At 69.1% G+C, this 57671-nt stretch carries 53 protein-coding genes (2 of these 53 only partly in view); 33 read left to right on the top strand and 20 right to left on the bottom strand.

What is annotated here, in order from left to right:
• Window positions 1-625: the 3' portion of a CbiX/SirB N-terminal domain-containing protein gene (locus AB0F17_RS20140; protein ID WP_358024926.1), read on the top strand. 125 nt of this gene lie to the left of the window's left edge; 625 of the gene's 750 nt are visible here — the last part of the coding sequence; the start codon falls outside the window, past its left edge; it ends in the stop codon at window positions 623-625.
• A 79-nt stretch (window positions 626-704) separates the two neighbouring features.
• Here AB0F17_RS20140 and AB0F17_RS20135 read toward each other — a convergent pair whose 3' ends face one another.
• From AB0F17_RS20135 to AB0F17_RS20120, 4 genes are read right to left on the bottom strand one after another with little or no spacing between them, the layout of a single operon-like run.
• Window positions 705-2054: a sugar ABC transporter substrate-binding protein gene (locus AB0F17_RS20135; protein WP_358024924.1), complete on the bottom strand. Its 1350-nt coding sequence runs from the start codon at window positions 2052-2054 to the stop codon at window positions 705-707.
• Between the two features lie 32 nt (window positions 2055-2086).
• Window positions 2087-2965 (bottom strand): carbohydrate ABC transporter permease, encoded by an 879-nt coding sequence (locus AB0F17_RS20130; protein ID WP_358024922.1) that lies wholly within the window; start codon window positions 2963-2965, stop codon window positions 2087-2089.
• Complete coding sequence (locus AB0F17_RS20125; RefSeq protein WP_358024920.1) at window positions 2965-3912, bottom strand: sugar ABC transporter permease; 948 nt, start codon at window positions 3910-3912, stop codon at window positions 2965-2967. The genes AB0F17_RS20130 and AB0F17_RS20125 overlap by 1 nt, the downstream gene beginning before the upstream one ends.
• Before the next feature lie 30 nt (window positions 3913-3942).
• Window positions 3943-5094, bottom strand: a complete 1152-nt coding sequence (locus tag AB0F17_RS20120) for an ROK family transcriptional regulator (protein WP_358024918.1) — start codon at window positions 5092-5094, stop codon at window positions 3943-3945.
• 156 nt (window positions 5095-5250) lie between these two features.
• Here AB0F17_RS20120 and AB0F17_RS20115 point away from each other — a divergent pair, with 156 nt between their 5' ends.
• Window positions 5251-7383, top strand: coding sequence for an alpha-galactosidase (locus AB0F17_RS20115; RefSeq protein ID WP_358024916.1), 2133 nt, complete (start codon window positions 5251-5253; stop codon window positions 7381-7383).
• Window positions 7384-7410: 27 nt separating this feature from the next.
• Here the strand turns inward: AB0F17_RS20115 and AB0F17_RS20110 are convergent, their stop codons facing one another.
• Together AB0F17_RS20110 and AB0F17_RS20105 are read right to left on the bottom strand one after the other, a co-directional pair.
• Complete coding sequence (locus AB0F17_RS20110) at window positions 7411-7902, bottom strand: hypothetical protein (protein ID WP_358024914.1); 492 nt, start codon at window positions 7900-7902, stop codon at window positions 7411-7413.
• 222 nt (window positions 7903-8124) lie between these two features.
• Window positions 8125-8979, bottom strand: coding sequence for a PAC2 family protein (locus tag AB0F17_RS20105; protein ID WP_358024912.1), 855 nt, complete (start codon window positions 8977-8979; stop codon window positions 8125-8127).
• Window positions 8980-9366: 387 nt separating this feature from the next.
• Between AB0F17_RS20105 and metH the strand changes: the two genes are divergently transcribed.
• From metH to AB0F17_RS20065, 8 genes are all read left to right on the top strand, one after another.
• Window positions 9367-12831 (top strand): methionine synthase, encoded by a 3465-nt coding sequence (metH, locus tag AB0F17_RS20100; protein WP_358024910.1) that lies wholly within the window; start codon window positions 9367-9369, stop codon window positions 12829-12831.
• Window positions 12832-13153: 322 nt separating this feature from the next.
• Window positions 13154-13795, top strand: a complete 642-nt coding sequence (locus AB0F17_RS20095; protein ID WP_358024908.1) for an HAD family phosphatase — start codon at window positions 13154-13156, stop codon at window positions 13793-13795.
• A gap of 487 nt (window positions 13796-14282) precedes the next feature.
• Complete coding sequence (locus AB0F17_RS20090; RefSeq protein WP_358024906.1) at window positions 14283-14786, top strand: cellulose synthase; 504 nt, start codon at window positions 14283-14285, stop codon at window positions 14784-14786.
• 251 nt (window positions 14787-15037) lie between these two features.
• On the top strand, window positions 15038-16036 hold the full coding sequence (locus AB0F17_RS20085; protein ID WP_358024904.1) for an ABC transporter permease: 999 nt from the start codon (window positions 15038-15040) through the stop codon (window positions 16034-16036).
• Window positions 16037-16092: 56 nt separating this feature from the next.
• On the top strand, window positions 16093-17859 hold the full coding sequence (locus AB0F17_RS20080) for an ABC transporter substrate-binding protein (RefSeq protein WP_358024902.1): 1767 nt from the start codon (window positions 16093-16095) through the stop codon (window positions 17857-17859).
• Window positions 17860-17952: 93 nt separating this feature from the next.
• A complete protein-coding gene (locus AB0F17_RS20075) occupies window positions 17953-18966 on the top strand; it encodes an ABC transporter permease (RefSeq protein WP_358024900.1) in 1014 nt (337 codons plus the stop codon).
• Window positions 18963-19997 carry an ABC transporter ATP-binding protein gene (locus AB0F17_RS20070; protein WP_358024898.1) on the top strand — a complete coding sequence of 345 codons (1035 nt, stop codon included), beginning with the start codon at window positions 18963-18965 and terminating at the stop codon, window positions 19995-19997. Before AB0F17_RS20075 ends, AB0F17_RS20070 begins: the two co-directional genes overlap by 4 nt.
• Window positions 19994-21019: a dipeptide ABC transporter ATP-binding protein gene (locus tag AB0F17_RS20065; protein ID WP_358024896.1), complete on the top strand. Its 1026-nt coding sequence runs from the start codon at window positions 19994-19996 to the stop codon at window positions 21017-21019. Before AB0F17_RS20070 ends, AB0F17_RS20065 begins: the two co-directional genes overlap by 4 nt.
• Before the next feature lie 48 nt (window positions 21020-21067).
• Here the strand turns inward: AB0F17_RS20065 and AB0F17_RS20060 are convergent, their stop codons facing one another.
• The 3 genes from AB0F17_RS20060 to AB0F17_RS20050 all read right to left on the bottom strand — a co-directional run bounded on the left by AB0F17_RS20060 (window position 21068) and on the right by AB0F17_RS20050 (window position 23848).
• Window positions 21068-21751 (bottom strand): response regulator transcription factor, encoded by a 684-nt coding sequence (locus tag AB0F17_RS20060; protein ID WP_358024894.1) that lies wholly within the window; start codon window positions 21749-21751, stop codon window positions 21068-21070.
• Window positions 21748-22923, bottom strand: a complete 1176-nt coding sequence (locus AB0F17_RS20055) for a sensor histidine kinase (protein WP_358024892.1) — start codon at window positions 22921-22923, stop codon at window positions 21748-21750. The genes AB0F17_RS20060 and AB0F17_RS20055 overlap by 4 nt, the downstream gene beginning before the upstream one ends.
• Window positions 22924-22984: 61 nt before the next feature.
• Entirely contained in the window at window positions 22985-23848 is an 864-nt protein-coding gene (locus tag AB0F17_RS20050; RefSeq protein WP_358024890.1) for a RecB family exonuclease, read from the bottom strand.
• Between the two features lie 156 nt (window positions 23849-24004).
• On the opposite strand from AB0F17_RS20050, the gene AB0F17_RS20045 reads away from it, so the two are divergent.
• Both AB0F17_RS20045 and AB0F17_RS20040 read left to right on the top strand, forming a co-directional pair.
• Complete coding sequence (locus tag AB0F17_RS20045) at window positions 24005-25099, top strand: site-2 protease family protein (RefSeq protein WP_358024887.1); 1095 nt, start codon at window positions 24005-24007, stop codon at window positions 25097-25099.
• Window positions 25100-25437: 338 nt separating this feature from the next.
• A complete protein-coding gene (locus tag AB0F17_RS20040; protein ID WP_358024884.1) occupies window positions 25438-26925 on the top strand; it encodes an FHA domain-containing protein in 1488 nt (495 codons plus the stop codon).
• 563 nt (window positions 26926-27488) lie between these two features.
• Here the strand turns inward: AB0F17_RS20040 and AB0F17_RS20035 are convergent.
• Window positions 27489-27998, bottom strand: coding sequence for a gluconokinase (locus tag AB0F17_RS20035; RefSeq protein WP_358024881.1), 510 nt, complete (start codon window positions 27996-27998; stop codon window positions 27489-27491).
• Window positions 27999-28115: 117 nt separating this feature from the next.
• Between AB0F17_RS20035 and AB0F17_RS20030 the strand changes: the two genes are divergently transcribed.
• On the top strand, window positions 28116-28817 hold the full coding sequence (locus AB0F17_RS20030) for an FCD domain-containing protein (protein WP_358024878.1): 702 nt from the start codon (window positions 28116-28118) through the stop codon (window positions 28815-28817).
• A gap of 428 nt (window positions 28818-29245) precedes the next feature.
• On the opposite strand, the gene AB0F17_RS20025 is transcribed toward AB0F17_RS20030, so the two are convergent.
• Window positions 29246-29743 (bottom strand): hypothetical protein, encoded by a 498-nt coding sequence (locus tag AB0F17_RS20025; protein ID WP_358024875.1) that lies wholly within the window; start codon window positions 29741-29743, stop codon window positions 29246-29248.
• Window positions 29744-29874: 131 nt separating this feature from the next.
• On the bottom strand, window positions 29875-30966 hold the full coding sequence (locus tag AB0F17_RS20020) for a GNAT family N-acetyltransferase (RefSeq protein WP_358024872.1): 1092 nt from the start codon (window positions 30964-30966) through the stop codon (window positions 29875-29877).
• A 55-nt stretch (window positions 30967-31021) separates the two neighbouring features.
• Here AB0F17_RS20020 and AB0F17_RS20015 point away from each other — a divergent pair, with 55 nt between their 5' ends.
• From AB0F17_RS20015 to dop, 5 genes are all read left to right on the top strand, one after another.
• Window positions 31022-31873: a tRNA (adenine-N1)-methyltransferase gene (locus AB0F17_RS20015; RefSeq protein ID WP_358024869.1), complete on the top strand. Its 852-nt coding sequence runs from the start codon at window positions 31022-31024 to the stop codon at window positions 31871-31873.
• A gap of 204 nt (window positions 31874-32077) precedes the next feature.
• Complete coding sequence (gene arc / locus AB0F17_RS20010; RefSeq protein ID WP_358024866.1) at window positions 32078-33841, top strand: proteasome ATPase; 1764 nt, start codon at window positions 32078-32080, stop codon at window positions 33839-33841.
• A 95-nt stretch (window positions 33842-33936) separates the two neighbouring features.
• Window positions 33937-34968 carry a pyridoxal-phosphate dependent enzyme gene (locus AB0F17_RS20005; protein WP_358024863.1) on the top strand — a complete coding sequence of 344 codons (1032 nt, stop codon included), beginning with the start codon at window positions 33937-33939 and terminating at the stop codon, window positions 34966-34968.
• 49 nt (window positions 34969-35017) lie between these two features.
• Entirely contained in the window at window positions 35018-36142 is a 1125-nt protein-coding gene (locus AB0F17_RS20000) for an acyltransferase (protein ID WP_358024860.1), read from the top strand.
• Window positions 36143-36228: 86 nt separating this feature from the next.
• Window positions 36229-37743 (top strand): depupylase/deamidase Dop, encoded by a 1515-nt coding sequence (dop, locus tag AB0F17_RS19995; protein ID WP_358024857.1) that lies wholly within the window; start codon window positions 36229-36231, stop codon window positions 37741-37743.
• Window positions 37744-37947: 204 nt separating this feature from the next.
• On the opposite strand, the gene AB0F17_RS19990 is transcribed toward dop, so the two are convergent.
• Complete coding sequence (locus AB0F17_RS19990; RefSeq protein ID WP_358024854.1) at window positions 37948-38352, bottom strand: hypothetical protein; 405 nt, start codon at window positions 38350-38352, stop codon at window positions 37948-37950.
• A gap of 150 nt (window positions 38353-38502) precedes the next feature.
• Between AB0F17_RS19990 and AB0F17_RS19985 the strand changes: the two genes are divergently transcribed.
• Together AB0F17_RS19985 and AB0F17_RS19980 are read left to right on the top strand one after the other, a co-directional pair.
• Window positions 38503-38712 carry a ubiquitin-like protein Pup gene (locus AB0F17_RS19985; RefSeq protein ID WP_358024851.1) on the top strand — a complete coding sequence of 70 codons (210 nt, stop codon included), beginning with the start codon at window positions 38503-38505 and terminating at the stop codon, window positions 38710-38712.
• A gap of 32 nt (window positions 38713-38744) precedes the next feature.
• Complete coding sequence (locus AB0F17_RS19980) at window positions 38745-39743, top strand: endonuclease domain-containing protein (RefSeq protein ID WP_358024848.1); 999 nt, start codon at window positions 38745-38747, stop codon at window positions 39741-39743.
• On the opposite strand, the gene AB0F17_RS19975 is transcribed toward AB0F17_RS19980, so the two are convergent.
• The 5 genes from AB0F17_RS19975 to AB0F17_RS19955 are packed head-to-tail and all read right to left on the bottom strand — an operon-like array spanning window position 39719 to window position 45002.
• Window positions 39719-40813, bottom strand: coding sequence for a DNA polymerase IV (locus tag AB0F17_RS19975; protein WP_358024846.1), 1095 nt, complete (start codon window positions 40811-40813; stop codon window positions 39719-39721). The genes AB0F17_RS19980 and AB0F17_RS19975 overlap by 25 nt on opposite strands.
• A 16-nt stretch (window positions 40814-40829) precedes the next feature.
• Window positions 40830-41873: an ABC transporter ATP-binding protein gene (locus tag AB0F17_RS19970; protein WP_358024843.1), complete on the bottom strand. Its 1044-nt coding sequence runs from the start codon at window positions 41871-41873 to the stop codon at window positions 40830-40832.
• On the bottom strand, window positions 41870-42688 hold the full coding sequence (locus tag AB0F17_RS19965) for a carbohydrate ABC transporter permease (protein ID WP_358024840.1): 819 nt from the start codon (window positions 42686-42688) through the stop codon (window positions 41870-41872). The genes AB0F17_RS19970 and AB0F17_RS19965 overlap by 4 nt, the downstream gene beginning before the upstream one ends.
• Window positions 42685-43629: a sugar ABC transporter permease gene (locus AB0F17_RS19960; RefSeq protein WP_358024838.1), complete on the bottom strand. Its 945-nt coding sequence runs from the start codon at window positions 43627-43629 to the stop codon at window positions 42685-42687. The genes AB0F17_RS19965 and AB0F17_RS19960 overlap by 4 nt, the downstream gene beginning before the upstream one ends.
• 8 nt (window positions 43630-43637) lie before the next feature.
• The gene (locus AB0F17_RS19955) at window positions 43638-45002 is read right to left on the bottom strand and encodes an extracellular solute-binding protein (protein WP_358024835.1); all 1365 of its coding nucleotides are present in this window, start codon (window positions 45000-45002) and stop codon (window positions 43638-43640) included.
• A 171-nt stretch (window positions 45003-45173) separates the two neighbouring features.
• Here AB0F17_RS19955 and prcB point away from each other — a divergent pair, with 171 nt between their 5' ends.
• The 6 genes from prcB (at window position 45174) to AB0F17_RS19925 (ending at window position 51445) form a co-directional block, all read left to right on the top strand.
• On the top strand, window positions 45174-46022 hold the full coding sequence (prcB, locus tag AB0F17_RS19950) for a proteasome subunit beta (protein WP_358024832.1): 849 nt from the start codon (window positions 45174-45176) through the stop codon (window positions 46020-46022).
• A gap of 20 nt (window positions 46023-46042) precedes the next feature.
• Window positions 46043-46834 carry a proteasome subunit alpha gene (gene prcA / locus AB0F17_RS19945; protein ID WP_358024968.1) on the top strand — a complete coding sequence of 264 codons (792 nt, stop codon included), beginning with the start codon at window positions 46043-46045 and terminating at the stop codon, window positions 46832-46834.
• A gap of 362 nt (window positions 46835-47196) precedes the next feature.
• Window positions 47197-47724, top strand: coding sequence for a hypothetical protein (locus AB0F17_RS19940; RefSeq protein WP_358024829.1), 528 nt, complete (start codon window positions 47197-47199; stop codon window positions 47722-47724).
• 372 nt (window positions 47725-48096) lie between these two features.
• The gene (pafA, locus tag AB0F17_RS19935; protein ID WP_358024826.1) at window positions 48097-49455 is read left to right on the top strand and encodes a Pup--protein ligase; all 1359 of its coding nucleotides are present in this window, start codon (window positions 48097-48099) and stop codon (window positions 49453-49455) included.
• A gap of 74 nt (window positions 49456-49529) precedes the next feature.
• Complete coding sequence (locus tag AB0F17_RS19930; RefSeq protein WP_358024823.1) at window positions 49530-50468, top strand: FKBP-type peptidyl-prolyl cis-trans isomerase; 939 nt, start codon at window positions 49530-49532, stop codon at window positions 50466-50468.
• Between the two features lie 80 nt (window positions 50469-50548).
• A complete protein-coding gene (locus tag AB0F17_RS19925) occupies window positions 50549-51445 on the top strand; it encodes an FKBP-type peptidyl-prolyl cis-trans isomerase (RefSeq protein ID WP_358024820.1) in 897 nt (298 codons plus the stop codon).
• Between the two features lie 6 nt (window positions 51446-51451).
• Here the strand turns inward: AB0F17_RS19925 and AB0F17_RS19920 are convergent, their stop codons facing one another.
• Window positions 51452-52234, bottom strand: a complete 783-nt coding sequence (locus AB0F17_RS19920; protein WP_358024817.1) for a GNAT family N-acetyltransferase — start codon at window positions 52232-52234, stop codon at window positions 51452-51454.
• A 56-nt stretch (window positions 52235-52290) separates the two neighbouring features.
• Between AB0F17_RS19920 and AB0F17_RS19915 the strand changes: the two genes are divergently transcribed.
• Window positions 52291-52932 carry a helix-turn-helix domain-containing protein gene (locus tag AB0F17_RS19915; protein WP_358024814.1) on the top strand — a complete coding sequence of 214 codons (642 nt, stop codon included), beginning with the start codon at window positions 52291-52293 and terminating at the stop codon, window positions 52930-52932.
• 24 nt (window positions 52933-52956) lie between these two features.
• On the top strand, window positions 52957-53445 hold the full coding sequence (locus AB0F17_RS19910) for a DUF3291 domain-containing protein (RefSeq protein ID WP_358024966.1): 489 nt from the start codon (window positions 52957-52959) through the stop codon (window positions 53443-53445).
• Here AB0F17_RS19910 and AB0F17_RS19905 read toward each other — a convergent pair.
• Window positions 53391-54488: a DUF3866 family protein gene (locus tag AB0F17_RS19905; RefSeq protein ID WP_358024811.1), complete on the bottom strand. Its 1098-nt coding sequence runs from the start codon at window positions 54486-54488 to the stop codon at window positions 53391-53393. The genes AB0F17_RS19910 and AB0F17_RS19905 overlap by 55 nt on opposite strands.
• A gap of 38 nt (window positions 54489-54526) precedes the next feature.
• Here AB0F17_RS19905 and AB0F17_RS19900 point away from each other — a divergent pair, with 38 nt between their 5' ends.
• The 5 genes in view from AB0F17_RS19900 to tatC are tightly spaced (at most 33 nt apart) and all read left to right on the top strand, a layout consistent with a single transcriptional unit that may run on beyond the window.
• Window positions 54527-55477 carry a WYL domain-containing protein gene (locus AB0F17_RS19900; RefSeq protein WP_358024808.1) on the top strand — a complete coding sequence of 317 codons (951 nt, stop codon included), beginning with the start codon at window positions 54527-54529 and terminating at the stop codon, window positions 55475-55477.
• Window positions 55474-56439, top strand: a complete 966-nt coding sequence (locus AB0F17_RS19895; RefSeq protein ID WP_358024805.1) for a WYL domain-containing protein — start codon at window positions 55474-55476, stop codon at window positions 56437-56439. Before AB0F17_RS19900 ends, AB0F17_RS19895 begins: the two co-directional genes overlap by 4 nt.
• Window positions 56436-56636 (top strand): hypothetical protein, encoded by a 201-nt coding sequence (locus AB0F17_RS19890; protein ID WP_358024802.1) that lies wholly within the window; start codon window positions 56436-56438, stop codon window positions 56634-56636. Before AB0F17_RS19895 ends, AB0F17_RS19890 begins: the two co-directional genes overlap by 4 nt.
• Before the next feature lie 28 nt (window positions 56637-56664).
• Entirely contained in the window at window positions 56665-56991 is a 327-nt protein-coding gene (tatA, locus tag AB0F17_RS19885) for a Sec-independent protein translocase subunit TatA (protein WP_358024800.1), read from the top strand.
• A gap of 33 nt (window positions 56992-57024) precedes the next feature.
• Window positions 57025-57671, top strand: partial view of a twin-arginine translocase subunit TatC gene (gene tatC / locus AB0F17_RS19880; protein ID WP_358024798.1) — the 5' portion only. The gene runs 226 nt beyond the window's last position; only the first 647 of its 873 coding nucleotides appear in the window; the start codon lies at window positions 57025-57027; the stop codon falls past the right edge of the window.

The following is a 57671-nucleotide window of genomic DNA, read 5'->3' as shown; positions in this document are numbered from 1 at the left end:
GCGGCCCCGGCATCGCGTCGAGCTGAGCTACCTGGAGATCAGCTCACCCTTGCTGGCCGACGTGCTGTCCGCGGTCCCCGGACCTGTGGTCGTGGTGCCGCTGCTCCTCGCCGGCGGCTACCACGTGCACATCGACCTGCCGAACGTCGTCGCCGAGCACCGCCCCGACGCCCTCGTCGCGCCGCCGCTCGGACCGCACCGGCTGCTCACCACCGCGCTCGCCCGCAAGCTGGCCCGCGCGGGACTCCGCCCCGCCGACACGGTCATCCTGGGCGCGGCGGGCTCCTCGGACCCCGCCGGCCTCGCCGACGTCCGCGCCGCCGCCCACCTTCTGTCGGTACGGCTGGGCCGCCCGGTCACGGCCGCGTTCACCTCGGCGGGCAGCCCGTCGCTCGGTGAGGCCGTGGAACGCGTCAGATCGAGCCCGGCGCCACGCCTGGCGGTCGCCTCTTACCTGCTCGCGCCCGGTTTCTTCCACGGCCGTCTGACGGGGGCGGGCGCGGACCTGGTCAGCGAACCCTTGGGAGCCGATCCCGCCGTGGTGGAGCTGATCTGGCACCGCTTCGACCAGGCGAGCACCCGCACCGCCGTACCGAACACCCGGACCGCCGTACGGACCGCCTAGAGAGTGCTTTTCGCACCTCTTCCTGATCGCGTCCGCGGCCGGGGTCAGGAAGAGGATCCGTGATCCATGCGTCCCAGAGTCAGCCGAACAGGCCGTTGATGGTGGCGTTGGCCTGGTCGAGCGCGTTGACGTCGCTCTTGAACGCGAAGATCGACTCCATGGTCTCGGTCATGGTGGCCTTGATCTCGGCCCAGTGCTCGGCGATGGGCGCCAGGTGGGTCGTGCCGTTCTCCACGTGCGTGGTGAACGGCTTGACGTCGATGCCGGCGTCGGAGAAGGCCTGCTCCGCCTTGACCGTCGCCGTCTTGATGGCCGGGAACACGATGGCCTGCTTGGCCACGATCTCCTCCTGGCAGGCCGGCGAGCCGAGGAACTTGACCCACGCCCACGCCGCGTCGGGGTTGTCGGTGTTCGCCGAGATGTTGTCGGCCAGGCCGTTGAACAGGCTCGCCCGCTTACCCGTCGGCCCGATCGGGGTCGGGGCCAGGGCCGACTTCACGTCCTTGAGCGCCCAGTAGGTCTTGGTGTTCCAGCTTCCCTCGGTGACCATCGCGTACTTGCCCGCCCCGTACGCGTCGATCTGGCCGACCCCCGAGGAGACGATGTCCAGGTTCGGCATGTAGCCCTTGTCGATGAGCGAGGTGACCCACTTGATGGTCTCCTTGAACTTCGGGTCCGCGTAGTTGAACCGGGTGGGCCACGGGTTCTTGTCGGCGTAGTTCCAGCCGTTGCTCATCGCGTACATGCTCCACTCGGTCTGCCCGAAGGCGTCGCCGGTGCCGTTCAGGCCGAGGCCGTAGGTGGCCACGTGCTTCTTGTCGAAGCCGGGCTCGTCGCCGCGCTTGCCGTTCTTGTCCACGGTGAGGTGGGCGATGGCCTTCTCGTACGTGCCGCCGTCCTGAGGGTTCCAGCTCAGCTCGGCCATCTCCGCCGGCTTGAGGCCGGCTTCCTTGACCTTCTTGGTGTTGTAGATCACCGCCACGGTGTCGAAGTCCTTGGGCAGCCCGTAGCGCTGCCCGTCCTTGGTCACCCACAGGTCGGCCAGGCCGTCCTGGTAGATCGACAGGTCCACCTTGTCCCGCTTGACCTGGTCGGTGATCGGCAGGAGCTGGCCCTGGGAGGCGAACTGCGGGTACTGCGACAGGTGGCTGACGAAGACGTCCGGGGCGGTGCCGGAGACGAACCCGGTCGTCAGCGTGTTCCAGTAGTCGTCCCAGCCGTACTGGGTGATCTTGACGGTGTACTGGGGGTTCGCCTTGTGGAAGGCGTCCGCGCAGGCCTGGTATTGGGGCTGCTGGGCGGTGTCCCAGAGCCAGTAGTCGATCGTGGCGGGACCGGCGGCGGCGGCGGGGGTGTCGCCGCCCTTGTCGGCACCGCATCCGGTCAGCAGCAGCGCCGCCGCGCAGGCGGCAGCAAGACAATGCTTCACAACATCAACCTTCTGTGATGGGGGGACGGCGTTCACTTGACGCCGGTGTATCCGATGGAGTCGATGACGCGGCGGCCGAGCACGGCGAACAGCACCATGATCGGGAGCGCGGCGAAGAGGGTGGCGGCCATGAGCCCGGCCCAGTCGGGGCTGCCCTGCGGGGTCTGGGAGCGGAAGATGCCGAGCGCGACCGTGAGCACCCGGACGTTCTCCGCCTTGCCCACCAGCAGCGGCCAGAAGTAGTCGTTCCAGCTGGTGATGTAGGTGAGGATGGCCAGCGTGGCGATGGGCCCCCGGCTCATGGGCAGGATGATGCGGAAGAACGTCCGTACGTGCCCGGCCCCGTCGAGGCGCGCGGCCTCCTCCACGCTGGCGTTGATCCCGAGGAAGAACTGCCGCAGGAAGAACACCGCGAACGGGGTCATGAGCAACTGCGGCAGAACGATGCCGAGATAGGTGTTGAGCAGCCCCAGCTCCTTGACCAGCACGAAGTTGGGCAGCGTGGTGAAGATCGGCGGCACCATGAGGGCGGTGACGAAGAGGGTGAAGACGGCGTTCCTGCCCGGCCAGCGCAGCCGCGCGAAGGCGTAGGCGGCCATCGAGCCGAAGAAGACCTGCCCGACCGTGATCGTGGTCGAGACGACGATCGAGTTGCGCAGGTAGAGCCAGAAGCTGACCGTGCCGCTCGACCCGCCCTCGGCCACCGCCTCCGCGGTGCTCGACAGGCCCAGCACCCGGCGGTAGGCGCCCAGCGTGAAGTCGACGGGCAGCAGGTCCGCGGCGCCTCCGGCCAGCGCGCGGGTGCTGGAGAAGGACGTACGCAGCATCCAGTAGAACGGGAACAGCGTCACCGCCATGACCACGACGAGCACGGCCCAGCCCGCCACCCGGCCCCAGCGGATCGAGGCCATCAGGCCCCCCTCAGATCGGACTCGCCCGCCCGCGAGAGGCGCAACTGCAGATACGCGATCCCGGCGAGCAGCACGAACAACACGGACGACAGCGCGGCGGCGTAGCCGAAGTTGAACCGGTTGAACGCCTGGTCGTAGATGTAGAAGTAGATGACCCTGGTGGCGTTGATCGGTCCGCCCCCGGTGGTGACGGCGACGGTGTCGAAGACCTGGAACGATCCGATGACGCTCAGCACCATGACCAGCGCCATGACCGGGCGCAGCAGCGGCAGCGTGACCCGCCAGAACGTCCGCCACTCCGAGGCGCCGTCGATGGCGGCGGCCTCGTACACGCTCGGCGGGATCATCTGCAGCCCGGCGAAGATGAGCAGCGCGGTGTAGCCCATGTGCCGCCAGGTGTTGATCGCGGCGATGGTCGGGATGGCCCAGTCCGAGCCGAAGAACGCCACCCGGTCGAAGCCCAGCCACTCGATCACGTTGTTGACCACGCCGAGCTGGAAGTCGAGCATCCAGAACCACGCGAGGGCCACGACCACGTTGGCGACGAGGTAGGGCAGCAGCACGATCCCGCGTACCAGCATCGACTTGGTCAGCCGGTACAGCAGGACGGCCAGCAGCATGGAGATCATGGTCTGCGCGCCGATGTTGATCAGCACGTACTCGCCGGTGACCTTCAGAGCGTTCCAGAACAGGTGGTCGCCGAGCAGCCGCTCGTAGTTGTCCAGCCCGATGAAGCGCGGCGGGGTGAGGACGTTGTACTTGGTCAGGCTCAGGTACACGCCGCGGGCGGCGGGCCAGAGGTAGAAGACGGCGAAGCCGATGGCCGCCGGGAGGACGAACATGGCCGCGACGGGCAGGTCGCCCAGGCGGCGTCGGAGTGGAGGAGGGATCTTGGGCACTGTCCCGGGCGTGATGCGGGGGGCGGCGCGGACGGTATCACTGGTCATTAGACCTCACTAGTGCCCGCCGGCGGTTGATCAGCGGTGCAACAACAGATGCTGGAGAGCGGTGACTGCCGCTCCCCTGGCCCACTCGTTGAAGGCGAAGGGCTTGACGGCCACCCGTACGGGGGTGGCCGTCCAGTGCGTGTGACGGGCGAGCGCGGTGTGGAACGACTCCGCGCACACGTCGTACATGTGGACCGACTCGCCGGACAGGACGACGAGCTCGGGTCCGGCGATGTTGGCGATGGTGGCGACCACCTGGCCCAGGGCGGCCCCGGCCTCGTCCAGCACGCGGCGCGCGACGGGGTGGCCGTCGGCCGCCATGGCAAGGCAGTCGTCGAAGGTGAGCTCGGGCCGGTCGAGCGTGATGGCGATCGAGCGGCGGATGGCGGGGGAGGTGGCGTACGCGCGGGCGCAGCCGTGGTGGCCCCGCTCGCACATGGGGCCGCGGTCGTCGATCTGCAGGTGGCCGATCAGCCCTGTGGCGCCCGACTGCCCGGTGACCAGGCGGTCGCCGACGACGAGCCCGCAGCCGAGGCCCGCCCCGACCGTGACCAGCGCGAACGACGAGTGGCCCACGCCCTCGCCAAACCACTGCTGTACGGCCGTCAGCGCCCGCACGTCGTTTTCCAGCACCGTGGGCACGGACACGGCCTCCGCCACCAGCGTCGCCAGCGGTAGCTGGCTCCAGCCGAGGAACGGCGAGGTGTGCACGACGGGGTCGTCCGGCGTGGCGGTGCCGGCCAGGCTGATGCCCACGGCCGACAGGGGCCGCCCCGGCACGGTCAGCTCCTCGACCACCTCGACGATCTGGCCGAGAACGTGGTCGATCTCGTGGTTCACCAGCGGCCTGGAGGTCTCCATCCGCACGGTGGCCGAAAGGTCGGTGCGGACGGCGAAGAGCTCGTCGGCGGTGAGCTTGATGCCGACGAACGACATGCGCGAGGCGTCCACCTGCAGCGGCTGCGACGGCCGCCCGACGGTGGCCGGGCCCTCGCCGCTGGCCTCCAGCAGGTAGCCCGCCTCGAGGAACGGCTTGGTCAGCTTGGTCAGCGCGGACGGTGACAGGGCGAGTCGCCTGGCCACCTCCGCTCTGGATAAGGGGCCATGCACGAGCAGCTCGACGAACACGGATCGCATGGCGTCGGTGAGCCGCACAGGATCGCTGGAGGTCTGTGAGAACACGGGGCCCATAGTTGGCCCCTTTTGTTCATGTTGTCAAGTAAATGAGTGGCACGAATCACAGAAACGGGGTATGCCCAGAGATCTTTCATTGACCGTGTGCACTAATTCGGGTTAGTCTCCAGCCGCCTGATTGATCCAGCTGCTCGGGGGACGCCGATGCCTGTAATCCCGCTCGACGATCACCACTGGGCGATCACCACGCCCGCCTCCACGTACGTCATCGGCGTGGAGGTCGACCCGCTCACCGGGGAGGCCGCGCCACGGCAGACGTACTGGGGCCCGAGACTCACGCCGGAGGCCGCCCGCCAGGTCACCTGCCTGCCCAAGAGGCACGTCAGCAGCTTCTCCACGCCCGCCGAGATCGAGGAACTGCTGCCGGTGGACGGCGGCACGCGGTGGGGCTCGCCCTCCCTGCAGGTCACGTTCGGCCACGCGCGCTCGCTGGAGCCGCGCTTGGTCGAGGCGGGCGTCCACGACGAGGGCGGCGGGGCCGAACGGCTGGATGTCGTGCTGGCCGACGCCTACCACCCGTTCGAGGTGGTGCTGTCGGTCCGCGTACGCGACGACACCGACGTCATCGAGCGCTGGACCACCGTCCGATGCGGCTCCTCCGGCACCGAGGTCGTGGTCACCCGGCTGGACTCGGGCAACTGGTTCATCCCCGACGCGGCGGCCTACCGCCACAGCGGTGTCTTCGGCGCGTGGGCCGAGGAACTGCAGCTCCAGCGTGGGCCGCTGCCGGTCGGTGAGCTGGTCTTCACCAGCCGCCAGGGCGTCACCAGCCACACGGCGAACCCGTGGGTGATGATCGACGCGGGCGCGGCGACCGAAGAGCACGGCGAGGTCTGGGGCGTCGCCCTGGCCTGGAGCGGGAGCTGGCGGCTGACCACCACGCACCGGCCCGAGGGCGGGGTCTGCGTCTCGGGGGGCTTCGGCCACGACGGGGTGCGCTGGACGCTCGCGCCGGGGGAGGAGCTCGTGGCGCCGCCCGTGCTGGGGCTCTACTCCGATGGCGGGTTCGGCGCGGCCAGCCGGTCCTGGCACGAGTACGCCCGCAGGCACGTGCTGCCCACCCCTCTGGAGGAGCAGCCGGTGCTGTACAACTCGTGGGAGGCGACCGCGTTCGCCGTCACCGAGGCGCACCAGCTCGAGCTGGCCAAGACCGCCGCCGCCCTCGGCGTCGAGCTGTTCGTGGTCGACGACGGCTGGTTCGGCGGGCGCGACGACGACACCACCTCACTGGGTGACTGGCATCCGCACCGTGAGCGCTTCCCCGAGGGGCTGGGCGGCATGTTCGACGGGATCCGCGACCTGGGGATGCGCGCCGGGCTGTGGGTGGAGCCGGAGGGTCTCAGCAAGGAGAGCGAGCTCTATCGGGCGCACCCGGAGTGGGCCCTGCACATGGAGCACCGGCGCCGGGACGAGAAACGCCAGCAACTCGTGCTCAACTTCGCCCGCGACGACGTACGCGAGTGGGCGCTCGGCTGGCTCGACCGGCTGGTCACGGAGCTCGGCCTCGACTACCTCAAGTGGGACATGAACCGCCCGTTCACCCAGGCGGGCTGGCCGGAGCGGGAGGCGGCCCAGGACCGGGTCTGGATCGAGCACACGCGCGGCGTCTACCGGGTGATGGGGCTGCTGCGCGAGCGCCGTCCCGGGCTGCGGATCGAGTCCTGCGCGGGCGGCGGCGGGCGGGTCGACTTCGGGATCATGCGCTACACCGACGAGGTCTGGCCGTCGGACAACACCGACGCCCGCGACCGGCAGACCGTACAGCACGGGTTCTCCCAGCTCTACCCGGCCAGCGCCATGTCGGCCTGGGTCACCGACTCGCCCAACATCACCACCGGGCGCGCGATGCCGCTGCGCTACCGCTTCCATGTGGCCATGGCCGGCGTGCTGGGCATCGGGGGGAACCTGCCGGAGTGGACCTCCGGCGAGCTGGAGGCGGCGGCCGAGCTGATCGCCCAGTACAAGCGGGTGCGCCCGACCGTGCAGCACGGGCTGCAGTACCGCCTGGCCGGCACGCCGGGGCAGGAGCGCTCGGCGGTGCAGTACGTGCTGGGTGACCAGGTCGTGGTGTTCGTCTACAACCCGCTCGGCAACGCCAAGCGCGGGCCGCGCCGGCTGCGGCTGACCGGCCTGGACCCGGAGGCGCTGTACGAGCTGGAGGCCGACGGCTCCCGCTGGTACGGCGCCACGCTCATGGCCGGCGGCATCCGGCCCGCCGCGTGGGAGCCGATCGGCGCGGACCATCGCAGCGAGATGGTGGTGCTCAGGAAGGTCTAGATCGGTGGAGCGTGGCCTCCTCGACCGTCAGGCGGGCACGGGTTCCAGGCGGAGTTCGCGGATGATCTCCTGGGCGCTCGCGTCCCGGGACGGTCCCGCGTCGGCGCCGATGAACATCTCGATGTAGGCGTGGTGGAAGCACCCCGCCAGCAGCAGCCGGGCGGTGGCCTCCGGGTCGACGGAGGCGGCCACCCGTCCGAGGCGCTGCTCGCCCTCCAGGTAGGTGGCCAGCGGGAGGATCTCTCCCATCGGGCCGAGCCCGTGATCGCGTATGGCCTGCCGGAAGCGGACCGTGACCGATGGCGAGGTGAACGCGGGCATCGCCGCGCCCTGCACATCGGTGTAGTAGTCGATGCCCGCTCGCACGATGGGCAGCAGGTTGTCGCCGACGCTGCCTCTGCCGATGCGGTGGGAGAGTTCGTGCAGGATGCTGAGCCAGAGCGGGAGCCGGTCCTGCAACAGGGCGAGGAAATGGTCCACCGAGCCGCCGGGGCGGTCCTCCCTGAGGGAGAGGGCCATCTCCAGGATGCGTCGCCGGGTGTCCTGACTCCTCTGGTGCGGGTCTACGTGGGAAGTCGCCATGGTTGGCCTAACGTGCGCGGTCACATGGGTAGGTTCAACGTGGCATTCGCGACCGGAGCCTCTCGACCAGCCGGTCCTGGGGTTCCAACTCGGTGCAAGCTTGTACGGTTCCTGATTATTACTCGAAACTTCCAGAAAATTCGGCAAAAAGGCTTCGAGTCAGCTGTCAGTGTCGCGGTCCCGGCGCCGCAGGTAGCGCTCGAACTCGGCGGCGATCGCGTCTCCGCTGGCCTCGGGCAGCTCGGCGGCGTCCTTGCGCTCCTCGAGCTCCTTGACGTATTCGGCCACTTCGCTGTCCTGGGAGGCGAGCTCGTCCACGCCGTTCTCCCAGGCGCGGGCCTCCTCGTCCAGCTCACCGAGCGGCATCGGGATCTCCAGCAGGTCTTCGAGGCGGCGCAGCAGTGCCAGCGTGGCCTTGGGATTGGGCGGCTGGGCCACGTAGTGCGGCACCGACGCCCACAGCGAGACGGCGTTGAGGCCGGCCTCGCCGAACGACTGCTGCAGCACGCCCACGATGCCCGTGGGGCCCTCGTAGCGGCTCAGCTCCAGCTGGGTCGAGCGGGCCAGGTCCTCGTCCGTGGCGCTGCCCAGGATCGGCACGGGGCGGGTGTGCGGCGAGTCGTTGAGCAGCGCGCCCAGCATCACGGCCAGCTCGACGCCGAGCTCGCGGCAGACCTCGATGATGTCGGCGCAGAACGACCGCCACCGCATGTTGGGCTCGATGCCGCGCAGCAGCACCACGTCGCGCTCGACGCCCGGCGGGCGGGCGCGCAGCAGCCGCGTCGTCGGCCAGATGATCGATCGGGTCAGCCCGTCGCCCATCTCCACGACGGGCCGGGTGACCTGGAAGTCGTAGTAGTCGTCGGGATCCAGCTCGACGAGCGGCTCCGCCTTCCAGGCGGACTCGAGGTGGGCGATCACACCGCTGGATGCCTCGCCGGCGTCGTTCCACCCTTCGAACGCGGCTATGAGCACCGGGTCGACGAGCTCGGGGAGCCTTTCGAACTCGATCACGTGTCGCCTCCTCTCTTCGCCATCCAGCTAAGCCTATGCGGTGAGGAGGCGGTCATGTCACGGAGTAACGACGATCAGGCATCGTCACGGAGTGACCGGTCAGACGCTGTCACGCGGTGACGGGCCGGGCACTGTCAGATCGCCTGTTCAGGCCGCCACCGTCGAGTCAGGTGCGCTCCGCGTCAGCCCTTGACGCGGAGTGAGCGGAGGCGGCGCAGCGAAGGGTCAGGCGCGGCCGCCGGCGGTGGTGTGGACGATCAGCACGTCGCAGGAGGCGCGGTGGGCGACATGCCATGGAAAACCCCTATTGGACATGGAATCAATAGTCTCTCCGGCAGGACAGCCGTCCGATGAACCCGTCCGGCGGCAGCCGATAAGCTCTACGCCATGAGCAGCTCCCCGTCCTTTCGCGAAGTCCTGTCCCAGCGAGTGATCGTCGCCGACGGGGCGATGGGGACGATGTTGCAGGCCCAGGACCCCACCCTCGACGACTTCGAAGGTCACGAGGGCTGCAACGAGGTGCTGAACGTCACCCGTCCCGACATCGTGCAGGGCGTCCACGACGCCTATTTCGCCGTGGGCGTCGACTGCGTCGAGACCAACACCTTCGGCGCCAACCTGGCGGCCCTGGGCGAGTACGACATCTCCGAGCGGGTCTTCGAATACTCCGAGGCGGGCGCCAGGATCGCGCGCGAGCGGGCCGACCACTGGTCCACGCCCGAGCAGCCGCGTTTCGTGCTCGGCTCGATGGGCCCCGGCACCAAGCTGCCCACGCTGGGCCACCTGCCCTACCACAACCTGCGCGAGTCCTACCGGCAGAACGCGGCGGGCCTGATCGCGGGCGGCGCCGACGCGCTGATCATCGAGACCTGCCAGGACCTGCTCCAGGTCAAGGCCGCCGTCGTCGGCTCCAGGCGGGCCGCGGAGGAGTCGGGCCGCGACGTGCCGATCATCGCCCAGGTGACGATCGAGACCAACGGCGCCATGCTGCTCGGCTCGGAGATCGGCGCCGCGCTGACCGCGATCGAGCCGCTCGGCGTCGACATGATCGGCCTCAACTGCGCCACCGGCCCGGCCGAGATGAGCGAGCACCTGCGCTACCTGGCCCGGCACTCCCGGCTGAAGCTCTCGTGCATGCCCAACGCGGGGCTGCCGGTGCTGACCTCCGACGGCGCGTACTATCCGCTCAGCGCCGGGGAGCTCGCCGACGCGCACGACACCTTCACCCGCGACTACGGCCTGTCGCTGGTCGGCGGCTGCTGCGGCACCACTCCCGAGCACCTGCGCCAGGTCGTCGACCGCGTGCGTGGCAGGCAGACGCCCGCCCGCCGCCCGCACCCCGAGCCGGGCGCCTCCTCGCTCTACCAGACCGTCCCCTTCCGCCAGGACACCTCCTACCTGGCGATCGGCGAGCGGTGCAACACCAACGGCTCCAAGGCCTTCCGCGAGGCCATGCTCGAAGGCCGCTGGGACGACTGCGTGGAGATGGCCCGCGAGCAGGCTCGCGGCGGCGCCCACCTGCTCGACCTGTGCGTCGACTACGTGGGCCGCGACGGCGTGGCCGACATGAAGGAGCTGGCGTTCCGCCTGGCCACCGCCTCCACGCTGCCGATCATGCTCGACTCGACCGAGTCCGAGGTGCTGCGGGCCGGGCTGGAGATGCTCGGCGGGCGCGCGGTGGTCAACTCGGTCAACTACGAGGACGGGCGCGGCCCCGACTCACGCTTCCACAAGACGATGATGGCCGTACGCGAGCACGGCGCCGCCGTCGTGGTCATGTGCATCGACGAGAAGGGCCAGGCCCGCACCGCCGCCGAGAAGGTGCGCATCGCGAGCGAGACCATCGACGACCTGGTCGCCAACTGGGGCATGCAGGTGTCCGACATCATCGTCGACTGCCTCACCTTCACCATCGCCACCGGCATGGAGGAGAGCCGCCGCGACGGCCTGGAGACCATCGAGGGCATCCGCGAGCTCAAGCGCCGCTACCCCGACGTGCAGACCACGCTGGGCCTGTCCAACATCTCCTTCGGCATCAACCCGGCCTCGCGCATGGTGCTCAACTCGGTGTTCCTCAACGAGTGCGTCAACGCCGGGCTCGACTCGGCCATCGTGCACGCCTCCAAGATCCTTCCGATGTCGCGCATCCCCGACGAGCAGCGCCAGGTCGCGCTCGACATGGTCTACGACCGCCGCCGCGAGGGCTATGACCCGTTGCAGCGCTTCATCGACATGTTCGAGGGCGTCGACGCCACGGCCATGCGTCAGGGCAGGGCCGAGGAGCTGGCCGCGCTGCCGCTGTGGGAGCGGCTCAAGCGGCGCATCATCGACGGCGAGAAGAAGGGGCTGGAGGCCGACCTCGAAGCCGGTCTGGCGGAGCGGCCCGCCCTGGAGATCATCAACAACGTGCTGCTCGACGGCATGAAGACGGTCGGCGAGCTGTTCGGCTCGGGGCAGATGCAGCTGCCGTTCGTGCTGCAGTCGGCCGAGGTGATGAAGACCGCCGTCGCCTACCTCGAACCGCACATGGACCGCGTCGAAGGCGAGACCAAGGGCCGCATCGTGCTCGCCACGGTCAAGGGCGACGTGCACGACATCGGCAAGAACCTGGTCGACATCATCCTGTCCAACAACGGCTACCAGGTGGTCAACCTCGGCATCAAGCAGCCGGTCTCCGCGATCCTGGAGGCGGCCGACGAGCAGAAGGCCGACGTCATCGGCATGTCCGGACTTCTGGTGAAATCGACGGTCATCATGAAGGAGAACCTGGAGGAGATGAACTCCCGGGGCATCTCCGACCGCTACCCGGTGCTGCTCGGCGGCGCCGCCCTCACCCGCGCCTACGTCGAGCAGGACCTGGCCGAGCTGTTCGCCGGCGAGGTCCGCTACGCCCGCGACGCCTTCGAGGGGCTGCGGCTGATGGACTCCTTCATGGCCGTCAAGCGCGGCGTCGCCGGCGCCACGCTGCCGCCGCTGCGCGAGCGCCGGGTCAAGACCGGCGCCGTCCTGACCCGTACACCGGTCGAGGCGCTGCCCGCCCGCTCCGACGTGGCCGCCGACAACCGGGTGCCGGTGGCGCCCTTCCAGGGCGACCGCATCGTCAAGGGCATCTCGCTGAGCGACTACTCCGCCTTCCTCGACGAGCGGGCGTTGTTCCTCGGGCAGTGGGGCCTCAAGCCCACGCGCGGCGGCGACGGACCCGGCTATGACGAACTCGTCGAGACCGAGGGACGGCCGAGGCTGCGCATGTGGCTCGACCGCATCCAGACCGAGGGGCTGCTGGAGGCGGCGGTCGTGTACGGCTACTTCCCGTGCGTCAGCGACGGCGACTCGCTGATCATCCTCGACGAGGCCGGAGACGAGCGCACCCGCTTCACCTTCCCGCGCCAGCGCCGCGACCGGCACCTGTGCCTGTCCGACTTCTTCCGCTCGCGCGAGTCGGGCGAGGTGGACGTGGTCGGCTTCCAGATCGCCACGATGGGCGGCAAGATCTCCGAGGCGACGGCCGAGCTGTTCGCCAAGGATGCCTACCGCGACTACCTCGAGCTGCACGGGCTGTCGGTGCAGCTCACGGAGGCGCTGGCCGAATACTGGCACGCCCGGGTGCGCGCCGAGTGGGGGATCGGGGGCGGGGAGTCGCTCGACGACATGCTCAAGGTCAACATCCAGGGCTGCCGCTACTCCTTCGGCTACCCGGCCTGCCCCAACCTCGAGGACCAGGTGCAACTGTTCCAGCTCCTGGACCCGGAGCGGATCGGGGTCACGCTGTCGGAGGAGTTCCAGCTCCACCCGGAGCAGGCCACCTCGGCCCTGGTGGCCCACCACCCGGAGGCGAAGTACTTCAACGTCTGAGACCGGCCCCGAGCCGCCCTCAGGGACGGCCTCCCGGACTCTCCGGACACCTCTCAAGCTCTCTCGGACACCTGACCGGGAGACCTCCAGGCCATGCGTGGGGGCGGCGTCGGGGCGTGGCGAGGGTTGCTCGTACGGGTGGTGTCCTGGCGCGGCGAGGGGCTGGGGGCGTGGCGGGGATGCCCGTGCGCCAGGCCCCGCCTTGGGTCTCGCGTTCGTTCACGCCGGGGGTGCCCCGGCGTCGGCGATCTTCTCGTCGGTGGTGAGAATGGCCTGACGGGGTGCCGTCGCGGTGCCGTACGTGAACCGATCGGGGGAATGCATGGAAGCCGTCTTCTTCGACATGGACGGGTTGCTGGTCGACAGCGAGAAGGTGTGGCTGGAGATCGAGACCGGGGTGATGGCGCGCCTCGGCGCCGAGTGGACGCCCGAACACCAGGTGCACCTCGTCGGCGGCTCCATGGAACGCACCGTCGACTACATGCTCGCCGTCTCGGGCTCGTCCGTCACGCCGGAGGACCTGCGCGAGTGGATGATCGACGGCATGGTGGCCCGCCTGGTGGACGGTGTGGAGATGATGCCCGGCGCCGCCGAACTGCTCGACGCCGTACGCGAGGAAGGCATCCCGGTCGCGCTGGTGACCTCGTCACTCAGGGAGATCGCCGACGCGGTCCTCAAGGCCGTCGGCCGTGACCGGTTCGACGCCATCGTGACGGCCGACGACGTCACCCGCACCAAGCCCGACCCCGAGCCGTACCTGACGGCCGCCGCGCTGCTGGACGTCGAGCCGGTGCGCTGCGTCGTCCTGGAGGACTCGCCCAACGGCGTCGCCGCCGCCACGGCGGCGGGCTGCGCGGTCGTGGCGGTCCCCAGCCTCCTGCCCATCGACCCGGCCCCCGGCCGCCTGGTGGTCTCCTCGCTGACCGAGGTCACGGTCCCCACCCTGAGCGCGTTGATCCACTGAATGCCATGGCTGACGACCTGGATAAACAGAAGAATCGCACGTAACGGCGCCCGGCCACGTGCGGGGTCAGAGGGCGTATTCCTGGAGGCCCTCAGCCCTGTTCGGCGGGTGGCGGGTGCCCCAGGCTTGCCGTACAAAAAAGAAAAGCCTGAGCCGCACAAGACAACCTGGCCGCACAAGAGAACCCTGACGAACAAGGGAACCTTGTCGCGCAAAAGACCCCTGACGCACAAAAGTCCCCCGACGCACAAAAGACCCCTGAGCTGTGCAAATGAACCTGGTCGCACGGGAGAATCCTGAGCCGCACAAGAGGGCTCTGCCGAGCAGGAGTCCCTCGCCGCACATGAGAAACCAGCGGGACGAAAGCAGGACCCCTAAGGGTGGGGGCGGTACCTGGGTCAGGGTGGGGGCGGTACTTGGGGAGGAGGGCGGTGCGGGGTGGGGCGTGTCAGGATGGGAGCGTAGTCAATAACAGAGGGGCGGCGGAATGACTTTCGATCAGATCGCGTGGTTGCCGCTGTGCGCCGGTGTGACCATCGCGGGCTTGGTGCTCAGCTTCCTGACCTTCCGGCGCAGAGGCGCGGCGGCCGGAATGAGGGTGGCCGCGTGGGCGCTGCTCCCCGTGGCCGCCTACCTGACCGGTGCGCTGCAGGCGCTGTGGACCATCGGCACCACCGTCGTGGGCTTCGTCACGAGCCTGATCTTCAATCCGGTGGTCTGGTCGGGCGTCGCGGTGACAGGTCTGGCCGTGGTGCTGTTCGTGGTGTCCGGGTTCATCCGGGGCCGGAAGCTGCGGCTGGCGCGGGGCGAGAAACCGGGCAAGGGAGCGGAGACGCCGAGCGCGCCCCAGCAACGTCCCATAGCGGGGCAGAAGGCCGGGCCGGCAACGGGCCAGCCTGCAGGAAAGCCCGCCGTAACGGCGGCCAAGAAGAACAACGACGACGACTTCTCCGACATCGAGGATATTCTCAAGCGCCGTGGCATCAGCTGATCCGAGGTGTGTCACAGTTCCGAGACTTAACCGGGACTGCGTGTAGACATTCACCTCAAGATCGATACGAATGAGTTTCGCGTCAATCACAGTTAAGCCACATCGGGCCCTGGGGGACTGGTCATACCAGCTCAGGCCATAGATTCTGCCTCCTGAGGCCGCGACTAGCGACTTCACCAGCGCGGCGCACTAACCTGATCGGGACCGCGCCCACACGGACGACGTCGTCTGGAATCCAGGGGGCTATTGGCATGACCGCACCGCTCGATGTTCCGGGCTCGGCGATAGAAGCCGGACCGGAAACCGTTCTGGAGGGCGCGGACTCCTCAGTCATCCGAGGGCGCTCCCTTGGCCAGATCGCATGGATGCGGCTGAAGCGCGACAAGATCGCGATGATCGGCGGGATCGTCATCGTCGTGCTGATCCTCGCCGCCATCTTCGCGCCGCTGCTGGTGTCGTGGCTCGGCCACCCACCGGCGGAATGGCACCGGGAGAAGATCGACCCGGCCATCCAGGCGCCGCTCGGCACGTTCGGCGGCATCAGCTCGGACTTCCTGTTCGGCGTCGAGCCCACCACGGGCCGCGACCTGTTCAGCCGGGTCCTCTACGGCGCGCGCGTCTCGCTGCTCATCGCGTTCTTCGCGACGCTGCTCTGCGTGGTGCTCGGCACTGTGTTCGGCATGATCGCCGGCTTCTTCGGCGGCTGGGTCGACACGGTCATCAGCCGGCTCATGGACATCTTCCTCGCCTTCCCGCTGCTGGTGTTCGCGCTGGCGCTCGGCGGGGTGATCCCCGACAAGGCGTTCGGGATGTCCGGGGACACGCTGAGGATCAGCCTGCTCGTGTTCATCATCGGCTTCTTCAACTGGCCCTACATAGGGCGTATTATTCGAGGTCAGACGCTGTCTCTGCGTGAGCGGGAGTTCGTCGACGCCTCCAGGAGCCTGGGCGCGCGCAACCACGTGATCTTGTTCAAGGAGATCCTGCCGAACCTGCTGGCCCCGATCCTGGTCTATTCGACGCTGCTCATCCCGTCGAACATCCTGTTCGAGGCCGCGTTGTCCTTCCTTGGCGTGGGTGTGCGGCCACCGACCCCGACGTGGGGAGGCATGCTGGCTGACGCGGTCCACAACTACCAAGTGGCGCCCAACTACATGGTCTTCCCCGGTCTCGCGATCTTCGTCACCGTGCTGGCGTTCAACCTGCTCGGTGACGGCCTGAGGGACGCCTTCGATCCCAAGGCTCGATGACCTCGTGAGTTATCCGCAATTTCTGTACTCCTAGATACAAGGGGTGTGTCAGGTCGATGAAGATAAGATCCACGGCGTCGGCGGTCGCGATCACCGCTGCTCTTGCCCTGGTCGTCTCCGCCTGTGGTGGCGGTGGCGGCTCTACCAAGAAGAACGGCGGTGACACCGCCGAGGCGCCCGCCAGCCAGTACAACGCTGGAGTGACGCAGGTCGTCAACCCGTCCACCAAGACGGGTGGCACGCTGCACATGGGCATGCCGGGAGACTTCGACTCGGTTGACCCTGGTGACCAGTACTACGGCTACGCGTGGAACTTCTCCCGGCTCTACACTCGCGCGCTGACCATGTTCAAGCCGGTGCCGGGCGAGGAGGGCCTCCAGCTCGTCGGTGACCTGGCCGAGGACCTCGGCAAGGCCACCGACGGTGGCAAGACCTGGACGTACAAGCTGCGCGCGGGTGTGAAGTTCGAGGACGGCACCCCGGTGACGTCCAAGGACGTGAAGTACGCCGTGGCCCGCTCGCTGGACAAGGAGATCCTGCCCAGCGGCCCGACCTACTTCAACGACTGGCTCGACAACGGCGACTACACCGGCCCGTACAAGATGAAGGACAAGCTCGACTCCTGGAAGGGCGTCGAAACGCCCGACGACCAGACCATCGTCTTCCACCTGAAGAAGGCGTACGGCGGCTTCGACTACTTCGCCATGCTCCCGTCGACGGCCCCGGTGCCGGCGGCCAAGGACACGGGCACCAAGTACAAGGAGCACCCGGTCTCGACCGGCCCGTACATGTTCAAGGCCCACGAGCTCGGCAAGCGCATCGAGCTGGTCAAGAACCCGAACTGGGACGCGGCGACCGACCCCAACCGCAAGCAGCTCAACGACTCGATCGAGGTGCTGCTCGGCCAGAACGAGGACGACCTCGACCAGCGCCTGCTCTCGGGCAAGATCGACATCAAGATCAACAGCACCGGTGTCGGGGCCAACGCCCGTAAGACCGTCCTGACGGACGACAAGGTCAAGCAGTACGCCGACTCCGCGCCGCTCGACCGCACCTGGTTCACCAACCTCAACGCCGACGTGCCGCCGCTCGACAACATCCACTGCCGCAAGGCCGTGATGTACGCGGCCGACCGCTCGGCGATCCAGGGCGCCTACGGCGGTCCCGACGCCGGCGGTGAGATCGCACTCAGCCTCATGCCGTCGAAGATGACCGGTTACGAGAAGAACGACCTCTACGGCGTCGAGGCCAACCCCGGCGGCGACGTGAACAAGGCGAAGGAAGAGCTGAAGGCCTGCGGCAAGCCCGACGGCTTCAGCACCACCATCTCCTTCCGCGTCGAGCGCGCGGCGGAGAAGCAGACCGCCGAGTCGCTGCAGCAGTCGCTCGGCCGCGTGGGCATCAAGCTGGAGGTCAAGGGCTTCCCGCAGGGTGACTACTTCAAGCTGTACGCCGGCAAGCCCGACTTCGCCAAGAAGAACGGCCTGGGCCTCATGGTCTACGGCTGGGGCGCCGACTACCCCGAGGGCTTCGGCTTCTTCCAGCAGATCGTCGACAGCCGCGTCATCCGTGCCGCGGGCAACACCAACCTCGGCGTGAAGGACCCGGAGATCGACAAGCTGATCGACCAGGCCGCTGCGGAGCAGGATGCCACCAAGCGCAACGCGATCTGGGCCTCGGTCGACAAGAAGGTCAGCGACGACGCGTTCATCCTGCCCTACGTCTGGGCGCACGGCCTGTTCTACCGGCCGCCGACGCTGAAGAACGCGTTCATCAGCCAGAACTTCGGGATGTACGAGTTCCTGACGCTCAGCACCCAGTAACCCGGTCCGGGAAGACCTCCGGAACGTTCGTCGAAAGCAGGTGAAGGCTTCGGCGGCCGGGCCCACAAGGCCCGGCCGCCATAGCCGAGATCAGTGGCCACATACATCATCAGACGGTTGATAGCGGCCGTCATGCTGCTCTTCGTGGTGAGCATCGCGACGTTCGCCATCTTCTTTCTCGTCCCGCGGCTCGCCGGGATGTCCGCTGACGACCTCGCTTCCCGCTATGTGGGCAAGGCCGCCAACGATCAGATGATCCACGAGGCCGCCGTCAGGCTGGGCTTCAACGACCCACTGGTCGTGCAGTACGGGCGGTTCGTGAAGGGCATCTTCCTCGGCGTGGACCGCAACTACGGTCCCGGCGTCGAGCACTGCCCCGCCCCGTGCTTCGGCTACTCCTACATCACCCAGAACCCGGTCCTGCCCGACCTGCTCGACCGGCTGCCGATCACGCTGTCGCTCGCGCTCGGCGCGGCCGTGGTGTGGGTGGTGTTCGGTGTCTCGACGGGTGTGCTGTCGGCGCTGCGCCGCGGCAGCTTCTTCGACCGCCTCTCGATGGGCATAGCCCTGGCGGGCGTGTCGCTGCCCATCTTCTTCACCGGCATCGTGTCGCTGGCCATCTTCCGCGACCAGCTCGGCTTGGTCGGCGACGTCGCCGACTGGGTGCCGTTCTCGGAAGACCCGCTCACCTGGGCGAACAACCTCATCCTGCCGTGGGTGACGCTGGCCTTTCTGTACGCCGCCGGTTATGCCCGGCTCACCAGAGCGGGCATGCTGGAGACCATGTCGGAGGACTACATCCGCACGGCACGGGCCAAAGGACTGCCCGAACGCATGGTGGTGGTCAAACACGGCCTGCGTGCCACGCTCACGCCGGTGATGACCATGTTCGGCCTCGACCTGGGTCTGCTGCTCGGCGGCGCCGTGCTCACCGAGAGCACGTTCTCGCTGCCCGGCATCGGCAAGTACGCGGTCGACGCCATCAACAACAACGACCTTCCCCAGGTGATGGGCGTCACGCTGACCGCGGCGAGCTTCATCATCCTGGCTAACCTGATCGTCGACCTGCTCTACGCGGTGGTTGACCCGAGAGTGAGGCTGACGTGAGCGAGAGCGCCTTTCTCGACGTCAAGGACCTGAAGATCCACTTCTCGACCGACGACGGCGTGGTCAAGTCCGTCGACGGGCTGTCCTTCAGCCTCGAACGCGGCAAGACGCTGGGCATCGTCGGCGAGTCCGGATCGGGCAAGTCGGTCACCAGCCTCGGCATCCTCGGCCTGCACCGCGGCAAGAACGCGCACGTCTCCGGCGAGATCTGGCTCGATGGCGAAGACCTCGTCACCGCCTCGCAGGAGCACGTGCGCCGGCTGCGCGGCCGGAAGATGGCGATGATCTTCCAGGACCCGCTGTCGTCGATGCACCCCTTCTACACGGTGGGCGACCAGATCGTCGAGGCGTACCGCATCCACCACAAGGTGTCCAAGGGCGTGGCCCGCAAGCACGCCATCGACATGCTGGGCCGGGTCGGCATCCCCGAGCCCAAGCGCCGGGTCGACTCCTACCCGCACGAGTTCTCGGGCGGCATGCGCCAGCGCGCCATGATCGCGATGGCGCTCTCGTGCGACCCCGAGCTGCTCATCGCCGACGAGCCGACCACCGCGCTCGACGTGACCGTACAGGCGCAGATCCTCGACCTGATGCGTGACCTGCAGCGCGAGTTCAACTCCGCGCTGATCATCATCACCCACGACCTGGGCGTGGTGGCCGAGCTGTCCAACGACATCCTGGTCATGTACGCGGGCAAGTGCATCGAGTACGGCTCGGCCGACGACATCTTCTATCGGCCCGAGCACCCCTACACCTGGGGCCTGCTGGGCTCGATGCCCCGCCTCGACCGGGAGCCCACCGAACGGCTGCTGCCCGTCAAGGGCACCCCGCCGTCACTGATCAACGTGCCGTCGGGCTGCGCCTTCCACCCCCGCTGCCCCTACGCCGACCAGACCGACGGCCAGTCCAAGGCCGAGGTGCCGGCCCTGGCCCCGACCGACCCGGGCCACCTGGTGCGTTGTCACCTGAGCAGGACCCAGCGGCGGACGCTGTGGGAGAACGAAGTCAAGCCAGTGCTGGAGACGCAGTGACCACCACGAACGAGCCGCTTCTTTCCGTCCAGGACCTGAAGAAGCACTTCCCGGTGACCAAGGGCCTGTTCAAGCGGCAGGTCGGGGCCGTCAAGGCGGTCGACGGGATCAGCTTCGACGTGTTCAAGGGTGAGACGCTCGGCCTGGTGGGGGAGTCGGGCTGCGGCAAGTCCACCACCGGCCGCCTGGTGACCAGGCTGCTGGAGCCGACCGCGGGCAAGATCGTCTTCGAGGGCCGCGACATCACCCACATGCGCCAGGGCAAGCTCCGGCCGCTCCGCCGCGACATGCAGATGATCTTCCAGGATCCCTTCTCGTCGCTCAACCCCCGCCACACGGTCGGCACCATCGTCGGCGCCCCGTTCCGCATCCAGGGTGTGCAGACGGAGAACGGGATCAAGAGGGCCGTCCAGGACATCCTCGAACTGGTCGGCCTGAACCCGGAGCACTACAACCGCTACCCCCACGAGTTCTCGGGCGGCCAGCGCCAGCGCATCGGCATCGCCCGCACGCTCGCGCTGAAGCCCAAGCTGATCATCGCCGACGAGCCGGTCTCCGCGCTCGACGTCTCGATCCAGGCCCAGGTGGTCAACCTCCTGGAAGACCTGCAGAACGAGCTGGACCTCACCTACGTGGTCATCGCCCACGACCTGTCGGTGGTCCGCCACATCAGCGACAGGGTCGCGGTCATGTACCTCGGCAAGATCGTGGAAATAGCCGACCGCAAGAGCCTGTACAGCGTCCCCATGCACCCCTACACCAACGCGTTGCTGTCGGCGGTGCCGATCCCGGACCCCAAGGCCCGCGCGAAGAGCGACCGCATCAGGCTGACGGGCGACGTGCCGAGCCCGCTCAACCCGCCCCCGGCCTGCCGCTTCCACACCAGGTGCTGGAAGGCCCAGGACATCTGCAAGACGGTCGAGCCGCCGCTGGAGGAGCTCGCCAGCGGACACCAGGTGGCCTGCCACTTCCCGGAGAACGCCCCCGAACCGGCGACGAAGACGGCCGCCGCGACACCCTGACGCGTAGCCCGGGCATGGTCGGCGGCTCCCCGCCGCCGACCGTGAAGATCAGGAAACGCCGCCCGGCGTGGCGAGGCCGCTCTCATAGGCGAGGACGACCGCCTGCACGCGGTCGCGCAGACCCAGCTTGGTGAGCACATTGCCGACGTGCGTCTTGACGGTCGTCTCGCTGACCACCAGCTTCCTGGCGATCTCCGCGTTGGACATCCCCTTGGCGATCAGCCGCAGCACCTCCAGCTCCCGCTCGGTCAGCCGGTCGAGCCGCGCCGGGGTCGCCTGCTCGTACGCCGACGGCAGCCGTTTCGCGAACCGGTCCAGCAGTCGGCGGGTCACGCTCGGCGCCACGATCGCGTCGCCCGCCGCCACCACCCGGATCGCCTGCACCAGCTCGTCCGGCGGCACGTCCTTCAGCAGGAACCCGGACGCGCCGGCCCGCAGCGCCTCCACGATGTACTCGTCCAGGTCGAACGTCGTCAGCACCAGCACCTTCGGCACGTGCGCCGTCGGCGCCGCCTCGCGCACGATCCTGCGCGTCGCCTCGATGCCGTCGACCCCGGGCATCCGGATGTCCATCAGCACCACGTCGGGCAGCAGCGCCCGCGTCTGCTCCTGCGCGTCCTTGCCGTCACCGGCCTGCCCCACCACCGTGAGGTCGGGCTCGGCCTCGAGTATCAGGCGGAACCCGGTGCGCAGCAGCGGCTGGTCGTCCACCAGCAGCACCCTGATCGTCATGGTGAGTCCTTCAACGGAAACCTCGCACGCACCTCGAAACCGCCCCCCGGTCGCGGACCGATGCTGAGGATTCCACCATAGAGGGCAACTCGCTCACGAATGCCCACCAAACCATGCCCTGGCTGCCCGGAAAGGCCCGTCACCCCCCGCCCGTCGTCCTCCACCCGCACGTCCAGCTCACGCGGATCATGTCGTACGGTCACCACGGCCTTGGCGCCCGGACCCGCGTGCCGCAGGCTGTTCGTCAGACCCTCCTGAATCAGCCGGTAGGCAGCCAGATCAACCCCGGCGGGGATCGGCCGGGCATCGCCCTCGACCGACAGCCGCGTGGCCAGCCCCGCCTCCCGCATCTGCTCCACCAGCGCGGGCAGGTCCTGCATCCCCGGCTGCGGCCCCAGCTCGGCACGGGCGTCGGTGCGCAGCACGCCCACGATGTTGCGCATCTCGGTCATCGCCATCCGGCCCGTGTGCTCGATCGCCGACAGCGCCTCGCGCGCCAGATCGGGATCGGAGGCGAGCACCCGGCGCGCGGCCGCCGCCTGCACCGTCATCACGCTCACGTGATGGGCCACGACGTCGTGCAGCTCGCGGGCGATCCTCGAGCGCTCCTCGGCCCGCGCGGCCCGCGTGTCGGCCGCGGAGGCGCGCTCCAGCCGGGCCGCACGGTCCTTCAGCTCCTCCAGGTAGGCGCGGCGCAGCCGCAGGCTCCGCCCGGCCCCCCAGACCGCCAGGAGCACGATGAGCACCACCAGGTGCTCGCTCCAGTTGCGGCCCGTGATCGGAGTCGCCGTCCCGGCCCGCGCGTAGGCGAGGAAGGACATCAGCAGCGCGCACAGCGCCATGGCCAGCCCGCGGTAGGACGCCACCGAGTAGAGCAGCACCAGCGTCGCCACCCCCGCCGCGCCGGAGCCGTAGCCGAGCGAGGTCAGCAGCGTCTCGGGCACCAGCCCGGCACACAGACCCGCCAGCGGCCAGCGCCTGCGCACCGAGACCGGCGCGCACGCCAGCGCCACCAGCACGGCACCGCCCGGGTCGGCGCCCCGCATCCCGTCGATCGGCAGCCCGCCGGGCTCCAGCCAGGTCGAGTCGGAAGAGAGGAAGAGCCCGACCGAGGCCGCCGCCAGCACCACGGCGAGCAAGGTGTCGTGGAACATGGCCCGGTCGATGCGCACGCTTCACTGTAGGCCCAGGTGAAAGCCCGGAACCTCCTCCCAGGGGAGGAGAGCCGGTCTCCTACAACTCGTCCGTGGCCGCCCGCCGCCGGCTGCTCCTGACCCTGTCGCCCGGCTGCCGGTCGGGCACCGGCGGCGGCGTGCCGCCGAACTCCGGGCAGAGCGCCTGATGGTCGCACCAGTCGCACAGGCGGCTGCGCCGCGCCCGCCACTCACCCGACTCCAGCGACCGCTCGATCGCCGTCCACAGCGCCCGCACCTTGCGCTCGGTGGCCAGCAGGTCGGCCTCGTCGGGCGCGTAACGCAGCACCTCGCCGCCGCCGCCCAGGTAGACCAGCTGCAGCAGCCTGGGCACCGAGCCACGCAACCGCCACAGCACCAGCGCGTAGAACTTCATCTGGAACAGCGCCTTGGCCTCGAAGTCGGGGCCCGGCGCGCTGCCGGTCTTGTAGTCGACGACCCGCACCTCGCCGGATGGCGCCACGTCGAGCCGGTCGACGTAGCCGCGCAGCATGAGGCCGCCGTCGAGGACCGCCTCCACATAGAGCTCCCGCTCGGCGGGCTCCAGCCGCGTCGGGTCCTCCAGCGTGAAATAACGCTCCAGCATCGCCCGCGCCTGAGACAGCCACGTCTCCTGCTCGGCGTCGTCGGCGAACATCTCCGCGTAGAGGGGGTCGTCGGCCAGCAGCCGCTCCCACTGGGGCGCCAGCAGCTCCAGCGCCGCCTCCACCGACCGGCGCGGCGCCGGCAGGTCGTACAGTCGCTCCAGGACCGCGTGGATCACCGTGCCGCGCACGGCGGCCGGTGAGGGCTTCTCCGGCAACTGGTCGATCACGCGGAAGCGGTAGAGCAGGGGACAGGTCATGAAGTCGCCCGCACGGGAAGGGGAGAGGGCTCCGATGATCACCGGTTCGGTCAACGTCATGCACCGCACTCTAGGTCAAGAGCCCGACAGAATAGGGGCCGCGAAGCGGGGATCACCCTGTGCGGCGCGTAGCATCAAGGCAGCGACAGGACGTATTGGACGGCAAGGAGCGCGGTGAGCGAGCAGAGCCCGCAGCAGGAATTTTCCGGTCTTCGGATGGGAAAGCCGTTCGGCATCCCAGTCTACGTGTCGTGGACGTGGTTCATCGTCGCGGCCTTCATCACCTGGATGTTCGGTGACCGGGTGCGCGGCATGCTGCCCGAGCTCGACGCCACCGCCGCCTACGCCGTCGCCTTCGTCTTCGCCGTCCTCCTCTACGTCTCGGTCCTGCTGCACGAGCTGGCCCACAGCGTGCTGGCCAAGTCCTACGGCCTGCCGGTCCGCCGGATCACCCTCTACCTGCTCGGCGGCGTGTCGGAGATCGAGAAGGAGCCGCCGACCCCCGGCAAGGAGTTCATGGTCGCGGCCGCCGGCCCCGCCCTCTCGCTCGGCCTGGCCGGCATCGGCCTGGCCGCCGACGTCTACCTGGTCAACGGCGGCGGCATCCCCGAGGTGCTGATCTGGCAGCTCTGGGTGGCCAACCTCATCGTCGGCGTGTTCAACCTGCTGCCCGGACTGCCGCTCGACGGCGGCCGGATGCTGCGCGCCGGAGTCTGGAAGCTGACCAGCAACGCCGGCACCGGCACCATCGCCGCCGCCTGGGGCGGCAGGGTGCTGGCCGTGCTGCTGGTCGCGTCGCCGTTCGCCATGGCACTGATGAGCGGGCAGGAAGTCGACCCCCGCGACCTGCTCTGGCCGCTGGTGCTGGCCTCCTTCATCTGGCTCGGCGCCACCCAGTCGCTGCGCGTGGCCCGCATCCGCGCCAGGATCCCGCAGGTCAACGCACGCACCCTGGCCCGCAGGGCGATCCCCGTCGCCGCCGAGACCCCGCTGTCTGAGGCGCTGCGCCAGGCCGCCGAGAAGCGGGCCGGCGCCCTCGTCGTCGTCGACCACGAGGGCCACCCCGTCGCGATCGTGCACGAGGCGTCCGTCCAGGCCACCCCCGAGCACCGCCGCCCCTGGGTGAACGCCGGCTCCATGGCCAAATCCCTGGAGCCGTCCATGGTGCTGGCCGCCGACCTGACGGGGGAGGCGCTCATCGACGCCATGCGCGAGGCCCCCGCCGGCGAATACCTGCTCGTGGAGCGCGGCGGCGAGATCTACGGCGTGCTCGCCACGGCCGACGTCAACCGTGTCTTCAGCGGCGTCTGATTTGTCCCACTCGTATATGCGGCAGCCCCCGACTAGTGTCGTGTCCAGTGATCAGGCGATTCCGGATCGCACCTGGCGGTTCGAGGATGCGACGACTGGCCGATAGTGTTCTGTTCGGCCAACTTGCACACTTGAGAGGTTTGTTGCGGTCCACCGGTTCACCGAATCGAGACGGGGCGGCCGCGACACCGCCTCGCCGTATGGGGTATGCGTATGGCTGGTGGCCGTCACGGCAGTGCGGATGCCGTGAAACCGCCGGCTTCCGGGGAGGAGAGTTGAGTGACCAAGCGCAGCGAGGGCACCGATGAGCGCAGCGCGGTCATCATGAAGGAGGAGTCATGACGGGCCAGGGCTTCGGGGCGGTGCGTCCGCTTCCCGGAGATGGGCTGGTCGCCTATCTGGGCGGGCTGTTGCTGGTGTGCGACGCGGCCGAGGCCGCGGCCGACGAACTGCTCAGGGCACTGCGCGAGACGGCCGACGCCGGGGGCGACGGCCGGGCGCTGGCCAGGCGCGCCGCCCAGGTGCTCGCGGCCAACATGACCGGCGACCCCGCCAACTGCGCGGTCGCGGGACCGGTCGGCGGCGGCGTGGCCGTCCTGGTCAGCGGCTCCGCGTCGGCCATGGTCACCACCGCGTCCGGCGAGACCCGGCTGGCCGGCAGCGACTCGCTGACCTGGGCCGACCGGCTCATCAACGGGCCGGTCCAACGCGTCGCGCTGCGCCTGCCCGGCGGCGGCGAGCCGCACCCCGCGGTCCAGTTCGACGGCGGCGTGGTGCACGGCGGCGGGCTGGTGGGCGACTTCGGCGACGTCCCCGAGCGGGCTCCGGCGCAGTCCAGGCCGCTGACCAGCGAGATGCCCAACACCGCCCTGCACTTCGAGCCAGAGCTGGTGGTGCCGCCTCCGGTGCAGAGGGCGCCTTATCCGCTGTCGGGCAACGACCAGCCCGCCACACCGTCGGGACCGCAGCCGTCCTCAGGCCCTTTGTTCAACCCCCAGCCTCCGTCCGGGCCGCAGCCGCAGCCCGTGCTGGAGCAGCCGCCGTTCCTGTCGGCGGTCCCCGACCTACCGCCCCCGGCCGAGCAGCCGAGCGGGTTCCCGACCTACGACGAGCCCGCGCCGGCGCTCTCGGGCAACGGCACGATGCCCGAGCAGTACGAGCAGCCCGCCTCCCCCTACGACCAGCCACGCGACGCCTACGACCAGCCGCGTGAGCAGTTCGACCAGCCCCGCGAGCACTTCGAGCCCCCTCGTGAGCACTTCGAGCCACCACGTGAGCACTTCGAGCAGCCCCGCGAGTTGTTCGAACAGCCGCCGCCTCCGCCTCCGCCCGCCCAGGAGGAGCACGGCGACCGGCAGCTCGTCTACGGGGTCGACTGCAAGAACGACCACTTCAACGACCCTCGCGTGCCCTACTGCGCGGTCTGCGGCATCGCGCTGGTCCAGCGCACGCTCGTACCGTACAAGGGGCCACGGCCCCCGCTCGGCGTCCTCATCCTCGACGACGGCACCGCGCTGCCACTGGAGAGCGACTACCTCCTGGGACGCGACCCCGAGCGCGCGCCGGAGGTGGCGGGCGGCACGGCCAGGCCCGCCAAGGTGACCAGCCCCGACGGCTCGGTGTCCCGCAGGCATCTGCGGGTGGCGCTCGACGGCTGGGACGTCAACCTGGTCGACCTCGGCTCGGTCAACGGCACCCAGATCCAGCCGCCCGGCGACCCGAACTTCTACGACATCCCGCCCAACGAGCCCGTCACCATCGTCCCGGGCACCACCGTCCGCGTCGGCGTCTCCCGCACCATGCGTTTCGAGGCCCACCGGGGATAAGTCCTCGTCCAGAACGCCCGCTCTCCTCTGGGGGTGCGGGCGTTCTTTTGTGAGTGGTCACGAGTGAAGGGCGGGCGTGATGTCTGCTCGTACGCCAAGCATCGGGCGCCCCCCGGTCACTTGCCTCCGCGGTCACTTGCCTCCCCGGGCATCAACGCCCCGGGCACGAGTTCGCCGGGTACCCGCGAATCGGCCACCCGCCGACCGGAGCTGGGGACCTTCAGGGGCACTCTTCCACCCTGCTTACGCCGACGTGGCGGTCTCGGCCAGGTGGCGACCCCGCGCGGTAGGGGCATCCTGATCATGACGTGGTGGCGCGGTTCCGCACTTGCCTGGGCGGCGCACCGCTGAGGGCCGCGCGGGCCCGCTCACTTCCGGGAGGCGCCCCGCTCGTGGCCGGGAGGCGGCCCCGGCCGTGGCCGGGATGCGCCCCCGCTCATAGCTGGGAGGCGCCCCCGCTCGTGGCCTGGATGAGCCCCCGCTCGTGGCCGGGTGGGGCGGTGGTTCCGCACATGGCCGGGCGGCGGCGCTGTCGGTTGGGTGGGAGCGTGTCGAGGGTGCGGTCAGGAGGCCGTGCGGGCGAGGTAGGCGTCCACGACGGCGTCGACCGTGAGGGACAGGTCGAGCGCGATGCCGCGTTCGTCGGGGCCGAGCGGTTCGAGGGCCGCGAACTGGGAGGCCACCAGCGACTCGGGCATGAAGTGCCCGGACCGGCCGGCCACCCGTTTCCTGATCATGTCGACGTCACCGTCGAGGTGCAGAAAGCTCACCTCAGGAGCGGCTTCCCGCAGCAGGTCGCGGTAGCGCCGCTTCAGCGCGGAACAGCCCGTCACGGCCCCGGTGGCGGCGTGCTCGGCGAGCCAGGCGCCCACCGAGCGCAGCCACGGCAGCCGGTCGGTGTCGTCGAGGGGTATTCCGGCGGACATCTTGGCGACGTTCGCCGGGCTGTGGAAGTCGTCGGCGTCGGCGAACGGCACCCCGAGGCGTTCGGCGAGCGCGGCCCCGACCGTGGACTTGCCGGATCCCGTCACCCCCATCACGACAATGAGCGGCGGGCGGCGTGAGTCGTCCATACGGGGCACCCTCTCGAGCTCGGCTGCGCGCCGACCTGGATTCGTAACATCATATCAATCAAGCGGAAGCAGCTAATAAATCATACCTTTGACGCCGATCCGTGTGAGGATGGACCTGTGGGAGTCGCGGACGAGAGCCTGCATGGTGCCGTGCTCGGCAAGCTGGGCGCTCTCGTGGTCGCGGGCGAGTACGCCACCGGGCAGGTGCTCAGGATCGAGCAGTTGGAGGCCCGGTTCGGGGTGTCACGCACGGTCGTGCGCGAGGCCGTACGAGTCCTGGAGTCCATGGGCCTGCTCAGCAGCCGCCGGCGCGTCGGCGTCACGGTGTCGCCCCGCGCCTCCTGGAACCTGTTCGACCCGCGCGTCATCCGCTGGCGGCTCGACGGCGGCGAACGCGAATCGCTGCTCCGCTCCCTCGGCGAGCTCCGCCTCGGCGTCGAACCCGTCGCGGCCGCCCTGGCCACCGCCCACGCCACTCCCGAGCAGTGCGGCCGGTTGACCGAGGCGGTCATGTGGATGTCCGTCCACGGCAGGGCCGGCGACCTGGAGTCCTACCTGGCCGCCGACATCCTGTTCCACCGCACGCTGCTCGAGGCCTCGGGCAACGACATGTTCGGCGGCCTCTCCACGGTGGTGGCGGAGGTGCTGGCGGGCCGTACGCACCACCGCCTGATGCCGGCCTTCCCGGAGCCGGCGGCGATCCGCCGGCACGCGGAGGTCGCCCAGGCGGTCCAGGCCGGTGACGCCGCGGAGGCGCGACGCGCGATGCTCGACATCGTCGAGGAGGCGACGCGCGCCATGCTCGGCCCCGGCGGCTGACGCGCTGATTCTCCTGACGCCGGATCAGGCAGGCGATGCGTTATTGATGATGGGGCACTCACGGTTCTGCGGGGCGGCACGAGGCCATATGTACCGCCGATTGCAGCGGTCGCTCATGTACGAACTAGGCGGTCCGCATAGCCCCATTCCGTGCCGGTCTGCCCGCTATTAGCCCGGCCGGGTGCGGTGTCCCGGTTCTGCCGACTGCTGAGCGTCAGGATGGCGCTGAGCAGCGTGGGTGGCGAGGATCCGGGGCCCCGCCTCGGGCGTACGAAAGCACGCGCCAGCGCACTCTTATCCATTTCTGAGGAAATATCGTAAAGGGCCGGAAAATCTTCTGTTGCTGGATTCTTCGCGCAATCGGACCTGCCTGGAAGGTCATCCGTATTCGCGCGATCCGGCCCGTGCCAAACCCGGCCCAGCGCCATTCATACGCGAGGGAAAGCCTGCACGCCGCGTAACAGGCGTACCGCGGCCTCCAGCCCGCTGGCGGCCTCCAGGGCCCGGCCCGCGGCGGTGGCGAAGCGGCTCAGCAGGTGCTCGTCCGGGTCCCCGAATCGGCGCCCCGCCACCCACAGGAACGCGTGGTCCCTCGTGGCGAGCGGCAGCGGCATGGCCAGGAAACCCGGCTCGCCCATCGACGGATCCGGCACGATCAGCACCGGGCCGGAGGCCGAGACGAGCATCTTGAGCACCCCGGACTCCTCCAGCCACGGGCGCACCCGCAGCGGATCGACCGGTGGCGCGTGCACGTTGACGGCGTGGGCGACCTCCCGCAGCTGGTCCACCTGGACGAATCCCGCGTAGGCCGTTCCGGTGACCGCGGCGGCGGTCCGGCTCAGCCTGTCGATCAGTCCCGCGGAGTCCAGACAGGAGAACGAGGCGATGAGTTCACGCATGGCGACGTCGACACGGTTGTAAGGCATCGCTGTATCCCTCGGCGGAGGGGAGAACGAGATCGCGCGGCCCGATCACGCGAATCCCAGGGGCGGTGACCCTGAGTCTCGCCGTCGGCGTGTCACTTGACCAGCCCCCAACTGGAAATCGGAATTTTCCGTCACCGGGGACGCAGGCGGAGCCACTCCAGCTCGTCCGACCGGGTTCCGTCCTCCCTGGGGAACAGCTCCCGGTGCGTCAACTCCCGGACGAACCCGGCCCGCTCCAGCACCTGCTGCGAAGGCTGGTTGCCCAAGTCGGTCCCGGCCACGATCCGGTGCAGCGGGGTGTTGGCGAACGCCCAGTCCACCAGCAGTCGCACGGCCCGCGTCATGAACCCCCTGCCCCGGAACTCCGGCAGCAGCGAGTAGCCGATCATGCCCTGCCCGATCATCGGCTGTACCTGCACCAGTTGCAGGTGCCCCGCGAACTCCCCGGACACGGCGTCCCTGATCGCCAGCTCGACCCGCTGCCCCGACACCCACCAGTAGCCGGTGTAGCGGCAGCGCCGCTCGTTGTCCGCCAACGTGGTGGGCGGCCCGAACGCGTAGGCGGCCACGCTCGGCTCCCGCATCATCCGCTGGAAGTCGGGGGCGTCGGCCACCTCCATCGGCGCCAGTCGCACCACCCCGTCGCTCAGCTCGCCACCGTCGAAGAACGGCAGGTACGGCTCGGCCGCCACGCCGGGGTCGCGCCGGATCCTGGCGAGTGTGATGATGTCGGTGCGGCGCCCGTCACGCATGACCTTGGCGTCACGCCTGCGCCCCTCCTCCTGGAAACCGGCCTTGAAGGCGACCCGCAGGCTGGCGATGTTCTCCACCGCGGCGCTCAGCTCCACGCGCTCGACCCCATGGTCGAACAGCCAGTCGGTCACCGCCCGCGTCGCCGTGGTCACCACGCCCTTGCCGCGTGCCCACGGCGCGGCCAGGTAGCCGATCTCGGCCACGCCCCAGGCATCGGGCGGCCGGACGCCGATGGCGCCGACGTAGTGGCCGTTCTCGGTGATCGTGAACTCGGCGCCGCCGTCCGCCCACTTCGCCGTCGCCGCACGCAGGTAGTCACGCGCGTCCTGCAACGTGTACGGCGACGGCAGGACGTACAGAAACCGCGCCGTCACCGGGTCGTCGCACGCGCGGACGATCGCCTCGGCGTCGGAATCGGCGGGGCGTCGCAACACCAGGGAACCAGTGGAGATCACTTCGCGCGGAAACATCCCTCATAGATATCGCGCGTCGAGGCGTGCTCGAAAGCCCTATAACCTTGCGGCCATGGGTTTCCGCAGGCATGGGCCGTTTCAGGCGGGGGATCAGGTGCAGCTCACCGACCCCAAGAACAAGCGCCACACGATCACGCTCAAAGAGGACGGCGTCTTCCACACGCACAAGGGCGCCATCCCCCACAGCGAGCTGATCGGGCAGCCCGAGGGCTCCGTGGTGCGCTCCTCCGGCGGTACCCAATACCTCGCGTTCCGGCATCTGCTCCAGGACTACACTCTGGCCATGCCGCGCGGCGCCGCCGTGATCTACCCCAAGGACGCCGCGCAGATCGTCGGCATGGCCGACATCTTCCCCGGCGCCCGGGTGATCGAGGCCGGCGTCGGCTCCGGGGCGCTGACCTGCTTCCTGCTGCGCGCCGTCGGCCCTGAGGGCCACGTCACCTCCTACGAGCGGCGCGAGGAGTTCGCCGACGTCGCGCGCAAGAACGTGGAGAAGTTCTACGGCGGCTCCATGGACGACACCTGGCGCCTCGTCGTCGGCGACCTGGTCGCCTCGATCGACGAGGTGGACGTCGACCGCATCATCCTCGACATGCTCGCCCCGTGGGAGTGCGTGGACGCCGCCGCCAAGGCCCTCACACCGGGCGGCGTCATCTGCTGTTACGTGGCCACGACCACCCAGATGTCCAAGACTGTCGAGGCGATTCGGGATCACGGGAGTTTCACGGAGCCCCATGCGTGGGAGACCCTGGTTCGCGACTGGCATGTCGAAGGGCTCGCCGTAAGACCGGATCATCGGATGATCGGCCACACCGGGTTCCTCGTCAGCGCCCGCCGCATGGCGGACGGCGTGGCGCCGCCGCCACGCCGTCGACGACCGAAGGGGACCACCGAGGAACTATGACAATTTGGCTACGAGGCCGCGTTGGTGCGTGACACGGGAACAGATCGTCGTGTTCATATGCTGGCACTGTTAAACGCACTATTAGGGATTATTCGCCGAACACAGATTGTCACACGACGAACACTGCCCGGCCAGGTTACGGAGGGGCCCGAGATAGGTAAGGTCCTAAGTAGTCGCCCTCGACTGGGAAGGAGGTGACGGGGCGTGGCAGCTCGCGATGATGCTGAGGCTCGAGCCGCGCAGCGCGAACGGGAGGTCGCTGATCTTTCAACACAGGTCTCCTTCCTCCAAGAGGAGATCACCGCGCTGAGGCGGAAGCTGGCCGAGTCACCCCGTCAGGCCAGAGTCCTTGAAGAACGTCTCCACGAGGCGCAGGCGAACCTCGCGGCCGTCACCGGCCAGAACGAGCGCCTGGTGTCCACACTCAAGGAGGCCAGGGACCAGATCGTTGCCCTCAAGGAAGAAGTCGACCGGCTGGCGCAGCCGCCATCCGGGTTCGGCACCTTCCTCGAGGCCAGAGAAGACGGCACGATCGAGGTGTTCACCGGCGGCCGCAAACTGCGGGTGAACGTCAGCCCCGCCGTCGACGTCGAATCGCTCAGCCGTGGCCAGGAGGTCATGCTGAACGAGGCGCTCAACGTGGTCGAAGCCCTCGGCTACGAAGAGGTCGGCGAGATCGTGATGCTCAAGGAGCTCCTCGACCAGGGGCAGCGCGCACTGGTCATCTCGCACGCGGACGAGGAGCGCGTCGTGCGGCTCGCCGAGTCGCTGGTCGGGCAGCCGATCAGGGCAGGCGACTCACTGTTGCTCGAACCCCGCTCGGGCTACGTCTACGAGCGGATCCCCAAGTCCGAAGTCGAAGAGCTCGTGCTCGAAGAAGTCCCCGACATCTCCTACGAGGAGATCGGTGGCCTGATGAGGCAGATCGAGCAGATCAGGGACGCCATCGAGCTGCCCTACCTGCACGCCGACCTGTTCCGCGAGCACAAGCTGCGTCCACCCAAGGGCGTCCTGCTCTACGGCCCGCCCGGCTGCGGTAAGACGCTCATCGCCAAGGCCGTCGCCAACTCCCTGGCCAAGCAGGTCGCGGAGAAGACCGGCCAGGAAGGCAAGAGCTTCTTCCTCAACATCAAGGGCCCCGAGCTGCTCAACAAGTACGTCGGCGAGACCGAGCGGCACATCCGCCTGGTCTTCCAGCGGGCCCGCGAGAAGGCCTCAGAGGGCACTCCGGTGATCGTGTTCTTCGACGAGATGGACTCGATCTTCCGCACCCGAGGCTCCGGTGTCTCCTCGGACGTCGAGAACACCATCGTTCCCCAGTTGCTGTCGGAGATCGACGGTGTCGAGGGACTGGAAAACGTCATCGTCATCGGCGCCTCCAACCGCGAGGACATGATCGACCCGGCGATCCTGCGGCCCGGCCGCCTGGACGTCAAGATCAAGATCGAGCGGCCGGACGCCGAGGCGGCGAAGGACATCTTCTCCAAGTACCTCATCGCCGAGCTCCCGCTGCACCCCGAGGACCTCTCGGAGCACAGCGGCTCCCGCGAGGGCACCATTCACGGCATGATCCAGAGCGTCGTGGAGCGCATGTACACCGAGAGCGAAGAGAACCGCTTCCTCGAGGTGACCTACGCCAACGGCGACAAGGAAGTCCTCTACTTCAAGGACTTCAACTCCGGCGCGATGATCCAGAACATCGTCGACCGGGGCAAGAAGATGGCCATCAAGCAGTTCCTGGAGAGCGGCCAGAAGGGCCTGCGGGTGCAGCACCTGCTCGCGGCCTGCGTGGACGAGTTCTCCGAGAACGAGGACCTGCCCAACACCACCAACCCGGACGACTGGGCCCGCATCTCCGGCAAGAAGGGCGAGCGGATCGTCTACATCCGCACGCTCGTGTCGGGCAAGCAGGGCGCGGAGGCGGGTCGTTCCATCGACACCGTCGCCAACACCGGCCAGTACCTGTAGCAGGCTGCTGAGAAGGGCCGCGCGGATCTCCGCGCGGCCCCTTTTCACGTGCGGGCCGGGCCGGCGCGCACCTCCGGCTTCGTACGATGATTTCCATGAGCACGAGCTGGCTGAACCCCGCCCGCACGCCGTACACCGCGCGAGACCGCGCCCTCATCGGCGTCGAGCACGCCCGCCAGGCCCGCGCCCACTTCGAGACCCACCGCCGCTACCGGCCCACCCCGCTCCACCCCCTGCCCGCCCTGGCCCGCGCGGCGGGCGCCGGGACGGCCGGCGTCAAGGACGAGAGCGGGCGGCTCGGGCTCGGCAGCTTCAAGGCGCTCGGCGGCGCGTACGCCGTGCACCGCCTCGTCCAGCGTGGCGAGGCCGACGCGAGCACTACCTTCGTCTGCGCCAGCGCGGGCAACCACGGCCTGTCCGTCGCCGCCGGGGTGCGCGAGATCGGCGGCACCTTCGTCGTCTACCTCGGCCACGACGTCCCCGAACCCTTCGCCGACCGCCTGCGCGCCCTCGGCGCGGAGGTACGGCGGAGGGGCGGCGACTACGACCAGAGCATGTTCGCCGCGCAACAGGCCGCCGACGACAACGGATGGCAGCTCGTCTCCGACAGCTCCTGGGACGGCTACACCACCGTCCCCCTCGACATCATGCGCGGCTACACCGTCCTGTTCGACGAACTGGCCGAGGCGCCCACCCACGTGTTCGTCCAGGCCGGAGTCGGCGGGCTCGCCGCCGCGGCCGCCGCCTACACCCGCGACCGCTGGGGCGAACGGCCCGCCATCGTCGTCGTCGAACCCGAAGGCGCCCCCTGCCTGCTCGAAAGCGCCCGCGCCGGCGAACCCGTCCACGTCGAAGGCTCGCCCACGACGCTCGGCCGCCTGGACTGCCGTGAACCGTCCCTGATCGCCTACGGGCTCCTGTCCCACCTGGCCGACGCCTTCGTCACCATCACTGACGCCGAGGCCGCCGCTGCCGCCGACCGGCTGGTGGCCGAGGGGGTCTCCGTCTCGCCCTGCGGCGCCACCGGAGCCGCCGGCCTGCTGGCACTCGACGCCGCCACCCGCCGGGCCCTCCGCCTCGACTCCAGCGCGCGGATCCTCCTCATCGGCACCGAGGGACCCGTGTGAGAATTGGGACCAACGGAACCAAAGTGATCGTTGTGCCGTCCAACAGGGCGTGCAACCACCCAACCGGCCGAGGCACGTCCGAGGGGACGGCCGGCTGGCCGAGCTCGACCTGCTGCGATTCGTCGCCGCTCTGGCGGTGCTCGCCTTCCACTACCTGATCGCGTTCGCCTCCGTCTGGGGAGAGCGGCCCGCCGAGCTCTTCCCCGCCGTCGCCCCGATCGCGGGGCTCGGCATCCTCGGCGTCGAGCTGTTCTTCGTCATCAGCGGCTTCGTCATCCTCATGAGCGCGTGGGGGAGGGGGCTCGGGGCGTTCGCCCGGAGCAGGTTCGTCCGGCTCTATCCCGCCTACTGGCTCAGCCTGGCCGCCGTCGCGGTTCTCTACGGCCTCACCGGCGCCAAGGCGCTGGACCCCAAGCTTTCGCCAGGGGAGTACCTGGTGAACGCCAGCATGTTCCAGCGCCTGTTCAAGGTCATGGACGCCAGCGGCGTGTACTGGTCGCTCTGGGCCGAACTCCGCTTCTATCTGCTCATGGCCGTCCTCGTCATCATCGGCGTCACCTACGGCCGCGTCATGATCTTCGCCGGCCTCTGGCTGGCCGCCGCGCTCGGCGCCGAACTGCTCGGCAACGAGGTGCTCAACGAGATCGTCATGCCCCGCTACGCCCCCTACTTCGTCGTCGGCATGTCCCTCTACCTCGTCCACAAGAACCGCAACGCCGTGCTGCCCTGGCTCTACGTCGCCGGTGGTTATGTGTTGTCGGTCCACTCGGCGCTCGAACGCGTCCACGGCCGGATCAAGCTCGCCGGCATCAGGAGCATGCCCGTCAGCGACCTCAGCGTGATCATCACGATCACGATCGTCTTCGCCGTCATGTCGCTCGTCGCGCTCGGCGCTCTCCGGCTGCGGCCGTCCAGAACGCTCGCTGCGCTCGGCGCGACCACATACCCGCTCTATCTCTTCCATTCCGTCGTCGGAGTCGCTCTCATCCCGCTCCTGGCCGCCAGAATGGCCCCATGGGCCGCCGCCCTCACCACCGCCCTCGCGGCCGTACTCCTGTCGTATCTCGTCTACTCCCTCGCTGAACGCCCCATCCAGCGCCTCCTTAAGCCACGCAGACGTCCACAAACCCCACCAGCTTCCGCCGTAAATGTGGAAAAGGCTGCGGTGCCATAACTCTGTGACCCTGGGGCACTGTGAAGGGCATAGGCTCGGGCATATAAACGGCGGATAGACCGATCCGGACGAACAGAGGGTGTTGCATGACGGTGCGTCGGGTGATGGGCATCGAGACCGAGTACGGCATCTCCGTACCAGGTCAGCCAGGCGCCAACGCGATGGTCACGTCCTCGCAGGTGGTGAACGCCTACCTGGCGGCCTCCGCCGCCAGAGCGCGAAGGGCGAGGTGGGACTTCGAAGAGGAGAACCCCCTGCGCGACGCTCGCGGCTTCGACCTGGCCAGAGAGGTCGCCGACCCCAGCCAGCTCACCGATGAGGACCTTGGCCTGGCCAACGTCATCCTCACCAACGGCGCCCGGCTCTACGTCGACCACGCCCACCCCGAATACTCCACGCCCGAATGCACCAACCCCCGCGCCGCCGTCATCTGGGACAAGGCCGGCGAACGCGTCATGTACGACGCCGCCCAGCGGGCCTCGGCCATCCCGTCCAACGCGCCCATTCAGCTCTACAAGAACAACACCGACGCCAAGGGCGCCAGCTACGGCTGTCACGAGAACTACCTCATGCGGCGCGCCACCCCCTTCGCCGACATCGTCCGCCACCTCACCCCGTTCTTCGTCTCCCGCCAGGTCGTCGTCGGCGCGGGCAAGGTCGGCATCGGGCAGGACTCGCGCGGCGAAGGCTTCCAGATCAGCCAGCGGGCCGACTTCTTCGAGGTCGAGGTCGGCCTGGAGACCACGCTCAAGCGGCCGATCATCAACACCAGGGACGAGCCGCACGCCGACCCGGAGAAGTACCGGCGGCTGCATGTGATCATCGGCGACGCCAACATGTCGGAAATTTCGACATACCTGAAGCTGGGTTCCACGGCCCTCGTCCTCGCCATGATCGAAGACGGCTTCCTCAGCCGCGACCTCGCCGTCGAGAACCCCGTCCAGGCCCTTCGCGCCGTCTCCCACGACCCCACCTGCCGCTACGAGATCCCCATGCGCGACGGGCGCAGGCTCACCGCCATCCAGCTGCAGATGGAATACCTCGAACAGGCCCGCAAGTACGTCGAGGAACGCGGCACCGCCCAGGAAGAGATGAACAAGGACATCCTCGACCGCTGGGAGTCCATCCTCACCCGCCTGGCCGAAGACCCCATGCAGCTCTCCCGGGAGCTCGACTGGGTCGCCAAACTCGAACTCCTCGAGGGCTACCGCACCCGCGACTCGCTCGCCTGGACCCACCCCCGGCTGCAGCTCGTCGACCTCCAGTACTCCGACATCCGCCCCGACCGCGGCCTCTACAACCGCTTGGTGGCCCGCGGCCGCATGCAGCGGCTCGTCACCGAGGACGACGTCCAGCGCGCCGTCGAGAACCCGCCCACGGACACCCGCGCCTACTTCCGCGGCCGCTGCCTGCGCCAGTACAGCGAGTCCGTCGCGGCCGCCTCCTGGGATTCGGTCATCTTCGACATCCCCGGCCGCGAGTCGCTCCAGCGCGTACCGACCCTCGAACCGCTCCGCGGCACCAAGGCCCACGTGGGCGAACTCTTCGACCGCTGCCGCACCGCCGCCGACCTGGTCGCCGCCCTCACCGGCGGAGATTAACCGCCGTACGTCTCCGGCCCCCCGCCGTCGCGGCGGTCACTTCGTACGAGCCGCTTCTTTACGGCACGGCACGGGAAGACGCCGACGCGCGCACGTGGCCGGGCCCTGTCCAGGGGAACGCTTCTCCGGCGATACGTGGCCGGGCGCCGTCACGTCGCGCTCTCGGCCGCCTACGTTCCCCTTCCGGTGCCCGGAGCCGTCCGCTCAGAGCAGGCCCACGCCCAGCGTCAGCGTGCCCACCGCCAGTGCCGCGCCACCCGCCACCGTCAGCCAGATGAGCTTGCTCGGCTTCGTGTCACTGGGGCGGACCACCGACAGGAAGAAGCCGAGCGGCATCAGGATTGGGGCGGCCACGATGAGCGTGCGCACCAGGCCCTTCAGGCCGTCCGAGAGGTCCGCCTGATCCACGTAGAGCATCGCCACGAGGCTGAACAGCACCAGCACGCCCGCGTGAGCGTGCCCCGCCCGCCAAAGGCTGCGGCGCACCGGATTGTCGTTGTAGCCGGGTACGTTCCGCATCAGGAACGTCAGCAGCGACACGCCGCCGAAGGCCACCGCGGGGACTGTGATGAGGAGCACACCTGCCGTGCTCAGGGACGAGGGGGACATCGAAACCTCCTGTAGGGCAGGGGTCTCATTATTGGATAGGAGTACTATCTAGTCAAGTCGGCAAGATCGCGGGACGTTCGGCGCGAAATGTCGCCCGGTTCGGGGAAGATATGCCTAGAGAGCAGTCCCCCAAGCGGAGGTAGGTAGGACATGGCAAGCAAGGACACCGGTGGTCAGAAGCGGGCTGGTCGGCGCGAGAGCGAGGTCGAGGAGACCGAGGCGTCGGCGGCACCGGACGTTCAGGAGCGCCAGGAGAAGCTAACCGACGATGTCGACGCGATCCTGGACGAAATCGACGAAGTTCTCGAAGAGAACGCAGAGGAGTTCGTCAGGTCGTATGTGCAAAAAGGCGGACAGTAGGGGATAAAACGGACTAAAGGGGGGAGGGTTGGGTGGACGTGCCCGCCGAGGCTAAGTGGTGCCCGGACTGTGAGGAGGTGAAGGGGGTCTCTGAGTTCGGGCTTAACAAGCGCATGAGTGATGGGCTTGCGCGGTACTGCAGGGAATGCTTTAAGGTCCGCTCTCTGCGGAGTTACCGGAAGCGCAAGGCCGAGCAGGGGAAGACCGTTCGCGAGAAGGTCGAGGTGCCTGCTGGGCACAAGTACTGTCCGCGGTGCGCGGAAGTTAAGGCGTGGGATGGCTTCGGGCGCAATCGTGCCAGCAACGATGGATTGACTGACTACTGCAAGCCGTGTCACTCCCGTGTGATGCTGGAAAACAAGATCAAGAATCATGGTAGCCAGCGGAACTATATGCTCAAGCTCCGCTACGGCATCACCGAGGACGACTTCGACCGCATGCTTGCCCAGCAGAATGGGCTATGTGCTATCTGCCAGGTGGTTCCGGGCACGTTTGTGGATCACTGTCACACGAGCGGGCTGGTTCGCGGGATTCTCTGTTTCAACTGCAACAACGGGTTGGGGCATTTCGGTGACAACACCGTCCTGCTCGAACTCGCGGCTCACTACCTAGACGGCGAGATCTTCTGGCCGGAGTTCGTGATCCTGCCTGAGCAGCGGCGCGATGACAGGCCTGTGGCGCCGACCAGGACCTATCACCTGTCCCAGCGCTATCGAATGCGCCACGAGGACGTCGAGCGCATGATCGCCGATCAGTACGGGCTGTGCGTCGTGTGCTGGGGTCGCCCGCCCGAGCATGTCGATCACTGTCACCGTACGGGCAATGTGCGCTATGCCCTGTGCTTGCCGTGCAACTCTGGCATCGGCCAGTTCAGGGACGACTCTGGGGTGGTGCGGCGTGCGTGGGCCTACATCGAGGCGACCGTGGAGTGGCTGGACATCGAGGATGTGTCCGAGGAGGAGATCCAGGAGTTCATCCGTGCCGATGAGGAGATGCGGTCCGACTTCTATGAGCGAGCGGTCCGGGTCTGATCGGGCGGGGCGTAGTCGACGGCCACGCCGAGGAGGCGGACCGGCCGGGTGAGGTCGAAGCGGTCGAGCGCGGTGAGGGCGGCGCGTGACAGCTCGGCCGCGTCGCTGGTGGGCAAGGGGAGCTTGGACTGGCGGCTGCGGGTGAGGAAGGGTGTGAATCGTACTTTCACCGATACTCGGACGATGATCCGTCCCGCGGCGGTCGCGTCTGCGGCGACCTGTCTGGCCAGTGTGGCTACCTGGGTGGAGATTTCGGCGCGGTCGGTGAGGTCCTCCGGGAAGGTGGTCTCCCGGCTGTGCCCGCGGGCGATCCAAGGGGTGGTGACGACTTCGGCTTCGCCTCTGCCGAGGGCGAGGTAGCGATACCAGGGGCCGTTCGTGGGGCCGAAGCGGCGGGCCAGGTCGGCGGGGTCGGCGGCGGCGAGCTGGGCGACCGTGTGGAGTCCCAGGTCGGCCAGCTTTTTGGCGATCTTGGCGCCGATGCCCCAGAGCGCGTCGGTGGGCCGGTCGTTCATGATCTCGGCCCAGTTGTCGCTGGTGAGGCGGTAGACGCCGGCCGGTTTGGCGAACGCGGAGGCGAGTTTGGCCTGGTGCTTGTTGTCGCCGATGCCGACGGAGCACGACAGCGCGGTCTTGGCCAGGACGGCCTGCCGGAGGGTGGCGGCGAGTGCTTCGGGGTCGTCGGTCCGGGCTCCGATGAACGCCTCGTCCCAGCCCCAGACCTCGACCAGGACGGGGAACTCACGCAGCGTGGCCATGACCCGTTCGGACGCGGCCTCGTAGGCGGGTGGGTCGCTGGGCAGGAAGACGGCGTCGGGGCAGCGTCTGAGCGCGGTGCGCAGCGGCATGCCGGAGTGGACGCCGTGCTCGCGGGCTTCGTAGGTGGCGGTGGCGGCGACGGTGCGCGGCTGGGTGGGGTCGCCGGAGCCGCCGACCACGACGGGTTTGCCGCGGAGCTCGGGGTGGCGCAGGATCTCGACGGCGGCGATGAACTGGTCGAGGTCGACGTGCAGGATCCAGTCCTTGATGGACGTGCGGTCCTCGGCGGGCGTCCGGACCTTGGCGGACATGGTGTCCAGTATGCCGTCAGGGGTGGAGCAGCCGGTCGTCGCGGTAGAGGAGCGAGCGGCGGGGGAGCGCCCAGGCGGGGGTGCCGATGGGGGGTTCGTCGCCTTCGGGGACGACGGCCTGGATGAGAGTGCGGTCCGTTTCGAGGGTGACCAGGGTGCTGGTGCCGAGGTTCTCCAGGACGGAGACGGTGCCGGGGAAGGCGCCGGGGCGGGCTTCGAGCAGGAGTTCCAGGTATTCGGGCCGCGCCCCGTACACGAGATCGCCGTCGGGGACACCTGCCGGGGCGGGGAGGACGGCGCCGGCGACGTGGAGGGCGCCGGAGGTGATCTTGCCGGGCAGCAGGTTCATGGGGGTGGAGCCGATGAAGGCGGCGACGAAGGTGGTGGCGGGACGCTGGAACACCTCCGCGGGGGTGCCGATCTGGATCATCCGGCCATGGGACATGACGGCGATGCGGTCGGCGAGGGCGAGGGCTTCGGCCTGGTCGTGGGTGACGAAGACGGTGGTGACGGCGAGTTCGCGCTGCAGCCGTTTGAGGAAGGTACGGGCTTCCAGACGGAGCCGCGCGTCGAGGTTGGACAGGGGTTCGTCGAAGAGGAAGGCGGTGGGGTGGCAGGCGATGGCGCGGGCGAGGGCGACGCGCTGCTGCTGGCCGCCGGACAACTGGGCGGGGCGGCGGTGGAGGAGGTCGGGCAGGCTGAGGCGCCGGGCGACCTCCGCGGCCTTGGCGGCGCGTTCCTGGCGGGGGACCTTCCTGATGCGCAGAGGGTAGGCGATGTTCTCGGAGACGGTCATGTGGGGGAAGAGGGCGTAGTCCTGGAAGACCATGGCGACGTCGCGGCGGCCGGGCGGCAGCGTGGTGACGTCGGTGGCGTTGATGCGGACGCTGCCCGAGGTGGGGGTCTCCAGGCCCGCGATGGTGCGCAGGAGGGTGGTCTTGCCGCAGCCCGACGGGCCGAGCAGGGCGAAGAACTCGCCGTCGGCGATGGTGAGGTCGAGGGCGTCGAGGGCGCGCACTCCGCCGGCGAACACCTTGGTGAGGCCGTGCAGCGAGATCACCGTTTGATCCCTCCGTGGAAGCGGAAGCCGTACCGCTGGGAGACGAACAGGTACATCGCCACCACCGGCAGCGAGTAGAGCAGGGAGAAGGTGGAGATGAGGTCGAGTCTGGGCGAGCCGCCCTCGGTGTAGAGGGTGTAGAGGATGACGGAACCGGGGGCTTTGTCGGGGTCGCGCAGCAGGATGAACTGGAACAGGAAGCCGCCCCAGACGCTGGCCAGGGCCCAGACGGCGATGGTGGCCAGGCCGGGCCGCACCAGCGGGATCACGATGTGGCGCAGGATCTGCAGCGGCGAGGCGCCGAAGACGCGTGCGGACTCCTCGTAGGTGGTGGGCGTCTCGTCCATGAAGTCCTTGAGGATGAAGATGGCGGCCGGCAGCAGGCCGCCGGAGACGACGAGGATGACGCCGAGGTGGGTGTCGATGAGGTCGAGCCGGGTGGCGAGCTCGAAGATGGGCACCATGGCGGCGGTGCCGGTGACGACGGACGACAGCAGCAGGAGCACGTAGAGCAGCACGTCGCGGCCCGGGATGCGGACCCTGGACAGGGCGTAGGCGGCCAGGGCGGCCAGGACGACGACGAGCGCGGCGGCGCCGCCGCCCTGGATGAGGGAGTTGCGGATGGAGCCGAGCGCGTAGGGGTTGTCGAGGATGGCGGCGAAGTTGCGCAGCGTGAACTCGGGGAGGGACGTGGTGATCGCCGGCGTGGCGTCGAAGGGGGCGCTGGCCAGCCAGAGCATGGGCAGCGTGAAGAAGGCCAGGACGACGGCGACGAACACGGTGGCGGCGAGCCGTCCGACGGTGTGCCGGATCATGCCGGTGGTCTTCCCGCCGCGCGGCGCCGGCCGCGCAGCAGCCGCAGGTATGCCAGGGCGAAGAGGAGGTTGATGAGCAGGATGAGGAAGGAGACGGCGGCGCCCACGCCGAGTTCTCCGCCTTTGAGGGCGATGTTGTAGACGTAGACGGGCAGGATCTCGGAGCGTCCTTCCGGGCCGCCGCCGGTCAGGACGAACGGGGTGAAGTCGTTGAACGTCCACAGGCTGATCAGCAGCAGGTTCGTCAGCACGTGCCGCCGGATGAGCGGGAAGACCACGTCACGCAGTTGCTGCGGCACGGAGGCGCCGGCCAGGCGGGCGGTTTCGAGGTGCGAGGGCGGCACGTTCTCCAGCGCCGCGGCGTACAGCATCATCGAGAAGGCGGTGCCGCGCCAGATGTTGAAGACGACGATGGACAGCAGCGGATAGTCCAGCAGCCAGCCCAGCCCGGGCGTGTGCAGGAGCGCGTTGAGGGTGCCGTCGTCGCGGTCGAGCAGGGCGAACCAGAGGAAGCCGACGACTGTGCTGGGCAGGATCCAGGACAGCAGCACGACGCCTTCGACGGCCCGTCGCAGCGGCCCGCCGCGGGTGCGCAGCAGCCAGGCGAGGGTGAAGCCGAGCCCGGCCTGGCCGAGGACGGCGGAGCCGCCGACGTAGACGACGGTGAGCCACAGCGAGCTGAGGAAGCGCGGGTCGCTCAGCGCGCGGGTGTAGTTGCCGAGGCCGACGACCTGGGGGTCGGCGGCGGCCAGGCCGGTGAGGCGATAGTCGGTGAGCCCGAGGTAGATCGTCCAGAGGGCGGGGAAGACGAGGAAGACGCCGATGAGGACGAGGGCGGGCAGGACGAATCCGGCCGCTCTCGCCCTGCCCAGCCCGGCCGCGTCAGTGTTAATGGCAATCCTCCGGATCGCGGTTCGGTCGCTGGAGTCCTCACGGTTCATCGCTGGAGTCACCCGGAGACGTGGTCCGCGCCACCGACCAGTCCCTCCAGCTTGGCCTGGTAGGCGGCGGCCGCCTCGTCGGCGCTCTTGCCGCTGACGATCGCCGCGGTGGCCTCCTGCAGGGCGACGGAGACCTGCGGGTAGACGGCGAGGCCGGGGCGGTAGGCGGTGATGGGCAGCACCTCGTCGGCGACGTACTCCAGCATCGGGTCGGCGTGGAGCACCTCGCCGTTGACGTCGCTTCGGGAGCTGATGCGCGCCTGCCCGGCGAGCTGCGACTTGGTGGCCGCCGCGGAGTGCATGAACGCGAGCAGTTCCCAGGCCAGCTTGGGGTTCTTGGAGAACGGGTTCAGCACCCGTACCGCGCCGCCTGACATGCTGGCGAAGTCCTGGCCGCGGATGGCGCCGCCGGGGTTCTTGGCCGGGATCTTGGCGAAGCCGACGGCCGAGTCGCGGTCCGCCATGGGGGCGACCCCGGCCTTCGGCTCGATGACGGATCGCCAGAAGTAGTCGCTCTCGGCCAGGATGCCGATCTTGCCGGCGGCGAACTGGGCGAAGGACTTGTCGCGCCCCTTGGCCTCCTGCTGCAGCTTGGGGTCGCTGAGCCCGGAGGCGTAGAGCCGCTGGTAGAAGCCGAGCACGTCCTTCATGGCCGGGGAGGCGCCGGTCCACTTGCCGTCGGTGTAGATCTCGGACCCGGCGGCGGCGAGGAGGGGGAGCACGCCCTGCATGGTGGTGGCCTCGCCCATGGCGGTGCCGGCGTTGATCTGGATGGGGGTGGGCACGCCCGCGGCCTTCAGCCTGCCGCCGGCTGCGAAGATGTCCTCCCAGCGGGTGGGCTGCCACGGGTCGGGCAGGCCGGCCTTCTTGAACAGGGTCTTGTTGTAGAACAGGACGCGGCCGTCGGTGCCCTGGGGCAGGCCGTACTTCTTGCCGTCGAAGATGCCGAGCCCTTGTACGGCCTGCGGGATCTGCGACCAGCCCTCCCAGGAGTCGACGGCGGGCCCGCCCACGTCGGTGAGCGGCCTGATGTAGCCGGCCTGGGCGAATTCGCCGACCCAGATGCCGTCGAGGTCGATGACGTCGGCCCCGGCCTTCGACTTGAGGTCGAGCGCGATCTTGGTCTTGTACTGCTCGTCGTCGACGCCGCTGGGCTGGAAGAGCACTTTGACGTTCTGGTGGGCCTGCTCGAAGCCGGGGATCACCCATCGCTTGATCCAGTCGGCGGACTCGGAGTTCTTGCCGCCGGAGATCGAGTTGGCGGCGATGACGAGGGTGACGTCCTCCCCTCCGGCTGGGGCGCCAGATCCGCAGGAGCTGAGCGCCAGGATGGTGAGAACCGCGATCACCGCAGGTCGGCTGGGGAGCCGCATGTCGGCCTCCTGTTCAGGACGTGCAGACATACCGACAATCGCACGGGCTCTACTGGGCGTAAAGAAACGATCTGGTGAACGGTTCGCCGTGGGCTGATCGTGGGAAGTGCAGACTGCGACGCAACATGAGTAGGGTCCCTTTAGGGACAGTGACGTTTGGGAGGGAGTCGCGTGGCATCGCACATGGATCTGCCCACCGGCTTGATGGACCAGCTTTTCCACAACACCGGGAGTTCCTCGTTCACGGAGTTCGTCGGTTCGCACGCGCCGGGGCTGCTTCCGGTGCGTGGTGAGATTCTGGCCACGCCGATCGGCGACCAGGTTCCGCACGCGACGACCATCGTCGCCGCCACGTTCGCGGGCGGCGTGGTCATGGCGGGCGACCGGCGGGCGACGTCCGGCAACATCATCTCTCAGCGTGACGTGGAGAAGGTGTTCAGGACCGACGACTATTCGTGCATGGGCATCGCCGGCACGGCCAGCACGGGCATCGAGATGGCCCGGCTCTACCGGGTGGAGTTGGAGCACTACGAGAAGCTGGAGGGCCGCACGCTATCGGTCAACGGCAAGGCCAACCGGCTGGCGGCGATGATCCGCGGCAATCTCGCCATGGCGATGCAGGGGCTGGTGGTGGTGCCGCTGTTCGCCGCCTACGACGCGGAGCGGGACGGCGGGCGGATCTTCAGCTACGACGTGGCGGGCGGGCCCTACGAGCGTGACCGGTTCGACGCGATCGGTTCGGGTTCGATCTTCGCGCGTGGGTCGATGAAGAAGCTCTACCGCGACAGGGCGTCGGCGGCCGACATGGCGATGACGTTGATCCAGGCGCTGTACGACGCGGCGGACGACGATTCGGCCACCGGCGGGCCCGATGTGACGCGGAAGATCTGGCCGATCGTCTCGGTGATCGACGCCGACGGCTTCCGACGGCTGGCGGAGGAAGAGGTGACCGGCTACGTCGAGCACATGCTCGAAGCGCGCCTCATCTCCCCTGACGGCCCCATCGCCCCGCTGCGCTAGAAAGGACCCCATCCGTGTCCATGCCTTTTGGATATGCGTCCCCTGAGCAGATCATGCGGGACAAGGCCGACTACGCGCGCAAAGGCATCGCGCGGGGCCGCAGTGTCGTCGTGCTGCAGTACGAGGACGGCATCCTGTTCGTCGCCCCCAACCCCTCACGGGCGCTGCACAAGATCAGTGAGATCTACGACCGCATCGGGTTCGCGGCGGTGGGCCGCTACAACGAGTTCGAGGAACTCCGGCTGGGCGGCATCCGCTACGCCGACATCAACGGCTACACCTACGACCGCTCCGACGTGACGGGCCGCGGGCTGGCCAACCTGTACGCCTCCAACCTGGGCCGCATCTTCACCGAGTCGATCAAGTCGCTCGAGGTGGAGGTCGTGGTGGCCGAGGTGGGCGACGCGCCGGACGGCGACGCGATCTACCGGCTGACGTTCGACGGCTCCGTCTTCGACGAACACGGCTTCGCGGCCATGGGCGGCCAGGCGGAGGCGGTGGGGACGCGGCTGAAGGAGGGCTACCGGGAGAGCATGCCGCTGGCCGACGCGCTGGAGGTGGCCCTGACGGCCCTCACGGAGCCCGGTGGGGAGCGACCGCCGGTGGGGCAGCTGGAGGTGGCGGTGCTGGACCGCAACCGCGAGCACCGCAAGTTCCAGCGGCTGGTGGGGCCGCGCCTGGAGCGCCTCCTGGCCGCCCGGCCGGGCGCCGCGGCCGGCGGCGGCTCTCCGCTCGAAGCCGACGACTCCGGATCCGACACGCCACCCCCGACCGGCCCCGAGGGCGACGTCGACGACGGCACGTCGCTCTGACCACTCGACACTCGGGCGGGCGGTCATCGCTCGCCCGAGTGCTGGTTCCGCCGTGTGATTCCGTCCCGCTCGGGCGCTGGTCTCATCATCTGGTTTTCGTCCCGCTCGGGCGCTGGTCCCGTCCTATGGTTTTCGTCCCGCTCGGGTAGGCGGTCTTCGCCCGCCCGGGCCTTTTTTCTTTTGTACGGCAGGCATGGGGCACCCCCATCCACCGCACGGGCCGGCGTCTGTCCAGGGAGACGCTCCTCCGGTGATGCGGGGCCGGGCGCCGTGACGAGACGGCAGCCAAACCATGGTCCAATGTGACCTGGTTCACACTGATTTGGGAGAACCGGCGGGCGGCATCGCGTATCGAAGAGAGCGTGAATAACCCAATGCGCACCCTCCTGGCAGGCGCCGCCGCAGCAGCCGTCGTCCTGACCGCCGGTACGGCCGCGAATGCCGCCACCACGGACGTCCCCAAGTTCAAGGCGCCCAAGGCCTTCGGCACGACCTTCCAGACCGATCCGAAGCACGACTTCACCAAGCACATCTCCTCCCGGCACGACGGCATCCTGCGTGGCCTGATCACGCACCTCAGCGGCAGCACCGCTGAGTACACGCCGGTGAAGTGGAAGAAGGGCACCGTGACGGAGGGGCAGTTCGTCACTCCGCCCGAGGGTGACGTGATGGCCTACTCGTCGCCGATCGCCAAGAACGTGGTGTTCCTGTCGGCGTTCGGCTGCAAGGTGGCCGAAGGCGAGCTCACGATCGGCAAGAAGGACGCTCTCGGCGTCAAGAGCTGCTCGAGGTCCATCCTGATCAAGCGGCACAAGCGCGCCGCCCACCCGTCGCTGATCACGGTCTACAAGGGCGAGATCGTCAAGGTTCAGGAGATCTACACCCCCTGACGCCCCGGCGGCTCATGGCTTGGCCGCCGTCTCGTCACGGCGCCCGGCCCCGCATCACCGGAGGAGCGTCTCCCTGGACAGACGCCGGCCCCGTGCGGTGGATGGGGGTGCCCCATGCCTGCCGTACAAAAGAAAAAGGGTTCAGGCGCCCACCCGGACGCGACGGGAACCAGGGCGCGGGACCAGGGCTTGAGCGGGCGAAGACCTACCCGAACGGAACGGGGACCGGAAGCGCGGGCGGGGCGGGGACCAGAAGCGCGCGGGGTGTCGACCTGCGGATGGTCATCTGGGGGATGGCCATCTGACGAGGGCGCGTGGGAAACACCGGGAAGATCTCTCCCGCTTGTCGATCCGTGGGCATAGTGTGAGGTGATGGATCGTCGCATCTTCGGGCTGGAGAACGAGTACGGCGTGACCTGCACGTTCAGGGGACAGCGCAGGCTGTCCCCCGACGAGGTCGCGCGCTACCTGTTCCGGCGGGTCGTGTCCTGGGGCCGATCGAGCAACGTCTTCCTCCGCAACGGCGCACGTCTGTACCTCGACGTGGGCAGCCATCCTGAATACGCAACACCCGAGTGTGACAACGTCATCGAACTCGTCACCCACGACAAGGCCGGCGAACGCATCCTCGAGGGACTCCTCGTCGACGCCGAGAAGCGGCTGCGCGAAGAAGGCATCGCCGGTGACATCTATCTCTTCAAGAACAACACCGACTCAGCGGGCAACTCCTACGGCTGCCACGAGAACTACCTGGTCGGCAGGCACGGCGAGTTCGGCCGGCTGGCCGATGTCCTGATCCCGTTCCTGGTCACCCGGCAGATCATCTGTGGCGCGGGCAAGGTGCTGCAGACGCCGCGCGGTGCGGTCTACTGCGTGTCGCAGCGGGCCGAGCACATCTGGGAGGGCGTCTCCTCGGCGACGACCCGGTCCAGGCCGATCATCAACACGCGCGACGAACCGCACGCCGACGCCGAGCGGTTCCGCCGCCTGCACGTCATCGTCGGTGACTCGAACATGAGCGAGGCCACCATGCTGCTCAAGGTCGGCGCCACCGACCTGGTGCTGCGCATGATCGAGGCGGGCACGGTGATGCGCGACCTGTCGCTGGAGAACCCGATCAGGGCCATCCGCGAGGTCTCCCACGACATGACCGGGCGGCGCCGGGTACGGCTGGCCAACGGCCGCGAGGCGTCCAGCCTGGAGATCCAGATGGAATACCTGTCGAAGGCCAAGGACTTCGTCGACCGGCGGGGCGGCGACCCGATCGCCCGCCGGGTGCTGGAGCTGTGGGAGCGGACGCTGCACGCGGTCGAGACCGGCAACCTCGACCTGGTGGCGCGCGAGATCGACTGGGTGACGAAATACCAGCTCATCGAGCGGTATCGCAAGAAGTACGACCTGCCGCTGTCGTCGCCGAGGGTGGCGCAGCTCGACCTGGCCTACCACGACGTGCACCGCAAGCGCGGCCTGTTCTACCTGCTGCAGAAGCGCGGGGCGGTGGAGCGGGTGGCGTCCGACCTGAAGATCTTCGAGGCCAAGTCGGTGCCACCGCAGACGACCAGGGCGCGGCTGCGGGGCGAGTTCATCCGGAAGGCGCAGGAGAAGCGGCGCGACTTCACCGTCGACTGGGTGCATCTCAAGCTGAACGACCAGGCGCAGCGCACGGTGCTGTGCAAGGACCCGTTCCGCAGCGTCGACGAGCGAGTGGACAAGCTCATCGCCGGAATGTAGCGACTGGTTTACCCCGGCCCTACTTGGATGTCGGATAGGGTGACGCGAATCTGACGTCTTTCCGAGGGAAATCCATGCGCCGCGCTCTGGCCGCTCTGGCCGCCGTGCCTTTGATCTTCTTCGCCGCCGCGTGCGGCGGCTCCGACTCGGGTGCCAACGGGGCCGCCGCCACCGCGAGCAGCGCGCCGGGCAAGGTGAAGGTCACCGGCGATGTGGGCGCCAAGCCCACGGTGACCTTCCCCGCCGGCACGCCTGCCACCAAGTCCTCCTACGAGGTGCTGACCCCTGGCACGGGTCCGCAGGTGAAGAGCGGCGACAAGATCATCGTCAACCTGACCGTCTACAACTGGGACGGCAAGCAGAACGCCTTCCAAGGCTCTTCCTACGACTCCAAGGCGCCGGAGACCATCGCGGTCGACCAGCAACTGCCGCAGGTGCTGCAGGAGGGCTTCACCAAGGTCAAGCACGGCGGCCGGGTGCTGGCCGTGATGGCCGCCGACGCCGCTCAGCAGCAGCAGGGCCAGGCGCCGCAGCCGACGAAGGTGTTCGTCGTCGACGTGGTGGGCGCGCCGCCCGCCGCGCTGAAGGCGGCCACCGGCAAGGAGGTCGGCGAGAGCATCAAGGGTGTCAAGGTCGTCAACCCGGGCGGCGACAAGGCGCCCACGCTGACCACCAAGACCAAGGACAAGCCGTCCAAGGAGCTCATGGTCAAGACCGTGATCCAGGGCACCGGGGCGAAGGTGCAGGCGGGCCAGACGGTGGTCGCCCACTACACGGGCAAGATCTGGGGCACCGACAAGGAGTTCGACTCCAGCTGGACCAAGGGCGAGCCGGCCTCCTTCCCGCTCGGGAACGTGATCCAGGGCTGGCAGAAGGGCCTGGTCGGGGTTCCGGTCGGCAGCCGGGTCGTGATGAGCATCCCGCCGGACCTCGGTTACGGCGCGCAGGAGCAGAACGGCATCCCGGGCAACAGCACGCTGGTGTTCGTGGTGGACGTTCTGTCGGCTTACTGATGGGTGGTCGGATCAAGCAGTAGCATCTCGGGGCCCGGCGACGACACCGTCGCCGGGCCGCCCGCTTGGGGAGGGGTTCGATGCGCCGCCGTACCGTCGCGCTGCTGTTGCCGCTGGCACTGTTGACGGCCTGCACCGGCACCGAGACGGGCGATCCGGAGCTGAAGGTGGGCGGCCGGTTCGGCGCCAAGCCCACGATCGTCTTCCCGGCCGGCAAGCCGTCGGCCGGGCTGCAGGTGGACCAGCTCGCGGCGGGCAAGGGCGCGCTGCTGGGCAAGGACGACGTGGCGATCGTCCAGTACACCGCGCACGTCTGGGACGGCCGGGAGAACCGGCTCGTCGATTCCAGCTTCAACCGTGGCGCCCCGGCCGCCTTCCCGGTCGGCCGGCTGATCCCCGGCCTGGACCGGGCACTGCAGGGCCGCCGGGTGGGCAGCAGGGTGATCGCCGCCATCCCGCCCGCCGACGGCTTCGGCGCCAACCCGCCGCAGGGCGTCGCCTCGGGTGACGACCTGTTCTACGTGATCGACATCCTCGGCACGCACCCGAAGAACGCCTCGATCAAGGGGCGGGGCGGGTCGCTGGCGGGTGTGCGGGTGACCGGAGCCGCCCGGCCGGGGCTCTCGGTGCCGGCGACCGCGCCGCCGCGCAGGTTCGCCACCAAGGTGCTGGCCCAGGGTGCGGGTCGCCCCACGCAGGCGGGGCAACTGCTGGTCACCCAGTACGAGGGGGCGATCTGGGGGCAGCGCCGGATCTTCGACGCCACCTGGAGCACCGGGCGGCCGAAGGCGTTCAAGATCGGCGACGGCAGCGTGATCAAGGGCTGGGACCGGGCACTGGTGGGTGTCCCGGTCGGCAGCCGCGTGCTGATGATCGTCCCGCCCGCCTACGGCTACGGGCCCACGGGCCAGCCCGCCTTCGGCATCCGCGCCGCCGACACGCTGGTCTTCGTGGTGGACGTCCTGGCCGCCTACTGATCTGTGTCAGGGCGTCCAGACGTACGGAGTGGTCGTGGTCACCGCGTGGAAGCCCAGGCGCCGCAGGATCGGCCGGCTGTCGTCCGAGGCGTCCACCTGGAGATAGTCGACCCCGGCCGCCACGGCGAGCTGGGCGCGGCGGGCGACCAGGGCGCGATAGATGCCGCGGCCTCGCCACTCCGGCAGCGTCGAGCCGCCCCAGAGCCCGGCGAACCCGGTGCCCGGCTTGTGCACCAGCCAGGCGGCCGAGACGACCCGGCCGCCGGCCTCGGCCGCCAGTACGGCGATGCCGTCGGGGTCGGTCGTGACCCGCCGGATCAGGTCGTCGCCCAGCCAGCTCCAGTCCTCGCCCCAGACGGTGGACTCCATGGCGGCGATCGCCCGCAGGTCGGCGTCGGCGGTGACCTGGCGGATGGTCACGCCGGCGGCCGGGGGCGGCGCGTCCTGCATGTCCTTGGCGACGCCGACGAGCACCGTCTCCCTCTCCTCCGGCGCGAAACCCGCGCGTACGAGCCGATCGGCCAGGTCGGCGGGCCGGTCATGGGCCCGGGTCTTCCACTCGACGGCCTCGCCGCGGGCCGCGAAGTGCTCGCGCTGGCGAACGATCAGCGCGTCCAGCTCGGCGCCTTCGACGCCCAGCACGGGCGGCCCCTCGACGAAGCCGCGGAACATGCCGGTGACGCGCAGCACGGGGCCGTCCATCTCGTAGACGAGCCCGTCGGCGGGGTTGTCGGAGACGCGCAGCCGGGTGTGGTCGTAGGCGGCGAGGAGGGGGGAGGTTTCGCTCACGCGAAGAAGCCTAGGGGGTGCGGCCCGGCACGGTGGCGGACGCCTAGACTCCCGCTGTGAGCGATGACGACCTCGAGGCCCTGGCGCTGCTGCACGACCCGGTGCGGCGCAGCCTGTACGAGGCCGTGGCGGCCGGCGGCGGAGACCTGGGCAGGGGGGAGGCCGCCGAGATCGCCGGGGTGTCCAGGACGCTCGCCGGGCACCACCTGGACAAGCTCGTCGAAGCCGGGCTGCTGGAGAGCGGCTTCAGGAAGCAGGACAAGAAGGGGCCCGGCAGCGGGCGGCCCGCGAAGATCTACCGCCGGGCTCGGCGGGACCGGTCGGTGAGCCTGCCGCCGCGCGACTACGTGGCGCTCGCCTCCGTGCTGGCCGAGGTCGTCGACGCCCTCGGCGCCGAGGAACTGGCCGAGAAGGCGGCGCGCGCGGCGGGGGAGCGGCTGGGGCGAGAGCGGCACGAGCCCGTCGAGGCGGTGCTGCGTGAGCGGGGCTACGAGCCCTACACCGAAGGCGGCACGCTGCGCATGCGCAACTGCCCGTTCCACGTGCTGAGCCACGAGCAGCCGCTGCTCGTGTGCTCCATGAACCTGGCCCTCTGCCAGGGGGTGCTCGAAGGACTCGGCGAGGATCCCGGGCGGGCCGCGCTGGATCCGCGGCCGGGGGAGTGCTGCGTGACGCTTTCTAAAACAAATGAAGATTGACATAGAGCGGGGAAGAGTGGTGTGCTGAGCGTCATGCATCTCGCCGAGCTCAACATCGCCCATCTGCGCGCCCCGATCGACAGCCCCGAACTGGCCGAGTTCGTCGCCGCGCTGGAGCCCATCAACACCCTCGCCGACGAGTACCCCGGATTCGTCTGGCGGATGAAGGAGAACGACGAGGACCCGACCGCGACCCTCACGCACAAGTACGGAGACCACCTGCTGCTCAACTTCTCGGTGTGGGAGTCGCTCGAGTCGCTGTGGGACTACGCCTACCGCAGCGCCCATCTGGGCGTGCTGCGCCGCCGCAGGGAGTGGTTCCTGCGGATGGCCGAGCCGTACATGGTGATGTGGTGGATCCCGGAGGGCCACATCCCGAGCCTCGCCGAGGCCATGGAGCGCCTGGAACGCCTCAAGGCCGAGGGGCCCAGCCCCGAGGCGTTCACGTTCAAGGACTCCTACGACAGCAGCGAGGCCGCGCACCTGCCCGCCGCGGCCGAGGCCACGAAGTAGGCCAGGTCCTCCTCCAGGGACCGGCCCATCGTCGAGAGCTTGACCGGCGAGGCGCGCAGCGCCTCGTGCAGGCCGTCGACCGGCACCGGCACCAGCTCGTGCCGGACGGCGAGCAGCTCGGCCTGGTCCCTGACCCGCTCCCCGAACTCCCCGGGCAGCAGCGGCACGGCCACCCGCGCCGGAGCCAGCGCGACGCGGCCGTAGGCGGTCAGCGAGTGGTGCGAGACACCGAGATGCCGCTCCCGCAGGTCGCCCTCGCTCACCCGCAGCGCCGCCACCGGGCGGCCGCGCAGCACCGAGGCGGCGTTGATCGCCTCACCCGCCGAGACGCCCGAGAATCCCCACCGGGTGCCCGTGCCGAGGTTGCCGGGCCCCTGCGCGACGATCGCCACGTCGGCCTCCAGCACGTGCCTGGCGGCCAGCAGGCCGGTGTGGACGGTCACCGCCTCGACGTCGCCGCCGAAGGCCTGGCCCACCGTCACCACCCCGGTCAGCCAGCCGATCTCCCGCAGTTTCGCGGCGGCCATGGAGAACCAGGCCGGCAGCGCGCCGCCGTCCTGCATCACGTAGGCGACCCGTACGCCCGGGCGCGCCTCGTACAGGCCGCACAGGATCGGCGGCAGGGCGGAGTGCAGGTCGGCGACCACCACCGGCATGCCGTCGATCGAGTCGGCCTCGCGCAGGACCTCGTGGAAGGGCGAGTCCTGCTCGTCGGCGCCGAGGACGGTGGCCTGCAACGGCGTGTAGCGGGCCTTCACCAGGTGCCCGGGTCCCCGCGGATCTTCCGGTAAACGGTTCGGGACTGCCACCACCATGGCGTAACCTCCCGTACCGAGACCCATCGCGAGTGCCGTCGTGTTGAGCAGGACCTCGTCGCCGGGTTCCGGACGGCCCACCAGGGGCGGATAGGCCAGAGCCCGGTACATCCCGCCAGGCTCCACGCCCGGCTGGTGGTCCCCTCCGGAGACGGCGACATCCAGTTCCATGGCTCCCGGCCACTCGCGCCGGATCCGCACGACCTCGCCCTTGCGCCATCTGATCACTCGGGCAGGGTAGCGTCGTTGAAGGAGGAGTGAGGCAGATGTCGCGCCGCAAGACCGAGCGATTGCTGAACCTGGTGATCTGCCTGCTCGCCACGCGCCGCCCGCTGTCGGCCGAGCAGATCCGCCAGGCCGTCCCGGGCTACGACCGTGACGGTGACGAGGCGTTCCAGCGGATGTTCGAGCGCGACAAGAACGAGCTGCGCGAGATCGGCATCCCCATCGACGTGGTGCGCGACCCGTGGGAGGACGAGCCCGGTTACCGCATCGAGCGCCAGTCCTACGAGCTGCCGGAGATCACCCTGGAGGCCGACGAGGCCGCCGTGCTCGGCCTGGCCGCGCAGGTGTGGCAGCGCGCCAGCCTGGCCGAGGCCGCCTCCGGCGCGCTGCTCAAACTGCGCGCGGGCGGCGTGGCCACCGACGAGACCATCGGCGCCGGAGCGCTGGAGCTGCGCCTCGACACCCGCGACCCGGCCTTCCCGGCGCTGTGGGACGCGGTGCGCGACCGGCGCCTGGTGCGCTTCGACTACCGCGGCGCCGGCAGCGAGAACGTCCGCAGCCGCACGGTCGAGCCGTGGGGCGTGGTCAGCCGCCGCGGCCGCTGGTACCTCGCCGGGTTCGACCGCGGCCGGGACGCGCCGCGCGCCTTCCGGCTCAGCCGCATCACCGGCCAGGTCGTCACCGTCGGCCGGCCGGGCTCGATCGAGGTGCCGCCCGGCGTCGACCTGCGGGCCATGGTCGGCTTCCCCGAGGAGCCGGTCGAGGAGCGCATGGCCGTCATCCGCGTACGGCAGGGCGCCTGCGAGGGGCTGCGGCAGTTGTCCAGGGTCGTGCGCACGGGCTCCGACGGGTGGGACGAGGCCGAGCTGGGCTTCACCGACCCCGAACGACTGGCCGGCTGGATGGCCAGCCTGGGCGCCGACGTCGAGGTGGTCGACCCGCCCGACGCCCGCGAGGCCGTCATCCGCCGCCTGAAGGGAGCACTGGCGTGAGTGGATCCGCCGACCGGCTGCCGAGGCTGCTCGCGCTCGTGCCGTACCTGATGTCGCACCCGGGCGCACAGCTCGGCGAGGTGGCCGAGGTGTTCGGGCTGAGCGAGAAGCAGCTCATCGACGACCTGCAGCTGGTGTGGATGTGCGGGTTGCCGGGGCACACGCCCGGTGACTTGATCGACGTGTCGTGGGACGGCGGCGAGATCCTCATCGACAACGCCGACACCATCGCCCGGCCGCTGCGGCTCGGCATCGACGAGGCCAGCGCGCTGCTGGTCGCGCTGCGCATGCTCGGCGCCATGCCGGAGCTGGCCGAGGTGCCCGGTGACGCGCTGCCCCGGGTGGTCGCCAAGCTGGAGCGGGCCGCGGGGGAGGGCGCGGCGGCCGTCAGCAGCCAGTTCGCGGTCGACGTCGACGCCACCCCCGACGCGCTGCTGCGCGTGCGCGAGGGGCTGACCAGGCGGCGGCGCCTGTCGCTGCGCTACTACGTGCCGGGCCGCGACGAGGTGACGCCGCGCGAGGTCGACCCGATGCGGCTGGTCGTCGTCGACGGCCGCACCTACCTGGAGTGCTGGTGCTACCGGGCCGAGGCGATGCGGCTGTTCCGGCTCGACCGGATGCTCGGCGTGGACGTGCTCGAGGTGGCCGCTGACCCGCCCGCCGAGGCCGAGCCGATCGACGTCGCGCAGGGCGTGTTCCGGCCCTCGCCCACCGATGAGCTGGTCGAGCTGGAGGTGACCGCCGCCGGGCGCTGGGTGGCCGAGTACTACCCGTGCGAGCGGGTCACCGAACTGGGCGAGGGGCGGCTGCGGGTGGCGCTGCGGGCCCGTGACGAGGACTGGCTGCTCAAGCTGGCGCTGCGCCTGGGCGACACCGGCCGGGTGGTCTCGCCGCCCGCGCTGGCCGACCGGGTGCGGGAGGAGGCCGAACGCGCCCTGAGCCGCTACGCTCACCGGTCATGACCTGGATCATCGTGGCGGCCGGGCTCGGCGTCGCCGGGCTGGCCGCGCTGGCGGTCGCGGGTACGCGCTTGCTCGCCGCGGCGCGTAATCTGAACAGGGAAGTAGCCGGGGCGCGTGCCCAGCTCGAGCCGCGGCAGGCCAGATTGAGGCACCGGGGGGATGAGACCAACCCCCCGGCAGCGTACGATCGTGGCTGAAACAGCACTCGCTCAAAAAGGACGTTTCATGGGAAACCTCGGACCTACTGAGCTTCTGATCATTGCCGGCGTGCTCATCCTGCTGTTCGGTGCCAAGAAGCTGCCGGAGATGGCCAGGGGCCTCGGCAGGTCGATGCGCATCTTCAAGTCGGAGACGGCCAAGCTGCGCGAAGACGACTACGACGACCGACCGGCTACGGTCGAGACGGTGACGCAGACTCCCGCCCAGCCGCAGCCCGCGCCCGCGCCCGCGCAGCCCATCCAGGCCGCGCCCGCGCTGTCGGTGGAGGAGCAGGCTCGCCAGCTGGAGGAGCAGGCGGCCAAGCTGCGCGCCGGCGCCGACAAGAAAGTCTGACCCTGACCCTCCTCGCACTCCAGGGACTGCTAGATGGCGCTGCTGAAGAAGTCGAGCGGAGAAGGTTCGGCCCACGATCCCGAGGGCCGCATGCCGCTCATGGACCACTTGCGGGAGCTGCGTAACCGGCTGCTCATCGCCACGATCGCGGTGGTCGTCGGCATCGTCATCGGTTGGTTCTTCTTCGACCCCGTATGGGCGATCCTGAAGGCCCCCTACTGCGACACCTTCCAGTCGAAGCAGCTCACAGGCCATTGCAGCCTGACCTACAACGGCATCTTCCAGTCCTTCTTCATCACGCTGAAGGTGTCCGCGATGATCGGCCTGGTGCTGGCGTCGCCGGTCTGGCTCTACCAGATCTGGGCGTTCGTCACTCCGGCGCTCTACCGCAACGAGAAGCGCCACACGGTGGTGTTCCTGGCCCTGGCGATCCCGCTGTTCGCCCTGGGCGCGGTGCTGGCCTACATCATCATGCACACCAGCCTCGGCTTCCTGCTGGGCTTCTCGCTCGACGACACGGTCGCCACCATCGCGATCGACGACTATCTCGACTACGTCCTGATCATGATCGCCATCTTCGGGATCTCGTTCGAGCTGCCGCTCTTCCTGGTCTTCCTCAACGTGCTCGGGGTGCTTCCGCACGCGACGGTGGCCAAGCACCGGCGCATGGTCATCTTCCT

Source organism: Nonomuraea sp. NPDC026600 (assembly GCF_040638335.1).
Classification (GTDB): domain Bacteria; phylum Actinomycetota; class Actinomycetes; order Streptosporangiales; family Streptosporangiaceae; genus Nonomuraea.
This window is presented reverse-complemented; position numbering and strand designations above follow the sequence as displayed.

Coding starts and splice junctions, on each gene's coding strand:
- AB0F17_RS20130 (WP_358024922.1), bottom strand. CDS start 2,965: ATGGCCTCGATCCGCTGGGGCCGGGTGGCGGGCTGGGCCGTGCTCGTC.
- AB0F17_RS20125 (WP_358024920.1), bottom strand. CDS start 3,912: ATGACCAGTGATACCGTCCGCGCCGCCCCCCGCATCACGCCCGGGACA.
- AB0F17_RS20115 (WP_358024916.1), top strand. CDS start 5,251: ATGCCTGTAATCCCGCTCGACGATCACCACTGGGCGATCACCACGCCC.
- AB0F17_RS20110 (WP_358024914.1), bottom strand. CDS start 7,902: ATGGCCCTCTCCCTCAGGGAGGACCGCCCCGGCGGCTCGGTGGACCAT.
- metH (WP_358024910.1), top strand. CDS start 9,367: ATGAGCAGCTCCCCGTCCTTTCGCGAAGTCCTGTCCCAGCGAGTGATC.
- AB0F17_RS20095 (WP_358024908.1), top strand. CDS start 13,154: ATGGAAGCCGTCTTCTTCGACATGGACGGGTTGCTGGTCGACAGCGAG.
- AB0F17_RS20090 (WP_358024906.1), top strand. CDS start 14,283: ATGACTTTCGATCAGATCGCGTGGTTGCCGCTGTGCGCCGGTGTGACC.
- AB0F17_RS20085 (WP_358024904.1), top strand. CDS start 15,038: ATGACCGCACCGCTCGATGTTCCGGGCTCGGCGATAGAAGCCGGACCG.
- AB0F17_RS20080 (WP_358024902.1), top strand. CDS start 16,093: ATGAAGATAAGATCCACGGCGTCGGCGGTCGCGATCACCGCTGCTCTT.
- AB0F17_RS20060 (WP_358024894.1), bottom strand. CDS start 21,751: ATGACGATCAGGGTGCTGCTGGTGGACGACCAGCCGCTGCTGCGCACC.
- AB0F17_RS20050 (WP_358024890.1), bottom strand. CDS start 23,848: ATGACGTTGACCGAACCGGTGATCATCGGAGCCCTCTCCCCTTCCCGT.
- AB0F17_RS20045 (WP_358024887.1), top strand. CDS start 24,005: ATGGGAAAGCCGTTCGGCATCCCAGTCTACGTGTCGTGGACGTGGTTC.
- AB0F17_RS20040 (WP_358024884.1), top strand. CDS start 25,438: ATGACGGGCCAGGGCTTCGGGGCGGTGCGTCCGCTTCCCGGAGATGGG.
- AB0F17_RS20035 (WP_358024881.1), bottom strand. CDS start 27,998: ATGGACGACTCACGCCGCCCGCCGCTCATTGTCGTGATGGGGGTGACG.
- AB0F17_RS20025 (WP_358024875.1), bottom strand. CDS start 29,743: ATGCCTTACAACCGTGTCGACGTCGCCATGCGTGAACTCATCGCCTCG.
- AB0F17_RS20020 (WP_358024872.1), bottom strand. CDS start 30,966: ATGTTTCCGCGCGAAGTGATCTCCACTGGTTCCCTGGTGTTGCGACGC.
- AB0F17_RS20015 (WP_358024869.1), top strand. CDS start 31,022: ATGGGTTTCCGCAGGCATGGGCCGTTTCAGGCGGGGGATCAGGTGCAG.
- AB0F17_RS20005 (WP_358024863.1), top strand. CDS start 33,937: ATGAGCACGAGCTGGCTGAACCCCGCCCGCACGCCGTACACCGCGCGA.
- dop (WP_358024857.1), top strand. CDS start 36,229: ATGACGGTGCGTCGGGTGATGGGCATCGAGACCGAGTACGGCATCTCC.
- AB0F17_RS19990 (WP_358024854.1), bottom strand. CDS start 38,352: ATGTCCCCCTCGTCCCTGAGCACGGCAGGTGTGCTCCTCATCACAGTC.
- AB0F17_RS19985 (WP_358024851.1), top strand. CDS start 38,503: ATGGCAAGCAAGGACACCGGTGGTCAGAAGCGGGCTGGTCGGCGCGAG.
- AB0F17_RS19975 (WP_358024846.1), bottom strand. CDS start 40,813: ATGTCCGCCAAGGTCCGGACGCCCGCCGAGGACCGCACGTCCATCAAG.
- AB0F17_RS19965 (WP_358024840.1), bottom strand. CDS start 42,688: ATGATCCGGCACACCGTCGGACGGCTCGCCGCCACCGTGTTCGTCGCC.
- AB0F17_RS19960 (WP_358024838.1), bottom strand. CDS start 43,629: ATGAACCGTGAGGACTCCAGCGACCGAACCGCGATCCGGAGGATTGCC.
- AB0F17_RS19955 (WP_358024835.1), bottom strand. CDS start 45,002: ATGCGGCTCCCCAGCCGACCTGCGGTGATCGCGGTTCTCACCATCCTG.
- prcA (WP_358024968.1), top strand. CDS start 46,043: ATGCCTTTTGGATATGCGTCCCCTGAGCAGATCATGCGGGACAAGGCC.
- pafA (WP_358024826.1), top strand. CDS start 48,097: ATGGATCGTCGCATCTTCGGGCTGGAGAACGAGTACGGCGTGACCTGC.
- AB0F17_RS19930 (WP_358024823.1), top strand. CDS start 49,530: ATGCGCCGCGCTCTGGCCGCTCTGGCCGCCGTGCCTTTGATCTTCTTC.
- AB0F17_RS19925 (WP_358024820.1), top strand. CDS start 50,549: ATGCGCCGCCGTACCGTCGCGCTGCTGTTGCCGCTGGCACTGTTGACG.
- AB0F17_RS19900 (WP_358024808.1), top strand. CDS start 54,527: ATGTCGCGCCGCAAGACCGAGCGATTGCTGAACCTGGTGATCTGCCTG.
- AB0F17_RS19890 (WP_358024802.1), top strand. CDS start 56,436: ATGACCTGGATCATCGTGGCGGCCGGGCTCGGCGTCGCCGGGCTGGCC.
- tatA (WP_358024800.1), top strand. CDS start 56,665: ATGGGAAACCTCGGACCTACTGAGCTTCTGATCATTGCCGGCGTGCTC.